The following is a 46770-nucleotide window of genomic DNA, read 5'->3' as shown; positions in this document are numbered from 1 at the left end:
CCCCTGACATGGGTCAGGGGAACCGGCCGTCGCGTTGTCCCGCCGCCTGGCCGCTCTTCAGGACGCGGCCGGCGGGGTGTCCTCCGGACCGGACCCGGAACCGGAACCCGAACCGGAGCCCGGCCCCTCGCCCTTGCGGCGCAGCTCCTCCTCGCGGCGGCGGAGGTCGGCCTCCCAGTCCCTCAGCCGCTCCTCGTCGTTCTCGCGGTCGCCGGGCGTGTCGGCCGGTTCGTTCGCGTCGTCCTTATGGCCCTTGTCGTTCAGGGACTTGAGGAACTCGGGGTTGTCGTCCGGCGCGACCCAGCCGCCCGTGCCCCCGCCGCCGCCCGTGCCCCGGACGCCGGGCCGGCCGGCGCCTCCGGCGACGGCGCGCTTGCGGCCCGCGATCAGCCAGGAGATGGAGCCCACGATGGGGAACAGCAGGACGAGGATCGCCCAGATGGGCTTGGGGATATAGCGGATGTCCTGTTCGTCGGTGGTGATGCAGTCGATGAACGCGTAGATGCTCAGTGCCAGCGGCACCAGGATCATCAGCACCCTTAGCATGAGGCGATTCCCCCTGCGTGTGGTGTTCGGGGCGGTGGCTCGGGCCCCCAGTTACGGGACCAGGGTAGTGCGTACCGGATACTGGGACGCATGGCTTATGACGATCTTCGTTCCTTTCTGCGGGCGCTCGACAGGGAAGGCGACCTCAAGAGGGTCAAGGCCGAGGTCGATCCCTATCTCGAGGTCGGGGAGATCGTCGACAGGGTCAACAAGGCGGGCGGCCCGGCGCTGCTCTTCGAGAACGTCAAGGGCTCGGCGATGCCGCTGGCCATGAATGTCTTCGGCACCGACCGCCGCCTCCTGAAGGCGCTGGGACTCCGCTCGTACGACGAGATCAGCGAGAAGATCGGCGGGCTGGTCAAACCCGAACTGCCGCAGGGGTTCGTCGGCCTGCGCGAAGCGTTCGGGAAGCTGGGCTCGATGGCCCATGTGCCGCCGCGGAAGGTGAAGGAGGCGCCCGTCCAGGAGGTGGTCCTCACCGGCGAGGACGTCGATCTGGACCAGCTTCCGGCGCTGTTCACCTGGCCCGAGGACGGCGGGTCGTTCTTCAACCTCGGCCTGACCCACACCAAGCACCCGGAGACCGGGGTGCGCAACCTCGGTCTCTACCGCCTGCAGCGCCATGACCGCCGCACCATCGGCATGCACTGGCAGATCCACAAGGACAGCCGCAACCACTACCAAGTGGCCGCTCGGCGCGGGGAGAAGCTCCCGGTGGCGATCGCCTTCGGGGCGCCGCCCGCCGTGACCTACGCCGCGACCGCGCCGCTCCCCGGCGACATCGACGAGTACCTCTTCGCGGGGTTCGTCCAGGGCCGGCGGGTCGAGATGGTGGACTGCGAGACGGTGCCGCTCCAGGTCCCGGCGGCCGCCGAGGTCGTCATCGAGGGCTGGCTGGAGCCCGGGAAGACGCTGCCGGAGGGCCCGTTCGGCGACCACACGGGCTTCTACACGCCCCAGGAGCCGTTCCCGGCCCTGACCATCGACTGTGTGACGATGCGGCGGCGGCCGCTGCTCCAGTCGATCGTGGTGGGCCGGCCGCCGACCGAGGACGGGCCGCTGGGGAGGGCGACCGAGCGGTTCTTCCTCCCGCTGCTCAAGATCATCATCCCGGACATCGTGGACTACCACCTCCCCGAGTCCGGCGGGTTCCACAACTGCGCGATCGTCTCGATCGACAAGAAGTACCCCAAGCACGCGCAGAAGGTGATGCACGCCATCTGGGGCGCCCACATGATGTCGCTCACCAAGCTGATCGTCGTGGTCGACGCCGACTGCGATGTCCACGATCTGCACGAGGTTTCCTGGCGCGCTCTGGGGAACACCGACTACGCCCGCGATCTGACCGTGGTCGAAGGCCCCGTCGACCATCTCGACCACGCCTCGTACCAGCAGTTCTGGGGCGGTAAGGCGGGCATCGACGCCACCGCGAAATGGCCGGAGGAGGGCTATACGCGCGACGGCGGATGGCCGCGCATGGTCATGTCCGATCCGGAGACCGCCGATCGGGTGACAAAGCGATGGAAGGAGTACGGGCTGTGAGCGCCGATTCCGCGACCCCCGATCTCTTCGGCCCCGAACCGGCGCCGCCCGGCCGGGTCCGCGCCTTTCTGCGGCTGGTGATGATCGAGCACTCGGTCTTCGCGCTGCCCTTCGCCTACATCGCCGCGCTGACCGCGATGCACCTGTGGGACGGCACCGTCCACTGGACGCGGCTGCTGCTGATCACGATCGCCATGGTGGGCATGCGCACCTTCGCCATGGCCTGCAACCGGATCATCGACCGCGAGATCGACGCCCGCAATCCGCGCACCGCCGGCCGGGAGCTGGTCACCGGCGCCGTGTCGGTGCGCACCGCGTGGACCGGCGCGCTCATCGCGCTCGCCGTCTTCCTGGGCTCGGCGGCGCTCCTGAACCCGCTCTGCCTGGCGCTGGCGCCGCTCGCGGTGGTGCCGATGGTGGTCTATCCGTACGGGAAGCGGTTCACCGACTATCCGCACGCCATCCTGGGCGTGGCCCAGGCCATCGGCCCGGTCGGCGCCTGGATCGGAGTCACCGGCGAGTGGTCGTGGGACGCGGCCGTCCTGGGGCTCGCGATCGGCATCTGGATCGGCGGCTTCGACCTGATCTACGCCTGCCAGGACGTGGCGGCCGACCGGGCGCACGGGGTGCGGTCGGTGCCGGCTCGCTTCGGCATCGCGGGCGCCCTCTACGGGGCGCGCGTCTGCCATGTGGTCACCACTGCCCTGCTGGTCTGGTACGCGCTGGCCACGGACGCCGGGGCGTTCTTCTGGGTCGGGCTCGCGATCGTCGCGGCGGCGTTCGCGTACGAGCACACGATCGTGCGGCCGGGCGATCTGTCCCGGCTGAACCGCGCCTTCTTCACGGTCAACGGCTTCATCGGGATCGCCCTGTTCTGCTGCGCGCTCCTCGACCTGGTGGTGCGGGGCCTCGGCCTGTGAGACCCGCCGGATAGGCTCGGTGACGTGGAGACGCCGCACGAGCCTTACGGGCCGCATGAGCCGTACGGGCCGCACGAAGAAGTGAGCGGGCGCCGTCCCTGGGTCGTCGGTGTGTCCGGCGCGTCCGGGACGCCGTACGCCGCCTCGGTGCTGCGCGCGCTGCTGGCGGCGGGGGAGGCGGTCGACCTGGTGGTCAGCCGGGCGTCACGGCTGACGCTGCTGGACGAGACGGGGATCGGGTTCCGGGACGCCCACTGGCGCGACGATCTGTGCCGCTGGCTGGCGCGCGGCGCGGACGGCACGCCCGACGCCTTCGAGGTGCCCGCCGAGGTGGCGGACGTGGCCCACTGGTCGCCCGGGGACCTGGCGGCCGGGCCGTCCTCCGGCTCGTATCCGGCCAAGGGGATGCTGATCGTCCCGGCGAGCACGGCGTGTGTGGCCGGGGTGGCGCTCGGGCTGTCGAAGGATCTGCTCCAGCGGGCCGCGAGCGTCACGCTCAAGGAACGGCGCAAGCTCGTGGTGGCGGTGCGCGAGACACCCCTGAGCGGACAGACGCTGAAGGCTCTGGTGACGCTGGACGAGGCGGGCGCTGTGGTGCTGCCCGCCTCGCCGGCGTTCTACGCGGGGGCGACGCACATCCAGGATCTGGTGGACTTCGTCGCGGGGCGGGTGCTGGACGCGGCAGGGGTGCCGCACAAGCTGTACCGCCGGTGGGAGGGGGAACTCGGTGGGGACCGGGACCGGGGAACGGCCTAGCGGGTCCAGCGCCGCCTGGTGCGCGCGGCGCGGGCCGCGACGACGGCCGCGCGGCGGGCCGCGCGGGAGACGGGCCGGTTGGTGGTACGGGCTGCACGCGAGCGGTTGGCCAGGTCCCGCAGCTCGAGCATGCGGGCCTCAAGGCCCTCGATCGTGTACACGGTGAGTCTCATCTCCTGAGGGATGGTCGATCGCCTAAAAGATTTACAGGGCTTGTGGCCCTGATGCCTTAGATTCTACATGTAATCCCGCTCAAACTTTGAATAATGGAAGGCGTACGTGCTTATGGACGCGGTGGACAGGCAGCTCATCCAGGCCCTGCGGGAGAACGGCCGGGCCTCCTACGCGGAGCTCGGCAGGCTCGTCGGCCTCTCCGGGCCTAGCGTCACGGACCGGATCAACCGCCTGGAGGCCGCCGGGGTGATCACCGGCTATCGCGCGACCGTGGACGCCGCCTCCCTGGGGCTGGGCGTTACCGCGCTGATCGGCATCCAGCTCTCGGACGCCACCGACCACGAGGAGGTGGCCCACCGGTTGCGCGAGCTCGCCGAGATCGAGGACTGCTGGTTCATCGCGGGCGACGACTCCTACATGCTCAAGGTGCGCGCATCCGACGTGGACGGCCTGGAGCGGACCATCCGCCGGCTCTCCGGCACCAAGGGCGTCTCCCGCACCCGGACCACGATCGTGCTGTCCACGAAGTGGGAAAACCGGGTCGGCGAGCTTCCGGAGGACATCGAGGCGTAGTCTCGGCCAAGGCTGACATCAGCAGACGTATTGGGAGGCGACCGGGGTGACGGGGACCACACACGACGCGGGTTTCAAAAGGGAGTTGGAGCAGAAGGTCCGCGCGGGCGAGCGGCTCTCGCGGGAGGACGGCATCGCCCTTTACGAGTCCGACGATCTGGCCTGGCTGGGCGGTCTCGCCCATGAGGTGCGCACCCGTAAGAACGGCGACGTCGTGCACTTCAACGTCAACCGCCACCTCAACATGACGAACGTGTGCACCGCGTCCTGCGCGTACTGCTCCTTCCAGCGCAAGCCCGGCGAGAAGGACGCCTACACGATGCGCATCGAGGAGGCCGTCCGCCTCGCCAAGGCGATGGAGAACGAGAACCTCACCGAGCTCCACATCGTCAACGGCCTGCACCCGACCCTGCCCTGGCGCTACTACCCGCGGTCGCTCAAGGCGCTCAAGGAGGCCCTTCCGCAGGTCTCCCTCAAGGCGTTCACCGCCACCGAGATCCACCACTTCGAGAAGATCTCCGGAATGCCGGCCTCCGAGATCCTCGACGAGCTGATCGACGCCGGACTGGAGTCGCTCACCGGCGGCGGCGCCGAGATCTTCGACTGGGAGATCCGGCAGCACATCGTCGACCACGAGACCCACTGGGAGGACTGGTCGCGCATCCACCGGCTCGCGCACGAGAAGGGGCTCAAGACGCCCTGCACGATGCTCTACGGGCATATCGAGGAGCCCCGCCACCGGGTGGACCACGTGCTGCGCCTGCGTGAGCTCCAGGACGAGACCGGCGGCTTCCAGGTCTTCATCCCGCTGCGCTACCAGCACGACTTCGTGGACATGAAGGACGGCAAGATCCGCAACCGCCTTCAGGCCCGCACCACCATGGCCACCGGCGCGGAGGCCCTGAAGACCTTCGCGGTCTCGCGGCTGCTCTTCGACAACGTGCCGCACGTCAAGGTCTTCTGGGTGATGCACGGCGTGCAGACCGCGCAGCTCGCGCTCAACCACGGCGCGGACGACATGGACGGGTCGGTCGTCGAGTACAAGATCACCCACGACGCCGACGCCTACGGGACGCCCAACAAGCTCACCCGTGACGATCTGCTCGACCTGATCCGGGACGCCGGGTTCCGGCCGGTGGAGCGGAACACCCGCTACGAGGTCATCCGCGAGTTCGAGGGCCCGGACCCGGCCCGCCGCGAGACCCCGCAGCCGATGCGGGTGTGATCCGTACGGCGGGTGTGATCCGTACGGCGGGTGTGAGCCCGTATGGCGGGTGCCCGTATGGCGGGTGTGACCGCGTACGGCGAGTGTGACCCGTATCGCGGGCGTACCGCCGGTGTGACCCGTATCGCCCTCCGCCCGGCGGCCGCTGTCTGACGGCCGCCGAGCGGGGCACTCGGAGGCCATGGCCGGTACGAAGAGCCCCGAGGACGCGTACACCGCCGCCCCCTTCGTCCCGGAGGGCGCCGACCTGGGCGCGCTCCGGGAGGCGGCGGCCGGATGCCACGGCTGCCCGCTGCACCGCGACACCACGCAGACCGTCTTCGGCGCCGGGGATCCGGACGCCCGGGTCGTGCTCGTCGGCGAGCAGCCGGGCGACCAGGAGGACCGGCAGGGCAAGCCCTTCGTGGGCCCGGCGGGCAAGGTCCTCGGCCGGGCCCTGGACGAGGCCGGGATCGATCCGGACGAGACGTACATCACCAACGCGGTCAAGCACTTCAAGTTCACCCACGTCCCCGAGCGCGGCAAGCGGCGCATCCACAAGCCGCCGAGCCTGCGCGAGCTCTCCGCCTGCGGGCCCTGGCTGGAGGCCGAGCTGGAGCTGATCGAGCCCGAGGTGGTCGTGGCGCTCGGCGCCACGGCGGGGAAGGCGCTGCTGGGCTCGTCGTTCCGGGTGACCGAGCGGCGCGGCACGCGGCTGGAGGGCGACCCGTCGGGACCGGCGCGCGGCGCCCTGATCGTCCCCACGATCCACCCCTCCGCGGTGCTGCGGGCCGACGACCGGGAGGCGGCGTACGAGGGGCTGGTGGCCGATCTGAGGGTCGCCGCGGCGGCGCTGGGCTGAGCCCGGCCGCGGTCGCGTACGGGGGTCGGCCGGCGGCTGTCGCGTACGGAGCCGGAGGCGCGGGGCTGTCAGAGCCCATGGGTATCGTCGATCGCATGCCCCTGCGCTTTGAACTCGACCCCGAGGCCACCCCCGAGCTGCTCGATTCCGTCTGCGCCCTCTGGGCCGACGTCTCGAACGCGGGCGGCGCCGTCGGTTTCGTTCCGCCTGTGGCCAGGGACGACATACGCCCGGAGCTGCTCAAGCACCTCGCCGCGATGACGGAGGGCCGGACCCGTCTGCTGATCGGCCGCGGCGCGGACGGCGCCGTGGCCGCCACCGCCTTCTTCACCTTCAACACCCACCGGCTGATGCGCCACTGGTGCTGGCTCTACACCGTGATGGTGCACCCCTCCCACCAGGGCAATGGACTTGGCCGCGCCCTTATGGCGGCCGCCGAGGACGCCGCGCGCGATATGGACGGCATCCAGGGGATACGGCTCACCTGCCGCGGTGGCACCGGGGCGGACCGCTTCTACGAGCGCTGTGGCTACAAGGAGGTCGGGCGGGTGCCCGGCGCGATCAAGGTCGGGGACGACGACTTCCGGGACGACGTCACCATGTGGCTGCCGCTGAATTGATCAGAAACCGGCCGTGGTTCACTGGGAGGACAGCTTCTCCCAGCAGAAGCCACCGGAAGAACTCCGGCAGACCAGCCGAACTCCCAGGAGAGAGGACGAGTCGTGTCCTTCACGCCGAGTGCCATGTTCCGCTACACCCTCATGCGCCTGGGAATCTTCGTCGGCTCGTTCCTGGCCATCTGGGGCCTGGTCTACTTCCGGGTGCTGCCCTCCGGCCTCGGCAACTCCAACCTCTTCTGGGTGGCGCTGCTCGCGCTGGTCGTCTCCGCGCCGCTCAGCTGGGTGATGCTGCGCAAGCAGCGGGACGCCGTGGCCGTCCAGGTCGCCGAGAAGGTGGACCGCGCCAAGGAGCGGCTGGCGGCGAACCAGAGCCAGGAGGACGGCGTCTGACCGGCGCTGGGCTGTAACCCTCCTCACACCACCCCCTCACTCCATCAACGCCCCTTGTGTCAGCTTCCGTCGGCACAAGGGGCGTTGATGTCTCTTCGCCCCTCGGACGCCCCCAGAAGTCAAAGAATTCCTTTGGGTTCCCCAAAGCGGCGGTGTTAACGTACTTGTCATGAAGACAGCAGCCGCGCCCCACATCGCAGCGAGCGTTCCGCTCGTGGCGCGCCTGCACATCGATCTTTGCCGCTGTCTGTCCGCGGCCTGTCGTCGCCGCTGATCCATCTCGCGCACAGCGGCCGGAGATCCCGTACGGACTCCTGGCTTTCTCCCCCTCTTACCTCCACCGGAGTGTGTCCGTTGTCGTCCGCCCTCAAGGCGTCCCCCCAGGGGTCGTCGTCCTTCCGCCTGCCCAAGGTGCCCTTCTGGGCGCAGATCCTGCTGGGCCTCGTCCTCGGTGTGGTACTCGGCTGGATCGCCCGCAGCGGTGATGTCGGCTGGCTGGTCACCACGCTCGACAAGATCGGCACCATCTTCGTCCAACTGCTGAAGCTGGCCGTCGCCCCGCTGGTGTTCTTCGCGATCCTGATCTCGATCACCAATCTGCGGAACGTCAACAACGCCGCCCGGCTGGCGACCCGCACCCTGCTATGGTTCATGGCCACCTCGCTCATCGCCGTCGCCATCGGCCTGGCGATCGGCCTGCTCACCAACCCGGGCGCCGGGACCGACCTGACCCCCAAGGACGGCGCCAAGCCCGACCACGCGGGCTCCTGGCTGGACTTCCTCACCGGCATCGTGCCGACGGACGTCATCACCCCGTTCACCGAGCTGAACGTCCTCCAGATCGTCTTCATCGCCGCCGTCGCGGGCGTCGCCGCCCTCCAACTCGGCGAGAAGGCCCAGCCGATCCTCACCCTGAGCCAGTCGGTGCTCGAACTGCTCCAGAAGGCCCTGTGGTGGGTCATCCGCCTCGCCCCGCTGGGCACCCTGGGCCTCATCGGCACCGCCATCGCCGACTACGGCTGGAACCTGATCGGCAAGTACGCGACCTTCACCGCCGACATCTACATCGGCTGCGCGCTGGTGATGTTCGGCGTCTACCCGCTGCTGCTCGCGACGGTCGCCAAGGTCAACCCCTTGAACTTCTTCAAGGGCGCCTGGCCCGCCATCCAGCTCGCCTTCGTCTCCCGCTCCTCGGTCGGCACCATGCCGCTGACCCAGAAGGTCACCGAGCGGCTGGGCGTCCCCAAGGAGTACGCCTCCTTCGCGGTGCCCTTCGGCTCGACGACGAAGATGGACGGCTGCGCCTCGATCTACCCGGCGATCGCCGCGATCTTCATCGCCCAGATCTTCGACGTGAACCTCGGCGTCGGCGACTACCTCCTGATCGCCTTCGTCTCGGTGATCGGCTCCGCCGCCACCGCCGGCCTTACGGGCGCCACGGTCATGCTGACCCTGACCCTCTCCACCCTGGGGCTCCCCCTGGAGGGCGTCGGCCTGCTGATGGCCATCGACCCGGTCCTGGACATGATGAGGACCGCCACCAACGTGGCCGGGCAGTCGCTGATACCGGTGATCGTCTCGGCCCGCGAGAAGATCCTCGACCACGAGGCCTACGCCCACGCCAGCGCCTCCCCGCTGGACGACCGCGACGAGCCGGAACCCCAGCTGGCCGCCGCGTAACACCTGCCGAGCGACAGCACGGTGCCCCCGGACCTCTCCCGGTCCGGGGGCACCGTGCTGTTCACTCGCCCGCCGTGGCCTCCAGGCCCACGATGGCCACCACCAGCAGCAGCAGGAAGAAGATCCGGGCCGGGGTGACCGGTTCGTGGAAGAGGAGCATGCCCAGCAGGGCGGTGCCGACCGCGCCGATGCCGACCCAGACGCCGTAGGCCGTGCCGATGGGCAGGCTCTTCACCGCCGCGCTCAGCAGCCCCATGCTCACGATCAGACCGGCGACGGTGAACACAGTGGGCCACAGCCGGGTGAAGCCGTCGCTCAGCTTCATGCCGATCGACCAGCAGATCTCGAACAGCCCGGCCGTGAGCAGCAGGACCCATGCCATGACGGCACCTCCGTGAAGTCTCTCGATTACGGGGGTGCGTCGTCTTTGCGGGTCCCGGTACGGCGCGTCTCGTCGGGTTCCTCCCGACCGTAGCAAACCTCCCGCGTCAGACGAGCCGGGCGGTGAGCAGGGGGAGGGCGCGGGTGAGTTCGCGTTCCCAGTAGGGCCAGGTGTGGGTGCCGGGGCCGTAGAGGTGGGCGGTGACGGCCAGACCGTGGGCGTCGGCGCGGCGTACATAGCGCTGGGCCATCTCGCCGAGGCCGCGCTCCAGGGCGTCCTCGGGGCGGCCCGGCGGGTCGAGTGGGCCGGGGGTGCCGTTGCCGCAGGCGACGTAGAGCGGGTAGCCGCGGGGGAGCCGGGGGATGAGGGCGTACGGGTTGTGGGCGTCCCAGAGCGCGGACTGGGCGGTGGGGTCTCCCCAGAGGGCCGTCGGGTCGGCGCCGTGGCCCGTAAGGATGTTCTGAATGCCGGTGGGGTCCAGGGTGGTGTGGATGACCCCGCTGAAGGACGCCGCCGCGCGGAAGAGGCTGGGATGGCGGGCGGCGTAGGAGAGGGCGCCGAAGCCGCCCATGGACAGACCGGCGATCGCCCGGCGGCCGTTGGCCCGCAGGGCGCGCTCCAGGAGGGGGCGCAGCTCGGCCAGGTGGAAGGTCTCCCAGGCGGGCGGGCCGTAGTGGCCGCCGTTCCACCAGTTGGAGTAGAAGCCGACGGGACCGCCCTCGGGGGAGACGATCAGGGCCGGGGTGGCGGCGGTGATGGCCTCGACATCGGTGTTGCGGGTCCAGGCCTCCCAGCCGGGGCCCGGGTCGCAGCAGCCGTGGAGCAGATAGAGCACGGGCCAGCGGTGGTGGGGTCGGCGGTCGTAGCCGGTGGGGAGGAGGACGCGGGCGTGGCCCTCGCGGCCCAGGGCGGGGGAGTCGATCGTCAGGTCCAGGACGCGCTCGTCGACGCGCTCCGCGGCGACGAGGCGCGCGCGGGCGGGTGCCCCGCGTCCGGCAGGGGCTTGTGGGGAGCGGGCCTTCGAGGAGCCGGGCTCCGGGGAACGGGCTTCCGCGCGGGCGGGGAGGAGCGGTGCGGCGGCCAGCGCGGTCAGCGCGGCGAGCGTGTGACGGCGGTTCGGCATCGTTCGTTCTCCTTCGCGGCACTGCGTTACGGAGCTGAACGGGGCACGGTGCGTGGTCAGTTGAAACTTTGATGTCGTCGGGCGGCCGTGGCAAGAGCGCTGACAGTGGTCCCACGTAGGCTTGTCCGCGGTATGTGTGCGGGGGCACGATCGAAGGGGGCGGCCTGCGTGGGCGGGGCGACGGGGAGCAAGCGCGTGCCACGGGCGGTGCGGGAGCAGCAGATGCTGGACGCGGGGGTGCGGGCCTTCGCGCGCAGCGGCTATCAGAACGCCTCGATGGACGACATCGCCGAGCTGGCCGGGGTCTCCAAACCGCTGGTCTATCTCTATCTCAACTCCAAGGACGAGCTGTTCACGGCGTGCATACGGCGGGAGGCCGCGGCGCTGGTGACCGCGGTCCGGGCCGCCGTGGAGCGGGACGCGCCCGCCGACCGGCAGTTGTGGAGCGGGCTGAGCGGCTTCTTCGCGCACACGGCCGAACATCCCGACGGCTGGACGCTGTTGCATGTGCAGGCCCGTACGCAGGGGCGGTCCTTCGCCCGTGAAGTGGTCGCGATGCGGGCGGAGATCGTGGAGTTCGTGACGCAGTTGATAGGCGCGGCGGCGCGGGAGCAGGCACGCGGAGGGGCGCGCGCCCGGACCCTCGCGGGCACCGAGGTGTCCGGGCTCGCGCTCGCGCTGGTGGGCGCGGCCGAGTCGCTCGCGGACTGGACGGCGGACGGGCGAGCGGGTGGGCCGTCGGCCAAGGAGGCCGCGGCCACCCTGATGAACTTCGCCTGGGCCGGGCTGGGGAATCTGCTCCAGGGGCAGGGGTGGTCGCCCGAGCGGGTCGGCTGACGAGCAGGCCGACGTCGTACGGCGTCAGCCGGGCCTTACGCGGCGCAGTTGCCCCGCGTCGGCTCGTCCGCCAGCCGTCCGGCCATCCACTCCAGGGCCGCTGGTATCCCGGTCACCGCCGTGGTGACATGGTCCAGCGGATAGCCCTTCCACTCCACCGGCACGCCCCGGGCGCACCAGCGGTCGCGCAGCGCCGCGCCGACCCGGTACGGGATCAGCTCGTCCACCACGCCCTGGTAGAGGTAGACGGGGTGATCGGGGGTGCGGGTGCCCAAGAAGGAGCCGCGCAGGGCGAGTTGCCAGGCCGGACTGGCCAAAGGGTCCCTTACGGTCACCTCGGACCTGTGCTGGAAGAGCCCGCCGATGGTGCTGAGCGCCAGGCAGTTCCGCTTCATGAGGTCCACATAGCCGCGGCCCCGGTCGTTGAGATACGAGTCGAGCCGCAGCGCGGGGAAGGCCGCGTCCTGTCCGGTGAGCGCCATAAGGGCGAGCCCGGCGCCCGGTCCGCCGTCGTTGTACTCCAGCGTCGTGGGGAGGTCGGCGGGCACGCCTCCGGCGACCGTGCCCTTCAGCCGCAGCTCGGGGGCGTACGAGGCATGCAGTTCGGCGGCCCAGCCGGCCGCCTGGCCGCCCTGGGAGTAGCCCATGATGCCCACGGGCGCGTCCGGTGAGAGCCCGGCCTCCGGAAGGCGCTGGGCGGCGCGCGCCGCGTCCAGGACGGCGTGGCCCTCGGACCGGCCGGCGGTATAGGTGTGGTCGTCCGGGGTGCCCAGGCCCTCGTAGTCGGTGACGGCCACGGCCCAGCCGCGGCGCAGCGCGAGGTCGATCAGCTGGGCCTCGCTCGAGGTGCCCCGCGGGAACCGGCCGGACACCGCGCAGTCGTCGGCGAGGCCCACGGCGCCGATGCCCCAGGTGAGGAGCGGCCGGGAGCCCTGCTTGCCGTCGTCGGGGACGAGGACCGTGCCGGAGACGACGTCGGGGCGGCCGGTGGCGGTGGTGGAGCGGTAGGTGATGTGCCATGCCTTGGTGGCGGTCGGCACCCTGGGCTGGGTGCGGAAGGTGGTGGGGGCGGAGGTGACGATGTCGCCGGGTTTGTCGGCGCCGGTGGCCGGGGCGCCCGATGCGGCGGCGGCCGGGGCGGCGGGCAGTGCCGAGGTCAGGGCGAGGGCGGCGAGGCTGGCGAGCACGGTGGTGCGGATGCGCATACGGCTCTCCCAACGGTGCGGGCGGTGCGCCTTGGCGATGCTGAATCGCTCTGCGAGGACCGTAGGGACGAGCGAGGCGTCTGTGGCTGACCGCGGCGCTCAGATGTGCTGACTCCACGTCTCATGTCGGTATGCGCCCGGTGTTGTCCCGGTCCAGCGCCGGAACGCCCGGTGGAACGCCGTGTCCTCGGAGAAGCCCAGCCGTAAGGCCAGATCGGCGATGGGCTCGACCCCCTCGGCCAGGCTGCTGACCGCCTCGGCACGCCGCACGGTGTCCTTCAGCTCCTGGAAGGACGTGCCCTCCTCGCGCAGCCGCCGCCGCAGCGTCGCCGGGCTGACCGCCAGCCGGGCGGCGACCTCGGGCAACTCCGGGAGCCGCGCGGTGTGCCGGGCACGTGGAACGTCGGCCGGGCCGCCGCGCGTCCGCAGCGCGCCGGTGAGCGCGTGCCGCACCTGCTCGGCGACGGTCGTCCCGTAGTCGCGGCGGCTGAGCAGCCCGGCGGGCGCGTGCCGCAGCAGCGTCTGGAGCGTGGACTCGTCCTGGACGACGGGGGCGGTCAGCCAGCGGCGGTCGAAACCGGCCGCGGTGCGCGGTGCCCCGAAGCGGGGCGGGCAGCCGAAGAGCGGCTCGTAGTCCTCGGCGTACGGGGGCGGGGGGTACGCGAACTGGGCCCACAGCAGCGGGATCCGGCGCCCGATCAGCCAGCCCGCGACCCGGTGCCAGATGAGCATGAGCCATTCGGCGACGATATGGCTCTCGGCCGCCGTAAGGGCGTCCTCATGCGGGCCCAGCCCGCCGCGCAGGGCGAACACCGCCTCCGGGCCCCGGCCCGCGCCGCGCTCCAGGGCCAGATTGGGGCCGCCGGGGAAGAGCCGGTAGAAGCGGGCGCCGCGTTCCACCGCCGTGCCGAGGTCGGGGCAGCCCAGTGAGGCGTAGCACATCATCGCGAAGGTGCCGGGCCGGCTGCGGATGGTCCCCAGCCCCAGGAACTCGTCCTCCGTGGCCCGGTGCAGGGCGCGCACCAGCCGGGCGAACTGCTCGGGGGAGACGCGGGCGCGGTCGTCGGTCAGCAGCAGCGGGGGTATCCGGGCCCGCTGCAGCAGCGGGACGGTGTCGAGGCCGAGCCGCTGCGCACCGCGCAGCGCGGCCCGCACATGGTGCACCGTCACCGTCCGCCGCCCGTGCCCCATGGTCGAAACCGTAGCCCGAGCGGGCACGCCGTGTCAGCGGTGCGTCGCGGGTCCCCTACGCGGCGTGAGCACCGTAAGGACGACATGAGCGCTTCAGGGACGGGGTGAGCGTCTTGAGACAGGGGCGGCGTGAGTGCCTTGAGAAGGGCGTGCGGCCTACGGGCTATCCTCGACGGGCCCGGACGGATGTGTGAGAGCGGGGAACGACATGGCCACGACCCGACGGCCCGCGACGGCCGAATGGCTCGGTCTCGAGCCCCATCCGGAGGGCGGCTGGTACCGGGAGACCTGGCGCAGCGATGTCACGGTGCGGCCGCCGGGGTACGACGGCGAGCGCGCGACCGCCACGGCGATCTACTTCCTGCTGACTCCCGGTGAGGAGTCTCGCTGGCATGTGGTGCGTTCGGCCGAGTTGTGGCTGTGGCACAGCGGCGGCCCGCTGCGGCTCCGGCTGGGCGGTACGGGCGACACCCCGGAGGCGGCCCCCACGGAGGTGCTCCTGGGCCCCGATGTCGCCTCCGGCCAGCGCCCCCAGGTCGTCATCCCGCCGGGCGTCTGGCAGGCGGCCCGTCCGGAGGCGGACGAGGAGGTGCTGGTGAGTTGTGTGGTCTCGCCAGGCTTCGACTTCGCCGACTTCCGGCTGCTGGAGGACTGACCGTCCATCCCCGGAACGGGCCCCAAAAGGCAGGAGCCCCGTCTCCCCGCCAGGCGGGGAGCAGGGCTCCTTGGGTGGTGCTGCTTGATCAGACGGGGCTGACGTTCTCCGCCTGCGGGCCCTTCGGACCCTGAGTGACGTCGAAGGTCACGGCCTGGTTCTCCTCAAGAGAACGGAAGCCGGTCGCGTTGATCGCGGAGTAGTGAACGAAGACATCGGGGCCGCCGCCGTCTTGGGCGATGAAGCCGAAGCCCTTCTCGGCGTTGAACCACTTGACGGTTCCGGTAGCCATAAGCCCTCCTTGGGCCAAAGGGTTGCCCTGCTCCAGAACCTGCAAGAAGTCTGAAAACTACAAAAGCCTGCGGTTACATGCTCCGCAGGCTCTGTACTGCAAGGAAACCAAACTGCAACTTGCGGCGAGCCTAGCACGCTCCGTGTGCGCGAGGAAAGAGCCGAAGATCACGAAAACGAGGGGTTTCCCGGGCCTCTGAGGTGGATAAGATCGCAGGTCGAGCGCTTACGCGCCAGTCAGCACAAGGCCAGCGGAGCACCCCGCCGCCATTACCCGGGGCGAGCGGGGCTAGCCTCCGAGACGTGGACAATTCACCGAGTTCCCCCTCGCGGAGTACACAGGACGCCTCGGAAAGCCTCAGACCGCCCGGCGGCCATCGGCTGAGTCGGCCAAAAGTGGGGCACATCCAGTACCTCAATTGCATGCCGTTGTACTGGGGCCTCGCCAGGACCGGATCCCTCCTGGATTTCGACCTCACCAAGGCATCTCCCGACGCCCTGAACGACCTGCTGGTCCGCGGCGATCTCGACATCGGCCCGATCAGCCTGGTGGAGTATCTGCGCAATGCCGACGATCTCGTCGCGCTCCCGGACATCGCGGTGGGCTGTGACGGACCCGTCATGTCCTGCGTGATCGTCTCGCAGCTGCCGCTGGAGCAGCTGAACGGGGCGCGCGTCGCACTCGGTTCCGCCTCGCGCACCTCCGTACGCCTGGCCCAACTGCTGCTCGCCGAGCGGTACGGACTCGCCCCCGACTACTACACCTGCCCGCCCGACCTCAGCCTGATGATGCAGGAGGCCGAGGCGGCGGTGCTGATCGGCGATGCCGCGCTGCGGGCCAACCTCCATGACGCGCCCCGGCTGGGCCTGCGGGTCCACGATCTGGGCCAGATGTGGAAGGAGTGGACCGGACTCCCCTTCGTCTTCGCGGTGTGGGCCGCCCGCCGCGAGTATCTGGAGCGGGAGCCGGAGATCGTCCGGCAGGTCCACGAGGCGTTCCTGTCCTCGCGGAACCTCTCCCTGGAGGAGGTCGGCAAGGTCGCCGAGCAGGCGGCGCGCTGGGAGCAGCTCGAGGCGTCGGTGCTGGAGCGCTACTTCACCACCCTCGACTTCAGCCTCGGCCAGGCGCAGTTGGAGGGCATCGCCGAGTTCGCCCGCCGTACGGGGCCGACGACCGGATACCCCGCGGACGTCCGGGTCGAGCTGCTGAGCTGACCTTCCCGACCGCACGACCTGCGGTGAATGGCCTCAACACCCCCTAAGCTGGACCGGCGCACGGAGGGGGAGGCAACGCGATGGATCCGCTGGGAGCGGACGATCCGCAGGTCATCGGCGCCTATCGGCTGCTCGGTCGGCTCGGTTCGGGCGGTATGGGCCGGGTCTTTGTGGGCCGCAGCGCGGGCGGGCGCACGGTCGCGGTGAAGGTCGTGCACGCCCATTTCGCGCTGGACGAGGAGTTCCGCGCCCGTTTCCGGCGCGAGGTCGACGCCGCGCGCCGGGTCGGCGGCGCCTTCACCGCGCCGGTCCTGGACGCCGACCCGGAAGCACGCATTCCGTGGGTGGCCACCGGCTATGTGGCGGGCCCTCCGCTCAACCAGGCCGTGTCCGACGAGGGGCCGCTGCCCGAGTCGTCGGTGCGGGCGCTGGGCGCGGGGCTCGCCGAGGCGCTGGCCGCGGTGCACGCCCTCGGCCTGGTTCACCGCGACGTCAAGCCGTCCAATGTGCTGCTCGCGCTCGACGGTCCGCGGCTGATCGACTTCGGCATCGCCCGGGCCACCGAGGGCACGGTGTCGCTGACCTCGACCGGCGCCTCCATCGGCTCGCCCGGCTATATGGCGCCCGAGCAGATCCTGGGCGAGAACGTCGAGGGCGCGGCCGATGTCTTCTCGCTCGGCGCGGTGCTGGCGTACGCGGCGACCGGTGAACCGCCGTTCCCGGGCGACACCTCGGCCGCGCTGCTGTACAAGGTGGTGCACGACGAGCCCCGGTTCGGCCGCGAACTGACCGGGGAGCTGCGCGATCTGGTCGCCGCGTGCCTCGCTAAGAACCCGGCCGACCGCCCCACCCCCGAGCAGATCGTGCGGCGCCTCGCCGCGGAGGACGGCGCCTCGGGGCTGGCGCGGCCGGGCTGGCTGCCGGGGGCGCTGGTCGAGCGGGTGAGCCGGCAGGTGGTGGAGCTGCTCGACCTGGAGGCGGAGGCCGTGGCCCCGCCGTCCGCGGCCGAGCCGTCCGACGCCGGGCCGTCCGTCACGGCATCGCCCGCCGCCGGGCCCTCCGACGCCGCACCGTCGGCCGAGGACCGCCCGACCCCGCCGCCCACCCCGGTCCTGGGCCCGGCCCTGGGTCCGGCCCCGGCGGCGCCCGTGTTGGGCGCCTTCGGCCCGCCCGACCCGTCGTACGTCGGCGGGTCGCGGGGGAAGGACCAGTCCGCCGCCCATCCGCTCCCCGCCCCGCCGTCGTCGACGCCGGGCGGCGGCCGCAGTGTCTCGCTCTCGGCCGCCGTCGGCGGTAAGAAGCGCCCCAAGGCGCTGAGCTGCACGCTGGTGCTGTCCGTCGCGGGCGCGCTGGCCGCCGCGACGACCGCCGCCGTGCTCTTCCGGGTGCTCCCCGGCGGCTCGGACGACAGTGCCGACCAGAACGCCGGCAGCAATCCCCGTCCGTCCGCCACGGAACAGGAGCCGGGGGCCGGGGACACCGGCTCCGAAAAGGGCGATGTGCCCAAGAAGTTCATCGGCACCTGGCAGGGCGATCTGACCTCCGACTCGGGCATCCCGGTGGGCACCCTGACCATCACCTTCCGGCAGGGGCACACCGGCCAGGACGTCGCCAGTGGCCGGGTCAAGCTGTCGGTGCTGCGCTGCGACAGCGCCTGGAAGCTGGTCTCGGCGGCCCCGAAACAGCTCCACCTCGACGCGCGCCTCAAGGGCTCCGAGCCGCAGCAGGGGTGCAGCGACGCCTCGACGGACGAGCAGTTCATCCTGACCTCCGACGGGACGATCAGCTACAAGGCGAAGGACAAACAGGCGGGCGATCCGACGGGTACCCTCCGCAAGCTCAAATGAGCGCGGAGCGACGGGTGCGGCGGGTACAGAGCGACGGGTGCCGCGGGTAACAGGGGTTACAGGTGTGCCTGACACGTACTCGTACAGGCGTAAAGGCCCTGGCGTACTCTGGGTCGGTCCACCCATAAACCACCGAAAGGTACGCCCCGGTGACCGCAAACGCAGAGGTGCAGGCACTCCTCGACCGCGCCGCCGACGGGGGTCGGATCACCCCACAAGAGGCGCTCGACCTTTACCGCTCGGCTCCGCTGCACGCACTGGGAGCCGCGGCCGACGCGGTCCGGCGCCGTCGCTACGCGGGCACCGAGCACATCGCGACGTACATCATCGAACGGAACATCAACTACACCAACGTCTGCGTGACGGCGTGCAAGTTCTGCGCCTTCTACGCCCCTCCGAAGGACACCGCGAAGGGCTGGACCCGCGACCTCGACGACATCCTGCGCCGCTGCGCGGAGACCGTCGAACTGGGCGGCACGCAGATCATGTTCCAGGGCGGCCACCACCCGGACTACGGGGTGGATTACTACGAGAAGCACTTCTCGGCGATCAAGCAGGCGTTCCCGCAGCTGGTGATCCACTCGCTGGGGGCGTCCGAGGTCGAGCACATGGCGCGGATCTCGGGCGTCTCGGCCGAGGAGGCCATCCGCCGCATCCACGCGGCCGGTCTCGACTCCTTCGCGGGCGCGGGCGCCGAGCTGCTGCCCGAGCGGCCGCGCAAGGCCATCGCGCCGCTGAAGGAGTCCGGTGAGCGCTGGCTGGAGATCATGGAGATCGCCCACAACCTCGGTGTGGAGTCCACCTCCACCATGCTGATGGGCACCGGCGAGACCAACGCCGAGCGGATCGAGCACATCCGCATGATCCGCGACGTACAGGACCGGACGGGCGGCTTCCGCGCCTTCATCCCGTACACCTACCAGCCCGAGAACAACCATCTGAAGGGCCAGACGCAGGCCACCGTCTTCGAGTACCTGCGGATGATCGCCATCGCCCGGCTCTTCCTCGACAACGTGGCGCACATCCAGGGCTCCTGGCTGACCGTCGGCAAGGAGGCCGGCCAGCTGGCCCTGCACTACGGGGCGGACGACCTCGGCTCGGTGATGCTGGAGGAGAACGTGGTCTCCTCGGCGGGCGCCCGCCACCGGTCCAACCGGATGGAGCTGCTCCACCTCATCCGCGCGGCCGGGCGGATCCCCGCGCAGCGCGCCACGACATACGAGCACCTGGTGGTGCACGACGACCCGGCGAACGACCCGGTCGACGACCACGTCGTCTCGCACCTGTCCTCGACGGCGATCGAGGGTGGCACCGCCCACCCCGAGCTGACGGTGATCCAGGCGTCCTGATGCTCACGCTCCACGCGGCGCCCGTCGTCCGGGTCACCCCCGGCGACGGGGCCCCGCTGCACGACGCCGCCGTCGCGGTCGACGGCGACCGCATCGCGGCCATCGGCCCCCTGCCGGAGCTGCGCGAGACCTATCCGCGGGCCCGGGTGCGGGAGTGGCCCGGGGAGCTCGGCCCGGCCCTGGTCCACGAGGGCCCGGTGCCGGACGCGCCCAGCCCGCGGGAGCGGATCCACGCCCTGCTGCGGCGGGGCGCGACCGCCGTCCTCGCCCGCCACCTCGGCGACGCCGAGCTGCGCGCGGCCGCCCACCGGGGCGGCATCGCCGTCCTGGACCGGCCGCGCCCGCCCACCCTCGCCCCGGCGGGCCGCGCCGACCTGGCCGTCTTCGACGCGGACGGCGCCTGCCTGGCCACGGTGGTGGCCGGGCGGCTGGTGCACCGGCGCCGCTGAGGCACGCCGGGCCCCGGGCGGGAGCGCGGGGCCCGCGAGGTGAACAATGGGGGCGTGAGCCGAGCATCCCTGGACAAGCAGCCGCACGAAGTCGCCGCCATGTTCGACGACGTGGCGGCCAAATACGACCTCACCAACGATGTGCTGTCGCTCGGGCAGGCCCGGCTGTGGCGCAAGGCCGTCGCCCGGGCCGTGGCCGCGCGCGCCGGTGAGCGGGTGCTGGACCTGGCCGCCGGTACGGGGACGTCCTCGCTGCCGTTCCGGGAGGCGGGCGCGTACGTGGTGCCGTGCGACTTCTCGCTCGGGATGCTGCGCGAGGGCAAGAAGCGCCATCCCGGGCTGCCGCTGACGGCGGGCGACGCGACCCGGCTGCCCTTCGCGGACGGGGTCTTCGACGCCGTCACCATCTCCTTCGGGCTGCGGAACGTCCAGGACACGCGGGGGGCGCTGGGCGAGATGCTGCGGGTGACCCGGCCCGGCGGACGGGTCGTCATCTGCGAGTTCAGCCACCCCACATGGCAGCCGTTCCGCACGGTCTACACCGAGTACCTGATGCGCGCGCTGCCGCCGATCGCGACATCGGTCAGCAGCAACCCGGACGCGTATGTCTACCTCGCCGAGTCCATCCGCGCCTGGCCGGACCAGCCCGGTCTCGCCGCCCGGCTGCGGTCGGCGGGCTGGGAGCGCCCGGCCTGGCGCAACCTCACCGGCGGCGTGGTGGCCCTCCACCGGGCGTACAAGCCGTAAGACGGCCGGTAACCGGGACACAAGCCGTAAGGCGGCCGTACGAGCCGTAAGGCGGCCATCGGCGGTTCCGGGGCCGGTCCAGGGGGGACGGGCAGCGGGGGGGACGGCCCTTCGCGAATGCCGGAGTGTGGCCCCCCATAGACTGCAGCTGTCCAGTGCCCGGCGTGACCGGCACACCGTTACCGAGGCTTGGGGAGACCCCGCGTGAGCGAGACCGCACCCATCGAGAGCGCGTCCTCCGGGATCTCGGAGCGCGGCGCCGATGTGATCGTCGTCGGCGCCGGACCGGCCGGCTCCACCACCGCGTACTACCTCGCCAAGGCGGGGCTGGATGTGCTGCTGCTGGAGAAGACGGCCTTTCCGCGCGAGAAGGTGTGCGGTGACGGCCTGACCCCGCGCGCCACCAAGCAGCTCGTGTCCATGGGCATCGACATCTCCGAGGAGGCGGGCTGGCTGCGCAACCGGGGCCTGCGGATCATCGCCGGCGGGGTGCGGCTCCAGCTCGACTGGCCGGAGCTGGCCGCGTACCCCGACTACGGCCTGGTCCGTAAGCGCGACGACTTCGACGAGCAGCTGGCGCGGCAGGCGCAGAAGGCCGGGGCCCGGCTGTACGAGCGCTGCACCGTGGGCGCCCCGATCATCGACGGGCGCACCGGCCGGATCACCGGGGTCGAGGCCAAGCTGGGCGAGGAGAAGACGCCCGTCACCTTCCACGCGCCCCTGGTGGTCGCCGCCGACGGCAACTCCACCCGGCTCTCGCTCGCCATGGGGCTGCACCGCCGCGAGGACCGTCCGATGGGCGTGGCCGTGCGGACGTACTTCACCTCGCCCCGCCATGACGACGACTACCTGGAGTCCTGGCTGGAGTTGTGGGACCGGCGCGGCGCCGAGGACCGGCTGCTGCCCGGCTACGGCTGGATCTTCGGCATGGGCGACGGCACGAGCAATGTGGGCCTGGGCGTCCTCAACACCTCGTCCTCCTTCAAGGAGCTCGACTGGCGCGAGGTCCTCAAGGCGTGGTGCGCCTCGATGCCGGAGGACTGGGGCTACACCCCGGAGAACATGACCGGCCCGATCCGCGGCGCCGCGCTCCCCATGGCCTTCAACCGCCAGCCGCACTACACCCGCGGGCTGCTGCTCGTCGGGGACGCGGGCGGCATGGTCAACCCGTTCAACGGGGAGGGCATCGCCTATGCGATGGAATCCGGGCAGATCGCCGCGGACGTGATCGTCCAGGCCCATGCCCGCGCCACCGCCTCCCAGCGCGAACTGGCCCTCCAGCGCTACCCGAAGGTCCTCAAGGACACCTACGGCGGCTACTACACGCTGGGCCGGGCGTTCGTGAAGCTGATCGGCAACCCGAAGGTCATGAAGCTGGCGGCGCAGCGCGGGCTGACCCATCCGATGCTGATGCGGTTCACGCTCAAGCTGCTGGCGAACCTGACCGATCCGACGGGCGGCGACGCCATGGACCGCATCATCAACGGCCTGACAAAGGTCACCCCCCGCGCCTGACGGGCCCCGAAGGGGCGCGGGGCTGTATCAATATGCGGCTCCGCCGCGGGGCGCGACCAGCCACGACGGCGTCCCGAAGGGGCGCGGGGAACTGCGCGACCAGCCACGACGGCGCCGCAGTCAACCGACAACGCATCGCGGCACCCCCAGACGTATCGCGGCCCTCCCAGCGGAGCGCCTACGCTCCGGGGCCGCCGCTCGCTATGACGCCGAACGGCGCCCGGCCCGCATCCGCCAGCCAGGCCATCCGGCCGATCCCCTCGGCCGACATGGCCGGCATCAGCACCGAACCGCCCAGGTCCTGCCCCCTGGCCACCACCGCGTCGCAGTCCGTCACCTCGAAGTACGGCAGCCACTGCGGCGGTGTCGAATGCCCCTCCTGGAGCTGGGCGACGCCGCTGAAGGAGCCCTCCCGGCCGGCGCCGGACGTCATCAGCACCGTGTACGCCCCGCCGGGGAAGGACATCTCCTCGGTGTCCCAGCCGAAGATCTTGCGGTAGAAGGCGAGGTCCTTGGCGGGATCGGGGGAGTGCAGCTCGGTCCAGCACAGGGTGCCGGGGTCGGTGACCGCGTCCAGTCCCGCCGTCCTGCCGGGCTGCCAGACGGCGAAGCGGGCGCCGCCGGGGTCGGTGAACTGGGCCATCCGCCCTTCCTCGAAGACGTCGAACGGAGCGAGCCGCACCGTGCCGCCCGCCTGCTCGACGGTCTTGGCGGTCGCCTCGGCGTCGGGGGTGTGGAAGTACGGCGTCCAGGCGGAGCGCGCGCCCTCCTCGGTGAGCGGCCCGACGGCCGCGACGGTCTTCCGGTTCAGGGTGAAGAAGCCGTACCCGCCCGCTTCGGGGCCTGCCGACTCGAAGTGCCAGCCCAGCAGGGAGCCGTAGAAGGCCACGGCCGCTTCGGTGTCGGGGGCGCCCAGATCGAGCCAGTTGGGGGCGCCGGGGACGTAATCGGTGGTGAGCATGGGGCGCTCCTTCGACGGTCGGGCGCGAAGGCGCTGGAGAGTTCCGGGGGAGTGTTCTGCCGGAGATTGCCTCGTTCTGTCCGGTACTGCCTCGTTACTCAGTCTGGCACCGGGCACCGACAGCCGCCGCCGGGCTCGACATGACGTCGCCGTGCGGCGGTGGTGACAATGAAGGCAGGGGGCGCCGTGTGCGCCAGCCGCGGCGAAGCCGGACCGATGGGGCCCACGGGGCCGGATCCACCGCCGGTGGGCCTGGCAGGAGGTACACCATGACGAAGGCAGCGGACATCATGCACCCGGGCGCGCAGTGGGTACCGGAGAACGAGACGGTGCTGCGTGCCGCCCAGCTGATGCGGGAGCTGGGCGTGGGGGCCCTGCCGGTCAGCGACGCCAACGAGCGGCTGTGCGGCATCGTGACCGATCGCGACATCGTCGTCGGATGCATCGCGGAGAGCGCCGACCCCTCGGGGACGCCCGTCGGGGCGCTCACCAAGGGCACCCCCCGCTGGATTCCCGCGGACGCCGATGTCAGGGACGTGCTGCGGGAGATGGAGGAGCACAAGATCCGCAGGCTTCCGGTGATCGACCAGAACAAGCGGCTGGTCGGAATGATCTCCGAGGCGGATCTGGCCCATCACCTCAGCGACGACCTACTCGGCGAGTTCCTGGAGAAGGTCTACGCGCAGTAGGGAGAGAAAGGACGTGAGGCCGCCGTCCACGGCGGGAACGGCGGCCCCAGGGTCAAATGGCCAGCGGGTGTCTTACGGGTGTCCTACAGGACGCGCACGGCCCCGGTGGGCATGTCGTAGTCCAGCGGGCGCTCGACGATCCCGGTGCTCGGGTTCTGGGCGCCGATGAACTTGCCGCCGCCGACGTAGACGCCGACGTGGTACGCGCTACCGGCGCTGCCCCAGTAGAGCAGGTCGCCCGGCTGCAGGGAGTCCAGCGAGACCGGGGTGCCGGTGGTGGACTGGTCCTGCGAGACCCGCGGCAGGCTCACGCCGATCTGCTTGAAGGCGGCCTGGGTCAGCCCGGAGCAGTCGTAGGAGGACGGACCGCTGGAGCCGAGCACGTACGCCTTGCCCAGCTGCGCCTTGAGGAAGCTGATCAGGGTCGCGGCATTGCCGGAGGCGTTGCTGACGGTGGTGCTGGCACTGGTGCTGGTGGAGAGCGTGGTGCGCTCGGCGGAGCGCGACGCCTTCGCTGCCTGGGCCTTGGCCTCGGCCGCGCGCTTGGCGGCCGCCTTACGGGCGGCCTCCCGGGCTTCCTTCGCCTTGCGGTCGGCCTCCGCCTTGGTCTTCTTGGCGGCGATCTTGGCGTGGGCGGCCGCCTGGTCCTTCTGGGCCTGGAGCTCGTAGTCGGACGCCGCCTGCTGGGTGGCGTCCGCTGTCTGGGCGGCCGTGCTCGCCAGCGTGGCGCTGACAGTCGGCATCTCCAGGGTGGACTCGGCGGGAGCGGCGTTGCTCTCCGTGGCGGAGGCGGGCACGGCGGCACCGGCCACCGCGAGGGTGAGGAAGCCACCGGTCACCCCTGCGCGGAGCGCACGCGTCGACGTGGCACGGCGGGGCTTCCGGTGGCTGGGTATGTGTGCGACTGGGGACATAGGTCACTGGCTACCAGGGCCCTAAGGCCCAGATCAACAAAAGTGGGGTGCGCCACATTTGGCATGCACGCGACCAAAAACCGGGCCAAATGATCTCCATGGCCCACTCAGCCGACTTGCCCGCATTTCGCGATCATGTGTCTACGCACGGCATTTGATGGCCAAACCGGGGCAGCGCGGGACCTACCACCGATGTGGTCCGCGTACAAAGGATTCCCATGAAATCTAGATCCACAACCCGTCTGGGGGTGGGATACCTCACTCGCTCCGACCCGCTCGTGAACGCGTGCGCGGAGCGGTGATCGCGAACGTGCGCGAGCCCATGATCAATCGCCCCGGGACGAAGGTCACTCATGAGGATGGAAGGCACATATCAGCTGACGTCGCCCAGAGCAAATTTGCATGTATGTACCATGTCTTGGTAGGGGCGCAACGCGCTCACCTGTGATGACGTCTCCGAATGTCACTTCTCGTGGTCGTTCGGATGCTTCACGTACAAGATCACCGCTCATCCGACTTCATGATCCTTCGTCAGGTGGTGGAGATCACAAAGACGTTGTCGTACCCCGTGTCGCAGATCACAGACCGACGGGCATAGGATGCAGGCGAAACGGGCTTGTGAACTGCCTCACATGTGCGCGATCTTCGTGGGGCGGCGGCATGTTCGTGCGGTCCGCCAAACAGTCATCGTCGACTGAAGGGAGCGAGGACGGTGAACGCATACGCGCCCATCCTCGTACTGGGAGCCCTCGGGGCAGGTTTTGCGATCTTCTCGGTTTTCATGGCCGCGATCATCGGCCCCAAGCGCTACAACCGGGCCAAGCTCGAGGCCTATGAGTGCGGCATCGAGCCGACTCCGCATCCGGCCGGCGGTGGGCGCTTCCCCATCAAGTACTACCTGACGGCGATGCTCTTCATCGTCTTCGACATCGAGATCGTCTTCCTCTACCCCTGGGCCGTCACCTTCGACGCCCTCGGCCTGTTCGGGCTCGTGGAGATGCTCCTCTTCGTGCTCACGGTCTTCGTCGCCTATGCCTACGTCTGGCGGCGCGGCGGCCTGGAGTGGGACTAGTGGGACCAAAGGGGCTCTAGAGGAGATAGGGGAAACATCGCATGGGTATCGAAGAGAAGCTCCCGAGTGGGTTCCTGCTCACCACCGTGGAACAGGCCGCCGGGCTGGCCCGTAAGTCCTCCGTCTTCCCGGCCACCTTCGGCCTGGCCTGTTGCGCCATCGAAATGATGACCACCGGCGCGGGGCGCTACGACCTCGCGCGCTTCGGCATGGAAGTCTTCCGCGGCTCGCCCCGCCAGGCCGATCTGATGATCGTCGCCGGGCGCGTCAGCCAGAAGATGGCCCCGGTCCTGCGTCAGGTCTACGACCAGATGCCGAACCCGAAGTGGGTCATCTCCATGGGCGTCTGCGCCTCCTCCGGAGGGATGTTCAACAACTACGCGATCGTGCAGGGCGTCGATCACATCGTCCCGGTCGACATCTATCTGCCCGGCTGTCCGCCGCGGCCCGAGATGCTCATGGACTCGATCCTCAAGCTGCACGAGAAGATCCGCGAGGAGAAGCTCGGCGTCAATCGCGAGCGTGCGGCCCGTGAGGCGGAGGAAGCGGCGCTGAAGGCGCTGCCGATGATCGAGATGAAGGGGCTTCTGCGTTGACCGAGGCCAATGGGTCCAACGGGGTCAACCCGGACAAGGACCTCAACGCCGAGAACCTCCCCGGCCGCCGCGGCGACCAGGGCGAGCCCATCCGCGTCCAGCGCGGGATGTTCGGCGCCAACAACGGCGGCGACACCACCGGCTACGGCGGGCTGGTGCGCCCCGTACGGCTGCCCGGCGAGGCCACCCGGCCGTACGGGGGCTGGTTCGACGAGGTCGCCGACGAGCTCGAGGGCGCGCTCGAGGAGCAGTCGCTGCTCCCGGAGAACGCGATCGAGAAGACCGTCGTGGACCGCGGGGAACTGACCTTCCACATCGCCCGGGAGCACCTCCCGCGGGTCGCCCGGACCCTGCGCGACGACCCGGCGCTCCGCTTCGAGCTGTGCACCGGCGTCAGCGGAGTGCACTTCCCCGGCGACAAGGGCCGTGAGCTGCACGCCGTCTACCACCTGCGGTCGATCACCCATGGCCGGGTGCTCCGGCTGGAGGTGAGCGCTCCGGATGACGACCCGCACATCCCGTCGATCGTCGATGTCTATCCGACCAACGACTGGCATGAGCGCGAGACCTACGACTTCTTCGGCCTGATCTTCGACGGTCATCCCGCGCTGACGCGGATCATGATGCCCGACGACTGGCAGGGCTTCCCGCAACGCAAGGACTACCCGCTCGGCGGCATCCCCGTCGAGTACAAGGGCGCCCAGATCCCGGCTCCGGACCAGCGGAGGTCGTACAGCTGATGACTGCCCCCCACGCAACGCCTTCGGCCTCCGCGCGCGAGACCACAGAAGGCACCGTCTACACCGTCACCGGCGGCGACTGGGATGAGGTCGTGGCCGCCGCGGCGAAGGCCGACGACGAGCGGATCATCGTCAACATGGGTCCGCAGCACCCCTCCACCCACGGAGTGCTCCGGCTGATCCTGGAGATCGACGGTGAGACGGTCACCGAGGCCCGCTGCGGAATCGGTTATCTGCACACCGGAATCGAGAAGAACCTCGAATTCCGGAACTGGACGCAGGGCACCACCTTCGTGACGCGCATGGACTATCTGACGCCCTTCTACAACGAGGCGGCGTACTGCCTGGGCGTCGAGAAGCTGCTCGGCATCGAGGACCAGGTCCCGGACCGCGCCTCGGTGATCCGGGTGCTGCTGATGGAGCTCAACCGGCTCTCCTCGCATCTGGTGGCCATCGCCACCGGCGGTATGGAGCTCGGGGCGACCACGATCATGATCTACGGCTTCCGGGACCGCGAGCTGATCCTGGACGTCTTCGAGCTGATCACCGGTCTGCGGATGAACCACGCGTACATCCGGCCCGGCGGGCTCGCCCAGGACCTGCCGCCGGGGGCGGTCGACCAGATCCGGGCCCTTCTGAAGACGATGCGGAAGAACCTGCCCGAGTACGACAAGCTCGCCACCGGGAACCCGATCTTCAAGGCCCGGCTCCAGGACGTCGGCTACCTCGACCTCGCCGGCTGCATGGCGCTCGGCATCACCGGCCCGATACTGCGGTCCACCGGGCTGCCGCACGATCTGCGCAAGACCGATCCGTACTGCGGCTATGACACCTATGACTTCGAGGTGCCGACCGCCGAGACCTGCGACGCCTACGGCCGGTTCCTGGTCCGGCTGGAGGAGATGCGCCAGTCGCTGCGGATCGTCGAGCAGTGCCTGGAGCGGCTGGAGCCGGGACCGGTGATGGTCGCGGACAAGAAGATCGCCTGGCCCGCGCAGCTCGCGCTCGGCCCGGACGGCCTCGGCAACTCCCTGGACCACATCAAGAACATCATGGGCACCTCCATGGAGGCCCTGATCCACCACTTCAAGCTGGTGACCGAGGGATTCCGGGTCCCGCCCGGACAGGCGTACGCGGCGATCGAGTCGCCCAAGGGCGAACTGGGCGCCCATGTGGTCAGCGATGGCGGCACCCGCCCGTATCGCGTCCACTTCCGCGACCCGTCCTTCACCAATCTGCAGGCCGTGGCGGCGATGTGCGAGGGCGGCCAGGTCGCCGATGTGATCGTCGCTGTCGCGTCCATCGACCCCGTGATGGGAGGAGTGGACCGGTGACTGATGTTCAGCTGGGGATGCCGGAGCTGCCGGCCCCCGACTACCCGGCCGAGGTGCGCACCCGGCTCGAGGAGGACGCCCGGGAGGTGATCGCCCGCTACCCGGACAGCCGCAGCGCGCTGCTGCCGCTGCTGCACCTGGTGCAGTCCGAGGAGGGCCATGTCACCCGCACCGGCATGCGGTTCTGCGCCGAGATGCTGGGTCTGACCACCGCCGAGGTCACCGCGGTCGCCACCTTCTACACGATGTACCGGCGCAAGCCCTCCGGCGACTACCAGGTGGGGGTGTGCACCAACACCCTGTGCGCGGTGATGGGCGGCGACGCGATCTTCGAGGAGCTGCAGAGCCATCTGGGGGTGGGCAACGGGGAGACCACCGAGGACGGCAAGGTCACCCTGGAGCACATCGAGTGCAACGCGGCCTGCGACTACGCACCCGTGGTGATGGTCAACTGGGAGTTCTTCGACAACCAGACCGTCGAATCCGCCAAGGCGCTGGTCGACGAGTTGCGGGCGGGCCGGACCGTCGAGCCGACCCGGGGCGCGCCGCTGTGCACCTACAAGGAGACCGCCCGCATCCTGGCCGGCTTCCCGGACGCCCGTCCGGGCGCCGTCGAGGCCGGTGGCTCCGCGGGGCCCGCCTCGCTGGTCGGGCTGCGGCTGGCCAAGGGGGAGGTCACCCCCGGCCGGGTGGTCTCGCCGAGGTCCGCGGACGCCCCGCAGGACGAGGCGCCGCCGACGCATCCCAGCTCGCATGACGCGCCGCAGCGGACCTCCGCCTCCGATCCGCACCACCCGGCCGGTCCGGTCGCCGAGGAGGGGGAGTGATGACCGTGACAACCGAGATCAATGGGCACAGCCCCGAGAAGCTGCTGGCACCCGTGCTTTCCGCGTTCTGGGACCAGCCGAACTCCTGGTCCCTGCGCACCTATCTGCGGCACGAGGGCTACGAGGGCATGCGCAAGGCCCTCGCGATGGACCCCGACGCGGTGATCGCGCTGGTGAAGGACGCGGGTCTGCGCGGCCGCGGCGGCGCCGGCTTCCCCACCGGGATGAAGTGGCAGTTCATTCCGCAGGGCGACGGCAAGCCGCACTATCTCGTCGTCAACGCCGACGAGTCGGAGCCGGGCACCTGCAAGGACATCCCCCTTCTCTACGCCAATCCGCACTCCCTCATCGAGGGCATGATCATCGCCTGTCATGCCATCCGCTCCGAGCACGCCTTCATCTATCTGCGCGGCGAGGTCGTTCCCGTGCTGCGGCGGCTGCACGAGGCCGTGCGCGAGGCGTACGAGGAGGGCTACCTCGGCACCGCGGAACAGCGGCGGCGGAAGCTCGGGGTGGATGGACTGCCCGGTCTCGACATCACCGTGCACGCGGGCGCCGGCGCGTACATCTGTGGTGAGGAGACCGCGCTGCTGGACTCGCTGGAGGGCCGCCGCGGCCAGCCCCGGCTGCGGCCTCCCTTCCCCGCGGTCGCCGGTCTGTACGCGTGCCCCACTGTTGTCAACAACGTCGAATCCATCGCCTCGGTTCCCGCGATCCTCAACAAGGGCAAGGAATGGTTCCGTTCGATGGGCAGCGAGAAGTCCCCGGGCTTCACGCTCTACTCGCTGTCCGGCCATGTGGCCAACCCCGGACAGTACGAGGGCCCGCTCGGGATCACCCTGCGCCAGCTGCTCGACATGAGCGGCGGGATGCGCCCCGGCCACCGGCTGAAGTTCTGGACCCCGGGCGGCTCGTCCACCCCGCTGCTCACCGAGGAGCACCTCGACGTCCCGCTGGACTACGAGGGCGTGGGCGCGGCCGGGTCGATGCTGGGCACCAAGGCGCTCCAGTGCTTCGACGAGACCACCTGCGTGGTGCGGGCCGTGACCCGCTGGACCGAGTTCTACGCGCATGAGTCCTGCGGCAAGTGCACACCCTGCCGCGAGGGCACCTACTGGCTGGTCCAGCTGCTGCGCGACCTCGAGGCCGGTAAGGGGCGCATGGAGGACCTCGACAAGCTGGCCGACATCGCCGACAACATCAACGGCAAGTCCTTCTGCGCCCTCGGCGACGGCGCGGCCAGCCCCATCTTCTCCTCGCTGAAGTACTTCCGCGAGGAGTACGAGCAGCACATCACCGGCGGAGGCTGTCCGTTCGACCCGGCCAAGTCCACCGTGTGGGCCGACGAGCCGCGCTCCACTCACCTGGGGGTGAACGCATGACCGTGACCACCAACGCACCCTCGTCGGGCGGGGAGGCGGCGGTGCCGCGAGAAGATCTGGTCTCCGTCACGATCGACGGGATCGAGATCTCCGTCCCCAAGGGGACGCTGGTCATCCGCGCCGCCGAACTGCTCGGCATCGAGATCCCGCGGTTCTGCGACCATCCGCTCCTCGACCCGGCCGGCGCCTGCCGCCAGTGCATCGTCGAGGTGGAGGGCCAGCGCAAGCCGATGGCCTCCTGCACCATCACCTGCACCGACGGGATGGTGGTCAAGACGCAGCTCACCTCGCCGGTGGCCGAGAAGGCCCAGCGCGGGGTGATGGAGCTGCTGCTGATCAACCACCCGCTGGACTGCCCGGTCTGCGACAAGGGCGGTGAATGCCCGCTGCAGAACCAGGCGATGAGCGCCGGACAGGCCGACAGCCGGTTCGAGGGCCAGAAGCGGACGTTCGCCAAGCCGGTCCCCATCTCGGCCCAGGTGCTGCTGGACCGCGAGCGCTGTGTGCTGTGCGCGCGCTGCACCCGCTTCTCCAACCAGATCGCGGGCGACCCGATGATCGAGCTGCTGGAGCGGGGCGCGCTGCAGCAGGTGGGCACCGGCGAGGGCGACCCGTTCGAGTCGTACTTCTCCGGCAACACCATCCAGATCTGCCCGGTGGGCGCCCTGACCTCGGCGGCGTACCGCTTCCGCTCCCGCCCCTTCGACCTCGTCTCCTCGCCGAGCGTGTGCGAGCACTGCGCGGGCGGCTGCGCCACCCGCACCGACCACCGGCGCGGCAAGGTCATGCGACGGCTGGCGGCGGACGACCCCGAGGTCAACGAGGAGTGGATCTGCGACAAGGGCCGCTTCGGCTTCCGCTACGCCCAGCTGCCGGAGCGGCTCACCACCCCGCTGGTGCGCGACCGCGAGACGGGGAAGCTGGAGCCGGCGAGCTGGCCCGAGGCGCTCGACGCGGCGGCCGAGGGGCTCAGCATGGCGCGCGGCCGCACCGGCGTGCTCACCGGCGGCCGGCTGACCGTCGAGGACGCCTACGCCTACGCGAAGTTCGCGCGGCTCGCCCTGGACACCAACGACATCGACTTCCGGGCCCGTCTCCACAGCGACGAGGAGGCCGACTTCCTGGCCACCCACATCGCGGGCCGGGGGCGTGACCTGGACGGTGGCGGACTCACCTACACCGCGCTGGAGAAGGCCCCGGCCGTGCTGCTGGTCGGCTTCGAGGCCGAGGAGGAGTCGCCCGGCGTCTTCCTGCGGCTGCGCAAGGCGCACCGCAAGCACGGACAGCGCACCTTCTCGCTGGCCACCCACGCCACCCGGGGCCTTGAGAAGGCGGGCGGCACCCTGCTGCCGGCCGCCCCCGGCACCGAGACCGAGTGGCTGGACGCCATCGCGGGCCGCACCGGTCTGGACGAGGGCGGGGAGCGGGCCGCCGAGGCGCTGCGCGAAGAGGGCGCGGTGATCATCGTCGGCGAGCGGCTGGCGTCCGTGGCCGGCGGGCTCACCGCCGCCGTACGGGCCGCCGCCGCCACCGGGGCCACGCTCGCCTGGATCCCGCGCCGGGCGGGGGAGCGGGGCGCGATCGAGGCGGGGGCGCTCCCCGGGCTGCTGCCCGGCGGCCGCCCGGCCCATGACCCGCGGGCCCGCGAGGAGGTCTCCTCCGTCTGGGGCACCGTCGACCTGCCGCACCAGGTGGGCCGGGACACCGGCCAGATCATCGAGGCCGCGGCGGTCGGCGGGCTCGGCGCGCTGCTGGTCGCGGGCGTCGAGGTCGCAGACCTGCCCGATCCCGCGCGGGCCCTGGAGGCCCTGGACGCGGTGGACTTCGTGGTCAGCCTGGAGCAGCGGCCCTCGGAGGTCACCGAGCGGGCCGATGTGGTGCTGCCGGTCGCGGCGGTCGCCGAGAAGTCCGGCACCTTCCTCAACTGGGAAGGCCGGGCCCGGCCGTTCGAGGCCGCGCTCAAGCCCGACCAGATGACCCGCCGCCACACCCTCCCGGACGCCCGGGTGCTGCACATGCTGGCCGACGCGCTGGACGCCCCCCTGGACCTGCCGGACGTCGAGGCCGTACGCGCCGAGATGACCCGGCTGGGCACCTGGCAGGGCCCGCGCGCCACCGCCTCGCTGGAGACGGGCGGTCCGCTGCCCCGGCCGACCGAGGGCGAGGCGGTCCTCGCCGGCCATCGGCTGCTGCTCGACCAGGGCCGGCTGCAGGACGGCGATCCGGCCCTGGCCGGGACCCGCCACGCGGCCGTGGCCCGGCTGTCGGCGGCCACGGCGGGCGAGGCGGGGGTCGAGGACGGCCAGCTCGTCCGCGTCACCGGCCCGGCCGGCTCGGTCCAACTGCCGCTGAGCGTCACCGCGATGCCCGACCGGGTGGTCTGGCTGCCGCTGGCCTCCGTCGGCGGCGGGGTCCAGCGCGATCTGGGGGCCCGCCCCGGCGATGTCGTGACGATCACTGCCCCCGCGACGGAGGTGACCCAGTGAGGATTCTCGCCGCAGAGGACCTGTCGATGTTCGGCCGCGACCCGTGGTGGCTGATCGTGATCAAGGCCGTCTTCTGCTTCGCGTTCCTGATGGTGACCGTGCTGATCTCCATCGTCATGGAGCGCAAGGTGGTCGGCTGGATGCAGCTGCGCATCGGGCCCAACCGGCACGGCCCCTGGGGCATGCTCCAGTCCCTCGCGGACGGCGTGAAGCTGATGCTCAAGGAGGACGTGGTCGTCAAGGGCGCGGACAAGGTGGTCTACGTCCTGGCGCCGGTCGTCGCGGCCATCCCCGCCTTCATGGCGGTCGCGGTGATGCCGTTCGGCCCGGCCGGCGGCGAGGTCTCGGTCTTCGGGCACCGCACCGCGATGCAGCTGACCGATCTGCCGATCGCCGTCCTCTACATCCTCGCCACCGCCTCGGTCGGCATCTACGGCATCGTGCTGGCGGGCTGGTCCTCCGGATCGACGTATCCGCTCCTGGGCGGTCTGCGCTCCTGCGCCCAGATGATCAGCTACGAGATCGCGATGGGGCTCTCCTTCGCGGCGGTCTTCCTCTACTCCGGGTCGATGTCGACCTCGCAGATCGTCGAATCGCAGCAGGACCGCTGGTACGCGGTGCTGCTGCCGGTGTCGTTCCTCATCTACATCGTCTCGATGATCGGTGAGACCAACCGGGCGCCGTTCGACATGCCGGAGTCCGAGGGCGACCTGGTCGGCGGCTTCAACACCGAGTACTCCTCGATCAAGTTCGCGATGTTCATGCTCGCCGAGTACATCAACATGGTCACCGTCTCGATGGTCGCCGTCACCCTCTTCCTCGGTGGCTGGCGGGCGCCCTGGCCGATCAGCACCTTCTGGGAGGGCGCCAACCACGGCTGGTGGCCGATGCTGTGGTTCGTCGGCAAGGTCGTCACCTCGCTCTTCGTCTTCATCTGGGTGCGCGGCACGCTTCCGCGGGTCCGCTATGACCAGTTCATGAAGCTGGGCTGGAAGGTGCTCATCCCGATCTCGATGGTCTGGCTGATGCTGGTCGCCACCGTCCGGGCGCTGCGCAACGAGAACTACGACTACCAGGACATCGTGCTCTACGTGGGCAGCGCGGTGATCGCGCTGCTGCTGCTGTCCTTCGTGGTCGACTTCTTCCGCGACCGTTCGGCGCAGGCCGAGGCCGGAGCGGAACAGGGACCGGAGCCCGCCTTCGATCCGATGGCGGGAGGTTTCCCGGTGCCTCCGCTGCCCGGCCAGACCTTGCCGCCCGTCCCCCGCCGACGTCCGCGCACCCAGCGTGAGTTGATTGTCAGTGGTGGCCCCGACACTGTCAGTGACGGAAAGGAGGCCGACGGTGTCTGACTTCCAGAATCCGGTGGCCGGCTTCGGCGTGACCTTCAAGGCCATGTTCAAGAAGCGGCTCACCGAACAGTACCCAGAGGTGAAGAAGCCCACCGCGCCCCGCTTCCACGGACGCCACCAGCTCAACCGGCACCCGGACGGGCTGGAGAAGTGCGTCGGCTGCGAGCTGTGCGCCTGGGCCTGCCCCGCCGACGCGATCTATGTGGAGGGCGCGGACAACACCGACGAGGAGCGCTACTCGCCCGGTGAGCGCTACGGCCGCGTCTACCAGATCAACTATCTGCGCTGCATCCTGTGCGGCCTGTGCGTCGAGGCGTGCCCCACCCGGGCGCTGACCATGACCAATGAGTACGAGCTCGCCGACCGCACCCGCGAATCGCTCATCTACACCAAGGAGGAGCTGCTCGCGGGCCTCGAGGACGGGATGGTCGACTCCCCGCACGCCATCTACCCCGGCACCGACGAGCAGGACTACTACCGGGGCCTGGTGACCGAGGCCGCGCCCGGCACCACCCAGCAGGTCGCGGTCAGCAAGGGCGAGACCCTGTCCGACCAGGCCGCGGGGAACGAGGAGTCGCAGGAGGGGCAGCAGGAGCGGCAGCAGGGGGTGCAGGCATGAGCGGCGCTCTGGCCGCGGCGGCCTCCACCACCTCCACCGGTGAGGCCCTCCAGTTCTGGGTGCTCGGCACCGTGGCCGTGATCGGCGCGCTGTGCACGATCCTGATGCACAAGGCCGTGCACAGCGCCCTGTGCCTGGCGGGCACCATGATCGTCCTGGCGGTCTTCTACCTCGCCAACGGCGCGTACTTCCTGGGCGTCGTCCAGATCGTGGTCTACACCGGCGCGATCATGATGCTCTTCCTCTTCGTGGTGATGCTGGTCGGTGTCACCGCCGCCGACTCCCTCAAGGAGACCCTGAAGGGGCAGCGCTGGCTCGCCGCCCTGTGCGGGCTCGGCTTCGGCATCCTGCTGTGCGCCGGGATCGGCAATGCCTCGCTGAAGACGTGGAACGGCCTGGGCCAGGCCAACTCCGGCGGGAACGTGGAGGGCCTGGCGTCACTGATCTTCACCAAGTACGTCTTCGCCTTCGAGATCACCGGCGCGCTGCTGATCACCGCGGCGGTCGGCGCGATGGTGCTGACCCACCGCGAGCGCACCGAGCGGGCCCGCACCCAGCGCGAGCAGTCCGAGGCGCGGGTGCGCACCGGCCGGAACGTGCCGCCGCTGCCGGCTCCCGGTGTGTACGCGCGGCACAACGCGGTGGACATCCCCGGTCTGCTGCCCGACGGCACCCCGTCCGACCTCACCGTCAACGCCACGCTGCGCGGCCGCGGTCAGATCCGGGACGTCTCCAGCGAGGCGCTGGCCGAGCTGGCGGCGCTGGAACAGCGCTCGCAGCGCTGGCTGGGCCGGAAGGGCAATGGGACCGGCAAGCCGTCCGGGGGCACCGGGAAGCCGGGCACCTCCGAGAACGGCGAAAACGGAGAAGACGGCGAGAACGCGGGCAGTGCGCCGAATCCGAGGGGAGTCGCCAAGTGAATCCGGTCAACTACCTCTACCTGGCCGCCCTGTTGTTCACCATTGGTGCGGCCGGCGTCGTCATCAGGCGGAACGCGATCGTCCTCTTCATGTGCGTCGAGCTGATGCTGAACGCGTGCAACCTGGCGTTCGTCACCTTCTCCCGGCTGCACGGCAATCTCGACGGCCAGATCATCGCCTTCTTCACGATGGTCGTGGCCGCGGCGGAGGTTGTGGTCGGTCTCGCGATCATCGTGACCGTCTTCCGCTCCCGCCACTCGGCCTCGGTCGACGACGCCAGCCTGATGAAGCTCTAGAAGGGGTCGCGTTCAAGTGGAGAACCTCATCGGATTGCTTGTCGCGGTCCCGCTGCTCGGCGCGGCCCTGCTGCTGTGCGGAGGGCGGCGGCTGGACGGCAAGGGCCACTACATCGGCACCGTGCTCGCCGCCGCCTCCTTCGCCATCGGCGCGGTGCTCTTCGCCGACATGCTCGGCCGCGGCGAGCACGACCGGGCCCTGCACAGCAAGGTCTTCAGCTGGATCCCGGTGGGCGGCTTCCGCGCGGACGTCGCCTTCCAGCTCGACCAGCTGTCCATGACCTTCGTCCTGCTGATCACCGGTGTGGGCACGCTGATCCACATCTACTCGATCGGCTATATGGAGCACGACGAGCGCCGCCGCCGCTTCTTCGGCTATCTCAATCTCTTCCTCGCGGCCATGCTGCTGCTCGTCCTCGCCGACAACTACCTGCTGCTGTACGTCGGCTGGGAGGGCGTCGGCCTCGCCTCGTACCTGCTCATCGGCTTCTGGCAGCACAAGCCCAGCGCGGCCACGGCGGCGAAGAAGGCGTTCATCGTCAACCGCGTCGGCGACGTGGGCCTGTCGATCGCGATCATGCTGATGTTCACGACGTTCGGGACCTTCACCTTCGCCCCGGTGCTGACGAACGCGGACCACGCGAGCGAGGGCAAGCTCACCGCGATCGGGCTGATGCTGCTCCTCGCGGCCTGCGGCAAGTCGGCCCAGGTGCCGCTGCAGTCCTGGCTCGGGGACGCGATGGAGGGCCCGACCCCGGTCTCGGCCCTGATCCACGCGGCGACCATGGTGACCGCGGGCGTGTATCTGATCACCCGCTCCGGCGCGATCTTCAACGCCGCGCCGGACGCCCAGGCCGCGGTGGTCGCGGTCGGCGCGGTCACGCTCCTGTTCGGTGCGATCGTCGGTTGTGCCAAGGACGACATCAAGAAGGCCCTGGCCGGGTCCACCATGTCCCAGATCGGCTACATGATCCTGGCCGCCGGGCTCGGCCCGATCGGCTATGTCTTCGCGATCATGCACCTGGTGACCCACGGCTTCTTCAAGGCGGGGCTCTTCCTCGGGGCCGGTTCGGTCATGCACGCCATGAACGACGAGGTCGACATGCGCAAGTACGGCGGTCTGCGGAAGTACATGCCGGTCACCTTCATCACCTTCGGGCTCGGCTATCTCGCGATCATCGGCTTCCCCGGGCTGTCCGGCTTCTGGTCCAAGGACAAGATCATCGAAGCGGCGTTCGCCAAGGGCGGCACCGAGGGCTGGATCCTCGGCGGCGCGGCCCTGCTGGGCGCGGCCATCACCGCGTACTACATGACGCGGGTGATGCTGCTGACCTTCTTCGGCGAGAAGCGCTGGGTGCCGGACGAGGAGGGCCACGAGCCGCATCCGCACGAGTCGCCCTCGTCCATGACCATCCCCATGATCGTCCTGGCCGTGGGATCGGTCTTCGCGGGCGGGCTGTTCAGCGTCAACGACGCGTTCCTGAAGTGGCTGGAGCCGGTCACCGGCCACAGCGAAGGCGACTCCCCGCTCAGCGCCGCCGCGGTCACCGGCGGGACGATGGTGGTGCTGCTGATCGGTGTCGCCCTCGCCTGGGCGCAGTACGGACGCCGGCCGGTGCCGCGCACCGCCCCCCGCGGATCCCTGCTCACCCGGGCCGCCCGGCGCGATCTGCTCCAGGACGACTTCAACCATGTCGCGCTCGTCAAACCAGGCCAGTACCTCACCCGCGGTCTGGTCTATGTCGACCACAAGCTGGTCGACGGGGTGGTCAACGGCACCGCGGCCTCCGTCGGCGGGCTCTCCGGCCGGCTGCGAAAGCTGCAGAACGGCTATGCCCGTACGTACGCGGTCTCGATGTTCGGCGGTACGGCGGTGCTCATCGCCGCGACCCTGCTGATGAGGGCGGTCTGAGTCATGTCATTTCCCCTGCTGACGGCCACGGCCGTGGTGCCCGCGCTCGGCGCGGTGGCCACCGCCGCCATGCCCGCCGCCCAGCGCGCCGCCGCCAAGTGGGTGGCGCTGGGCTTCTCCCTGGTCACCCTCGCCCTCGCGGCGGTCGTCCTGGTCCGCTTCGACCCCGGCGGCGCCCGCTTCCAGCTCACCGAATCCCACCCCTGGATCAAGGACTTCGGCGTCCGCTACGAACTGGGCGTGGACGGGATCGCGGTCGCGCTGATCGCGCTCACCGCGGTGCTCATCCCCTTCATCATCCTGGCGGGCTGGCATGACGCCGATCCGCTGGAAGGCGCCCGCCCCAACCGCCGCTGGCGGCCCACCCAGGGCTTCTTCGCGCTGATCCTGATGGTCGAGGCGATGGTGGTGATCTCCTTCGAGGCCACCGACGTCTTCCTCTTCTACATCTTCTTCGAGGCCATGCTGATCCCGATGTACTTCCTCATCGGGGGCTTCGGGGACCGGGCCGGGGGCCGCTCCGAGGAGGAGACGGCCACTCAGCGCTCGTACGCCGCGGTGAAGTTCCTGCTCTACAACCTGGCGGGCGGGCTGATCATGCTCGCCGCGGTGGTCGGTCTGTACGCGGTCACCGCCGATCAGCTCGGCACCGGCACCTTCTCGCTCCAGGAGATCGTCCAGGCGCGGGCGGGCGGCCATCTGGACATGGCGTCCAGCACCGAGCGGCTGCTCTTCCTCGGCTTCTTCTTCGCCTTCGCGGTGAAGGCGCCGCTGTGGCCGCTGCACACCTGGCTGCCCAACGCGATGGGGGAGTCCACCGCCCCGGTCGCCGTGCTGATCACCGCGGTGGTCGACAAGGTCGGCACCTTCGCGATGCTCCGCTTCTGCCTCCAGCTCTTCCCGGAGGCCAGCAAGTGGGCCACCCCGGCGATCATGATCCTGGCGCTCATCAGCATCATCTACGGGGCGCTGCTGGCGATCGGCCAGCGGGACATCAAGCGGCTGATCGCCTACGCCTCGATCTCCCACTTCGGCTTCATCATCCTGGGCATCTTCGCGATGACCACCCAGGGCCAGGGCGGCGCCACCCTCTACATGGTCAACCACGGCGTCTCCACGGCCGCGTTGATGCTGGTGGCCGGGTTCCTGATCACGCGGCGCGGTTCGCGGCTCATCGCCGACTACGGCGGGGTGCAGAAGGTCGCTCCGGTGCTCGCCGGCACCTTCCTGATCGGCGGGCTCGCCACCCTCTCGCTGCCCGGACTCGCGCCGTTCATCAGCGAATTCCTGGTCCTGGTCGGCACGTTCAGCCGCTACCCGGCGTTCGGCGTGATCGCGACCGTCGGAATAGTGCTGGCGGCGCTCTACGTGCTGATCCTCTACCAACGCACCATGACCGGTCCGGTGAAGGCCGAGGTGCGGTCCATGCCCGATCTGCGGGTGCGTGAGCTGGTCGTCGTGGCCCCGCTCATCGCGCTGCTGATCTTCCTCGGGGTCTATCCGAAGCCGCTGGCCGACATCGTCAACCCGGCGGTCGACCACACGATGTCCGTGGTGGACAAGAAGGATCCCAAGCCCGATCACCCCGTCACCGACGCGGGCTGGTTCAGCTACAGCCCGAAGTCCGACGGTGCTTCCCACGACGGTCCTTCCGGAGGTGCCAAGTGACCCACGCGGCCACTGTCCACAGCCTGTGGACAACAGCGGCGGCGGCGCCCGACAAGATCCCGTCGCCCGATATCGAGTACGGGCAGCTGTCGCCCACGCTGATCGTGCTCGGCGCGGCGATCGTCGGCGTCCTGATCGAGGCGTTCCTCCCACGCCGCCAGCGGTACGTGGCGCAGCTGTTCGTCTCCGTGGTCGCCCTGGCCGCGGCCTTCGCCGCCGTGATCGGCCTCGCCGCCGGTGACTACGGCACCAGCAAGGCCCGTGTCGCGGCCATGGGCGCGATCGCGGTCGACGGACCGGCCCTCTTCCTGCAGGGGACCATTCTCCTGGTGGCGCTGGTGGCGGTGTTCACCTTCGCCGAGCGGCGGCTGGATCCGGTGGTGCACGGCAACCGCGTCGACTCCTTCGCGGCCCAGGCCGCCGCCGTGCCCGGCGGGGACGCCGAAAAGGCGGCCGTCAAGGCGGGGTTCACCACCACCGAGGTCTTTCCGCTGGTCCTCTTCGCGGTCGGCGGCATGCTGGTCTTCCCGTCCGCCAACGATCTGCTGACGCTCTTCGTGGCGCTCGAGGTCTTCTCCCTGCCGCTGTACATCCTGTGCGCGCTGGCCCGGCGCCATCGCGCGCTGTCGCAGGAGGCCGCGGTCAAGTACTTCCTGCTGGGCGCCTTCTCCTCGGCGTTCCTGCTCTTCGGCATCGCCCTGCTGTACGGCTACGCGGGCACGGTCGCCTACTCCGGGATCGCGGACGTCGTCGACGGCCAGGTCAGGAACGTCACCCCGGCGCTCGCCGGGACCATGGGCAACGACGCGCTGCTGCTGATCGGCGGGGCGATGGTGCTGATGGGGCTGCTGTTCAAGATCGGCGCCGTGCCGTTCCACATGTGGACCCCCGACGTCTACCAGGGCGCACCCACCCCGGTGACCGGCTTCATGGCGGCGGCCACCAAGGTCGCGGCCTTCGGCGCGCTGCTGCGGCTGCTGTACGTCGTGCTGCCGGGGCTGCGCTGGGACTGGCGGCCGGTGATGTGGGGCGTCGCCATCGTCACCATGCTGGGCGGCGCGATCGTGGCCGTCACCCAGACCGATGTGAAGCGGCTGCTGGCGTACTCCTCGATCGCCCACGCCGGGTTCATCCTCGCCGGTGTCATCGCCACCACGCCCGAGGGCATCTCCTCCGTCCTCTTCTACCTCGCCGCGTACTCCTTCGTGACCCTCGGCGCCTTCGCGGTGGTCACCCTGGTGCGGGACGCGGGCGGCGAGGCCACCCACCTGTCCAAGTGGGCCGGTCTCGGCCGCCGTTCGCCCCTGGTGGCCGCCGTCTTCGCGGTCTTCCTGCTGGCCTTCGCCGGTATCCCGCTGACCAGCGGCTTCGCCGGGAAGTTCGCGGTCTTCAAGGCGGCGGCCGACGGCGGGGCGGGCGCGCTGGTGGTGATCGGTGTGATCTCCTCGGCGGTCGCCGCGTTCTTCTACATCCGGGTGATCGTGCTGATGTTCTTCAGCGAGCCGCGCACGGACGGCCCGTCCGTGGCCGTGCCGAGCGCGCTGACCTCGTCGGCCATCGCGATCGGCGTGACGGTCACGCTGGTCCTGGGCGTCGCCCCGCAGTACTTCCTGGACCTAGCGAGCCAGGCGGGAGTCTTCGTCCGCTAGCCATCCCCACCCAGCCCCCACCCGAACCCACGGGGCTCCGCCCCCTGACCCCGGCCGGGCCCGGACACCACCACGGTGCCCGCGCCCGGCCGGAGCCATTCCCTAGTCCGCCCCTTCCCGAACCAGGGGGCTGCGGCCCCGGGATCCCGCCCTGGCAGGGACGTTGCGACGGTGTCTGAGCCGGGGTGGAGCCATTCCCCAGCCCGCCCCTTCCTGAACGCAGGGGGCTGCGGCCCTGGACCCCGTCCCGGCAGGGACGTTGTGACGGTGTCCGGGCCGGGGTGGAGCTGTCCCCCGCCTCGCCCCTTCCCGAGCGCAGGGGGCTGCGGCCCCTGGATCCCGCTTCGGCAGGGACACCGTGACGGTGTCGGGGCTGCGGCCCTTGGCGCCCGCCCCGGCGCGGATAGCGCGACGGTGTCCGGGCCGGGCGGTGACGCAATTCCAGCCCCTCCGGCGATTGAGGAGCGGGGTCCGGGGTGGAGCCCCGGCGGGGGGCAGGGGGCGGAGCCCCCTGGTTCGGGAAGGGGCGGGGTGGGGCAAGCTCGCCGCAGGCGCGACGCTAGGCCGTCGCCCTGGCCGCGTACGCCCGGACATCCGCGTCCGGGTCGGACCGGACCGAGGACAGAGCCTCCCGGGCACCCGGCTCCCGCTCCGCCATCGGCAGCAGCGCCAGCACCGCCGCCTTACGGACATCAGCGTGCACGTCGGCCAGGGCACTGGCCAGCGCCGGGACGCCGAGCCCCGGCGCCGCGGCGGACAGCGCCGTCGCCGCCCCCTTGCGCACCTGCCAGGCGGCATCGCCCAGCGCCGCCACCGCCTCGGCGTCCAGTGGCGCCGGGCATCCGGCCGAGGCCAGGGCCTCCAGGGCGGCGGCCCGGACGAGGACGTCCGGGTCCCGCAGCAGCGGGGCGAGCAGTCGGCGGGCGTCCGCCGCCCGGCCACCGGGCGCCAGGGTCCCCAGCGCCCCCGCCGTCGCCACCCTCACCTCACGCGACGCGTCCGCGACTCCCGGCTCCAGCGCGGTGAGCGCGTCCACCGAGACCAGCCCCCGTACGGCCTGGATACGGACCGCGACCGCCGCGTCCGTCAGCGCCCGCGCGAACAGTTCCGCGTCGCCGAGGCCCAGCGCGCGCAGGACGTCCAGCGCCGCCGCCCGCACCACCGGATCGGCCACGGCCAGCCCGTGGACCAGGGGTTCGCGCAGAGCGGGCTCCGGGGGCAGCACCTCGACCAGCTCGCGCAGCGAGGCCGCGGCGTCGGCGCGTACGTCGGCGTCCGTGTCGGCCAGGGCCGCCGCGAGGGCCGGGCCGGTGCCCGGTGGCGCGGTCTCGGTCAGTGCGGCGACGGCGGCACGGCGGACCGCGGGGTCGGGGTCGGCCAGATAGGGCCGGAGCGCGGCGAGTTCGGGCTGCTCCTCGGCGAGGGCGAGCAGTTCGAGGATGCGCGGGGAGCCGGCAGAGACGGCAGGGACAGGAGAGGGGGCAGAGGCGCCAGAGACGGCAGAGACAAGAGAGGCGGCAGAGACGGCAGAGGCGGCCGAGACGTCCGTGCTGGCGGACGGGACGCCCGTCCCCTCCTTACGGTCCTCATCCGCCCGTCCCGCCCCGGCCCCCGCCCGCGGCGCACTCTCACGCGGCCCCGCCGTGGCCACCTGCTCCGGCCACACCTCGCCGAGCGGGCGGGACGGCCCGCCCGCAGGCGCGTACTCCGCCACCGGGACGAGATACGGGGCGACGGGACGCGCGGTGAACTCCATCGCCCCCGACGCCGACTTGCGCAGATCCAGATGGTGCAGCCAGCCCTCGTCGTCGCGCAGCGGATGGTCGGTGCGCTCGTGGTAGAGCCCCCACCGGCTCTCCGTCCTGGCCAGCGAGGAGCGCGCGGCCATCTCCGCGCAGTCGCGGATGAAGCTCACCTCGGCGCAGCGCATCAGCTCGTGGGGCGTGTGGGCGCCCATCTCGGCGATGTCCCCGCGCATCCGCTCGAACGCCTCGATGGCGAGTGAGAGCCGGGCGCCGCTCTTGGGCGGGGCCACATAGTCGTTGACCAGGCGCCGGAGCTTGTACTCGACCTGCGGCTGCGGCGGCCCCCCGGGGTTCCGCAGCGGGGCGTAGATCAGCTCATGCGCCTCGGCGAGCTGCTCCGGGGGCAGTTCGCCCTGGTACGCCGTCTGGCGGGAGGCGTCCTCGCCCGCCAGGTCGCCGAAGACAAAGGCCCCGATCATGTAGTTGTGCGGTACGCAGGCCAGGTCACCGGCCGCGTACAGCCCGGGGACCGTGGTCCGGGCGTGGGCGTCGACCCGCACCCCCGAGGCCGAGTGGCCGCCGCACAGCCCGATCTCGGAGATGTGCATCTCCACGTCGTGGGTGCGGTAGTCATGGCCGCGCCCGGCGTGGAAGGTGGCACGGGTGGGGCGTTCGGTGGAGTGCAGGATGGACTCCAGCGCGGCCACCGACTCCTCCGGCAGATGGCTGAGCTTGAGGTAGACCGGGCCGCGCTCGCTCGCGACCTCCGCCGCGAACTCCGACATCATCTGCCCCGACCAGTAGTCGGAGTCGACGAACCGCTCACCGTGCCGGTTGACCTGGTAGCCGCCGAACGGATTGGCGACATAGGCGCAGGCCGGGCCGTTGTAGTCCTTGATCAGCGGGTTGATCTGGAAGCATTCGATCCCGGTCAGCTCGGCGCCCGCGTGATACGCCATGGCGTAGCCGTCGCCCGCGTTGGTGGGGTTCTCGTACGTCCCGTAGAGATAGCCGCTCGCGGGCAGGCCGAGCCGCCCGCAGGCGCCGGTGGCCAGGATCACCGCCCCGGCGCGCACGGTGACGAACTGGCCGGTGCGGGTGTGGAATCCGGCGGCGCCGACGGCCCGGCCGCCCGCGGTGAGCACCCGGACCGGCATCACCCGGTTCTCGATGCGGATCCGTTCGCGCATCTCGCGCCGCCGCAACTGCCGGTAGAGGACCTTCTTGACGTCCTTGCCCTCGGGCATCGGCAGTACGTACGAGCCGGAGCGGTGGACCCGGCGGACCGCGTACTGGCCGTGCTCGTCCTTCTCGAACTTCACCCCGTACCGCTCCAGCCGCTGGACCATGGAGAAGCCGCGGGTGGCGGTCTGACGCACGGTGGACTGGTCGACGATGCCGTCGTTGGCGCGGGTGATCTCGGCCACGTAGTCATCGGGTTCGGCCCGGCCGGGGATGACGGCGTTGTTGACGCCGTCCATGCCCATGGCGAGCGCGCCCGAGTGGCGGACGTGCGCCTTTTCGAGGAGGAGGACGGAGGAGCCGTGCTCGGCGGCGGTGAGCGCCGCCATGGTGCCGGCCGTGCCACCGCCGATGACGAGGACGTCGCAGGTCAGCTCCTCGGCTGCGGCGAGGGCGGGGATCTCCACGGTCGCGGCGTCCGCCAGATGCTCCCCCTTCTCCATGTGCTCCCCGTCCGCCACGTGTTCCCCCTTCTCCACGTGCTCCCCGCTCTCCGGGTGCTCCCTGTGCTCCGGACGTTTCCTGTGCTCCCTGTGCTCCCTGTTGTTCACGCCAGTTGGGCCTTTCACATGCCGAGGGATTCGAGGACCTGACGGCGCAGCGCGACGGTCGCCGCGGCGTCATGGGCGGCGCGCTCGCGCGGATGCGGGATGTCCAGCACCCGGCCCCCGCCCTCCGCGCCGCCCAGCAGCGCCACCCGGTCGCCGAGGAACAGCGCCTCGTCCACGTCGTGGGTGACGAAGACGACGGTGGCGCGGGTGCCCTGGAGCACCTCGACCAGCAGCCGCTGCATCCCGGCGCGGGTCTGTGCGTCGAGCGCGCCGAACGGCTCGTCCATGAGGACGGCGCGCGGCTCGCCGACGAGCGCCCGGGCGAGTTGGGCCCGCTGCCGCTGGCCGCCCGAGACCCGGTGCGGCAGCCGTCCGCTGTGCTCGGCGAGCCCGACGCGCTCCAGCCATGCCCCGGCCCAGCCGCGGCGCTCGGCGCGCGGCACGCCCCGTATGGCGAGCGGGAGTTCGACGTTGGCGCGCAGAGTGCGCCAGGGCAGCAGCGCGTCCTCCTGGAAGATCAGCGCCCGGTCGGCGTGCGGCCGGCTGATCGCGGTGCCGTCCTGGGTGACCCGCCCGTCGAGGGCCGGCAGCAGCCCGGCGAGGGTGCGCAGCAGGGTGGATTTGCCGCATCCGGACGGGCCGACGACCGTAAGGATGTCACCGGGCGGGACCTCCAGGTCGAGACCGTGGAGGACGGGTGCGCCGGGGCGGCCGAGGGCGGCGTCCTCCAGGCGCAGCCGCACGCCCGGTGGGGCGGCTTCGGCGCCCGGAGCGGCAGGGGTGGCCGGGGTGGTGGTGACGTCGGATGTGCTCACGGGGTGGCCGCCTCCTTGCGCGCGGGCGTCGGCCGGTCCGTGGTCTCCGTACGGGGCAGCCACCGGGTCAGCCGCCGTCCGGCCAGCTCGACCGCCGTTGAGGTGAGCCAGCCGAGCACGCCGATCGTGGTCATGCCGACGAAGACGCCCGGGTAGTCGACGATCGTGTAGTCCTGCCAGGTGCGGTAGCCGACGCCGTAGGCCCCGGAGATCATCTCGGCGGAGATCACACAGATCCAGGAGACGCCGATGCCGACGGAGAGCCCGCCGAGGATTCCGGGCAGCGCCCCGGGCAGGACGACGGACACCAGGACGCGTCCGCGCCCGCCGCCCATGGTGAGCACCGCCTCCTCCCAGACGGGCGCCAGCGCGCGGACCGCGTGCCGGGTGCTCACCATGACCGGGAAGAAGGCGGCGGTGAAGGTGATGAAGACGATCCCCTGCTCATTGCTGGGGAACATCAGGATCGCCACCGGCACCAGCGCGATGGCCGGGATCGGTCGGCACACCTCGAGGACGGGGCCGAGCAGATCGGATACGAGCGGGGAGCGGGCGATGGCGGTGCCGACCGCCACGCCCAGGACGGCGGCGAGCACGAACCCGGTGAGGATGCGGCTGAGGGAATCGGTCAGATCCTGCCAGTAGGCGCCGGTGGCGAGGCGGTCGGCGAGCTCCCGGACCACATCGGTGGCGGATGGGAACTGCGCGAAACGCAGCCACAGGTTGACGTCGAGGGCGGTGAGCAGCTGCCACAAGCCGAGCGCGGCCAGCAGCGAACCGGCCCGCAGGGTGTGGCGGGCCCAGGGGCGGCGCCGAAGCGGCCGGGGCGCGGCGGCCCGGGCTGCCGGGGGGGCGCGGCCCCGCGGCGGCGGGGGGGCGCGGGCGCGGGCGCGGGGGGCGCGCGGGGGGCCCCCCCCGCGGGCGCGG

The 46770-nt window shown here is 70.8% G+C and carries 44 protein-coding genes and 1 riboswitch; of the genes, 32 read left to right on the top strand and 12 right to left on the bottom strand.

Features of this window, described 5'->3' with window-relative positions:
• Nucleotides 1–57 precede the first annotated feature (57 nt).
• Complete coding sequence (locus ACFXB5_RS16085) at nucleotides 58–546, bottom strand: PLD nuclease N-terminal domain-containing protein (RefSeq protein WP_385207737.1); 489 nt, start codon at nucleotides 544–546, stop codon at nucleotides 58–60.
• 90 nt (nucleotides 547–636) lie between these two features.
• Here ACFXB5_RS16085 and ACFXB5_RS16080 point away from each other — a divergent pair, with 90 nt between their 5' ends.
• The 3 genes from ACFXB5_RS16080 (at nucleotide 637) to ACFXB5_RS16070 (ending at nucleotide 3764) form a co-directional block, all read left to right on the top strand.
• The gene (locus tag ACFXB5_RS16080; protein WP_198269777.1) at nucleotides 637–2088 is read left to right on the top strand and encodes a menaquinone biosynthesis decarboxylase; all 1452 of its coding nucleotides are present in this window, start codon (nucleotides 637–639) and stop codon (nucleotides 2086–2088) included.
• Entirely contained in the window at nucleotides 2085–3008 is a 924-nt protein-coding gene (mqnP, locus tag ACFXB5_RS16075) for a menaquinone biosynthesis prenyltransferase MqnP (RefSeq protein ID WP_385207734.1), read from the top strand. The genes ACFXB5_RS16080 and mqnP overlap by 4 nt, the downstream gene beginning before the upstream one ends.
• Before the next feature lie 81 nt (nucleotides 3009–3089).
• Nucleotides 3090–3764 (top strand): UbiX family flavin prenyltransferase, encoded by a 675-nt coding sequence (locus ACFXB5_RS16070; RefSeq protein WP_385207760.1) that lies wholly within the window; start codon nucleotides 3090–3092, stop codon nucleotides 3762–3764.
• On the opposite strand, the gene ACFXB5_RS16065 is transcribed toward ACFXB5_RS16070, so the two are convergent.
• Complete coding sequence (locus ACFXB5_RS16065; protein ID WP_385207731.1) at nucleotides 3761–3937, bottom strand: hypothetical protein; 177 nt, start codon at nucleotides 3935–3937, stop codon at nucleotides 3761–3763. The genes ACFXB5_RS16070 and ACFXB5_RS16065 overlap by 4 nt on opposite strands.
• A gap of 112 nt (nucleotides 3938–4049) precedes the next feature.
• Here ACFXB5_RS16065 and ACFXB5_RS16060 point away from each other — a divergent pair, with 112 nt between their 5' ends.
• From ACFXB5_RS16060 to ACFXB5_RS16035, 6 genes are all read left to right on the top strand, one after another.
• Nucleotides 4050–4511, top strand: a complete 462-nt coding sequence (locus ACFXB5_RS16060; protein WP_020869409.1) for an Lrp/AsnC family transcriptional regulator — start codon at nucleotides 4050–4052, stop codon at nucleotides 4509–4511.
• A 46-nt stretch (nucleotides 4512–4557) separates the two neighbouring features.
• A complete protein-coding gene (mqnE, locus tag ACFXB5_RS16055) occupies nucleotides 4558–5736 on the top strand; it encodes an aminofutalosine synthase MqnE (protein WP_201851534.1) in 1179 nt (392 codons plus the stop codon).
• A gap of 181 nt (nucleotides 5737–5917) precedes the next feature.
• Complete coding sequence (locus tag ACFXB5_RS16050; protein ID WP_385207727.1) at nucleotides 5918–6577, top strand: UdgX family uracil-DNA binding protein; 660 nt, start codon at nucleotides 5918–5920, stop codon at nucleotides 6575–6577.
• Between the two features lie 95 nt (nucleotides 6578–6672).
• Nucleotides 6673–7197, top strand: coding sequence for a GNAT family N-acetyltransferase (locus ACFXB5_RS16045; RefSeq protein WP_385207724.1), 525 nt, complete (start codon nucleotides 6673–6675; stop codon nucleotides 7195–7197).
• 123 nt (nucleotides 7198–7320) lie between these two features.
• The gene (locus ACFXB5_RS16040) at nucleotides 7321–7587 is read left to right on the top strand and encodes a DUF4229 domain-containing protein (protein ID WP_385207757.1); all 267 of its coding nucleotides are present in this window, start codon (nucleotides 7321–7323) and stop codon (nucleotides 7585–7587) included.
• Between the two features lie 354 nt (nucleotides 7588–7941).
• Entirely contained in the window at nucleotides 7942–9267 is a 1326-nt protein-coding gene (locus ACFXB5_RS16035) for a dicarboxylate/amino acid:cation symporter (RefSeq protein ID WP_138914472.1), read from the top strand.
• A gap of 61 nt (nucleotides 9268–9328) precedes the next feature.
• Here ACFXB5_RS16035 and ACFXB5_RS16030 read toward each other — a convergent pair whose 3' ends face one another.
• Together ACFXB5_RS16030 and ACFXB5_RS16025 are read right to left on the bottom strand one after the other, a co-directional pair.
• Complete coding sequence (locus ACFXB5_RS16030) at nucleotides 9329–9649, bottom strand: DMT family transporter (protein ID WP_385207721.1); 321 nt, start codon at nucleotides 9647–9649, stop codon at nucleotides 9329–9331.
• A gap of 33 nt (nucleotides 9650–9682) precedes the next feature.
• Nucleotides 9683–9748: riboswitch (guanidine-III (ykkC-III) riboswitch) on the bottom strand.
• A 7-nt stretch (nucleotides 9749–9755) separates the two neighbouring features.
• Nucleotides 9756–10772, bottom strand: a complete 1017-nt coding sequence (locus ACFXB5_RS16025; protein ID WP_385207718.1) for an alpha/beta hydrolase — start codon at nucleotides 10770–10772, stop codon at nucleotides 9756–9758.
• Nucleotides 10773–10904: 132 nt separating this feature from the next.
• Between ACFXB5_RS16025 and ACFXB5_RS16020 the strand changes: the two genes are divergently transcribed.
• Nucleotides 10905–11609 carry a TetR/AcrR family transcriptional regulator gene (locus ACFXB5_RS16020; RefSeq protein WP_385207716.1) on the top strand — a complete coding sequence of 235 codons (705 nt, stop codon included), beginning with the start codon at nucleotides 10905–10907 and terminating at the stop codon, nucleotides 11607–11609.
• 35 nt (nucleotides 11610–11644) lie between these two features.
• Here ACFXB5_RS16020 and ACFXB5_RS16015 read toward each other — a convergent pair whose 3' ends face one another.
• Complete coding sequence (locus ACFXB5_RS16015; protein ID WP_385207713.1) at nucleotides 11645–12814, bottom strand: lipase family protein; 1170 nt, start codon at nucleotides 12812–12814, stop codon at nucleotides 11645–11647.
• 99 nt (nucleotides 12815–12913) lie between these two features.
• Nucleotides 12914–14005, bottom strand: coding sequence for an AraC family transcriptional regulator (locus tag ACFXB5_RS16010; protein WP_385207710.1), 1092 nt, complete (start codon nucleotides 14003–14005; stop codon nucleotides 12914–12916).
• Nucleotides 14006–14213: 208 nt separating this feature from the next.
• Between ACFXB5_RS16010 and ACFXB5_RS16005 the strand changes: the two genes are divergently transcribed.
• A complete protein-coding gene (locus ACFXB5_RS16005; RefSeq protein ID WP_385207707.1) occupies nucleotides 14214–14660 on the top strand; it encodes a cupin domain-containing protein in 447 nt (148 codons plus the stop codon).
• Between the two features lie 88 nt (nucleotides 14661–14748).
• Here ACFXB5_RS16005 and ACFXB5_RS16000 read toward each other — a convergent pair whose 3' ends face one another.
• Entirely contained in the window at nucleotides 14749–14952 is a 204-nt protein-coding gene (locus ACFXB5_RS16000; protein WP_014054052.1) for a cold-shock protein, read from the bottom strand.
• Nucleotides 14953–15347: 395 nt separating this feature from the next.
• Here ACFXB5_RS16000 and ACFXB5_RS15995 point away from each other — a divergent pair, with 395 nt between their 5' ends.
• The 6 genes from ACFXB5_RS15995 to ACFXB5_RS15970 all read left to right on the top strand — a co-directional run bounded on the left by ACFXB5_RS15995 (nucleotide 15348) and on the right by ACFXB5_RS15970 (nucleotide 22073).
• Nucleotides 15348–16166 (top strand): menaquinone biosynthetic enzyme MqnA/MqnD family protein, encoded by an 819-nt coding sequence (locus ACFXB5_RS15995; protein ID WP_198277868.1) that lies wholly within the window; start codon nucleotides 15348–15350, stop codon nucleotides 16164–16166.
• An 80-nt stretch (nucleotides 16167–16246) separates the two neighbouring features.
• The gene (locus ACFXB5_RS15990) at nucleotides 16247–18013 is read left to right on the top strand and encodes a protein kinase (RefSeq protein WP_385207704.1); all 1767 of its coding nucleotides are present in this window, start codon (nucleotides 16247–16249) and stop codon (nucleotides 18011–18013) included.
• Nucleotides 18014–18162: 149 nt separating this feature from the next.
• The gene (gene mqnC / locus ACFXB5_RS15985) at nucleotides 18163–19362 is read left to right on the top strand and encodes a cyclic dehypoxanthinyl futalosine synthase (RefSeq protein WP_385207701.1); all 1200 of its coding nucleotides are present in this window, start codon (nucleotides 18163–18165) and stop codon (nucleotides 19360–19362) included.
• Nucleotides 19362–19811 carry a hypothetical protein gene (locus ACFXB5_RS15980; RefSeq protein ID WP_385207698.1) on the top strand — a complete coding sequence of 150 codons (450 nt, stop codon included), beginning with the start codon at nucleotides 19362–19364 and terminating at the stop codon, nucleotides 19809–19811. The genes mqnC and ACFXB5_RS15980 overlap by 1 nt, the downstream gene beginning before the upstream one ends.
• Nucleotides 19812–19865: 54 nt before the next feature.
• Complete coding sequence (locus ACFXB5_RS15975) at nucleotides 19866–20558, top strand: demethylmenaquinone methyltransferase (RefSeq protein ID WP_385207695.1); 693 nt, start codon at nucleotides 19866–19868, stop codon at nucleotides 20556–20558.
• 204 nt (nucleotides 20559–20762) lie between these two features.
• Nucleotides 20763–22073, top strand: coding sequence for a geranylgeranyl reductase family protein (locus ACFXB5_RS15970; RefSeq protein ID WP_307841289.1), 1311 nt, complete (start codon nucleotides 20763–20765; stop codon nucleotides 22071–22073).
• Between the two features lie 178 nt (nucleotides 22074–22251).
• Here ACFXB5_RS15970 and ACFXB5_RS15965 read toward each other — a convergent pair whose 3' ends face one another.
• Nucleotides 22252–23034 (bottom strand): VOC family protein, encoded by a 783-nt coding sequence (locus tag ACFXB5_RS15965; protein ID WP_385207692.1) that lies wholly within the window; start codon nucleotides 23032–23034, stop codon nucleotides 22252–22254.
• 269 nt (nucleotides 23035–23303) lie between these two features.
• Here ACFXB5_RS15965 and ACFXB5_RS15960 point away from each other — a divergent pair, with 269 nt between their 5' ends.
• Nucleotides 23304–23723: a CBS domain-containing protein gene (locus tag ACFXB5_RS15960; RefSeq protein ID WP_020869383.1), complete on the top strand. Its 420-nt coding sequence runs from the start codon at nucleotides 23304–23306 to the stop codon at nucleotides 23721–23723.
• Between the two features lie 83 nt (nucleotides 23724–23806).
• Here ACFXB5_RS15960 and ACFXB5_RS15955 read toward each other — a convergent pair whose 3' ends face one another.
• Nucleotides 23807–24637 (bottom strand): C40 family peptidase, encoded by an 831-nt coding sequence (locus tag ACFXB5_RS15955; protein WP_385207689.1) that lies wholly within the window; start codon nucleotides 24635–24637, stop codon nucleotides 23807–23809.
• A 712-nt stretch (nucleotides 24638–25349) separates the two neighbouring features.
• Here ACFXB5_RS15955 and ACFXB5_RS15950 point away from each other — a divergent pair.
• From ACFXB5_RS15950 to nuoN, 14 genes are read left to right on the top strand one after another with little or no spacing between them, the layout of a single operon-like run.
• Nucleotides 25350–25709: an NADH-quinone oxidoreductase subunit A gene (locus ACFXB5_RS15950; RefSeq protein WP_020869381.1), complete on the top strand. Its 360-nt coding sequence runs from the start codon at nucleotides 25350–25352 to the stop codon at nucleotides 25707–25709.
• Nucleotides 25710–25750: 41 nt separating this feature from the next.
• The gene (locus ACFXB5_RS15945; protein ID WP_020869380.1) at nucleotides 25751–26305 is read left to right on the top strand and encodes an NADH-quinone oxidoreductase subunit B family protein; all 555 of its coding nucleotides are present in this window, start codon (nucleotides 25751–25753) and stop codon (nucleotides 26303–26305) included.
• Nucleotides 26302–27045, top strand: coding sequence for an NADH-quinone oxidoreductase subunit C (locus tag ACFXB5_RS15940; RefSeq protein ID WP_020869379.1), 744 nt, complete (start codon nucleotides 26302–26304; stop codon nucleotides 27043–27045). Before ACFXB5_RS15945 ends, ACFXB5_RS15940 begins: the two co-directional genes overlap by 4 nt.
• A complete protein-coding gene (locus ACFXB5_RS15935; RefSeq protein WP_385207684.1) occupies nucleotides 27045–28379 on the top strand; it encodes an NADH-quinone oxidoreductase subunit D in 1335 nt (444 codons plus the stop codon). Before ACFXB5_RS15940 ends, ACFXB5_RS15935 begins: the two co-directional genes overlap by 1 nt.
• A 17-nt stretch (nucleotides 28380–28396) precedes the next feature.
• Nucleotides 28397–29206, top strand: coding sequence for an NADH-quinone oxidoreductase subunit NuoE (nuoE, locus tag ACFXB5_RS15930; protein WP_385207754.1), 810 nt, complete (start codon nucleotides 28397–28399; stop codon nucleotides 29204–29206).
• A complete protein-coding gene (nuoF, locus tag ACFXB5_RS15925; RefSeq protein WP_201851561.1) occupies nucleotides 29206–30588 on the top strand; it encodes an NADH-quinone oxidoreductase subunit NuoF in 1383 nt (460 codons plus the stop codon). The genes nuoE and nuoF overlap by 1 nt, the downstream gene beginning before the upstream one ends.
• Nucleotides 30585–33074: an NADH-quinone oxidoreductase subunit G gene (locus ACFXB5_RS15920; RefSeq protein ID WP_385207681.1), complete on the top strand. Its 2490-nt coding sequence runs from the start codon at nucleotides 30585–30587 to the stop codon at nucleotides 33072–33074. Before nuoF ends, ACFXB5_RS15920 begins: the two co-directional genes overlap by 4 nt.
• A gap of 26 nt (nucleotides 33075–33100) precedes the next feature.
• Entirely contained in the window at nucleotides 33101–34426 is a 1326-nt protein-coding gene (gene nuoH, locus ACFXB5_RS15915) for an NADH-quinone oxidoreductase subunit NuoH (protein ID WP_385207751.1), read from the top strand.
• Nucleotides 34419–35045: an NADH-quinone oxidoreductase subunit NuoI gene (gene nuoI, locus ACFXB5_RS15910; protein WP_240812983.1), complete on the top strand. Its 627-nt coding sequence runs from the start codon at nucleotides 34419–34421 to the stop codon at nucleotides 35043–35045. The genes nuoH and nuoI overlap by 8 nt, the downstream gene beginning before the upstream one ends.
• The gene (locus ACFXB5_RS15905; RefSeq protein ID WP_385207678.1) at nucleotides 35042–35965 is read left to right on the top strand and encodes an NADH-quinone oxidoreductase subunit J; all 924 of its coding nucleotides are present in this window, start codon (nucleotides 35042–35044) and stop codon (nucleotides 35963–35965) included. The genes nuoI and ACFXB5_RS15905 overlap by 4 nt, the downstream gene beginning before the upstream one ends.
• Nucleotides 35962–36261 (top strand): NADH-quinone oxidoreductase subunit NuoK, encoded by a 300-nt coding sequence (gene nuoK / locus ACFXB5_RS15900; RefSeq protein WP_009715954.1) that lies wholly within the window; start codon nucleotides 35962–35964, stop codon nucleotides 36259–36261. Before ACFXB5_RS15905 ends, nuoK begins: the two co-directional genes overlap by 4 nt.
• A gap of 16 nt (nucleotides 36262–36277) precedes the next feature.
• A complete protein-coding gene (nuoL, locus tag ACFXB5_RS15895; RefSeq protein ID WP_385207675.1) occupies nucleotides 36278–38173 on the top strand; it encodes an NADH-quinone oxidoreductase subunit L in 1896 nt (631 codons plus the stop codon).
• Nucleotides 38174–38176: 3 nt separating this feature from the next.
• Nucleotides 38177–39841, top strand: a complete 1665-nt coding sequence (locus tag ACFXB5_RS15890) for an NADH-quinone oxidoreductase subunit M (protein ID WP_385207672.1) — start codon at nucleotides 38177–38179, stop codon at nucleotides 39839–39841.
• Complete coding sequence (gene nuoN, locus ACFXB5_RS15885; RefSeq protein WP_385207669.1) at nucleotides 39838–41490, top strand: NADH-quinone oxidoreductase subunit NuoN; 1653 nt, start codon at nucleotides 39838–39840, stop codon at nucleotides 41488–41490. The genes ACFXB5_RS15890 and nuoN overlap by 4 nt, the downstream gene beginning before the upstream one ends.
• Before the next feature lie 559 nt (nucleotides 41491–42049).
• On the opposite strand, the gene ACFXB5_RS15880 is transcribed toward nuoN, so the two are convergent.
• The 3 genes from ACFXB5_RS15880 to ACFXB5_RS15870 form a co-directional block, all read right to left on the bottom strand.
• A complete protein-coding gene (locus tag ACFXB5_RS15880) occupies nucleotides 42050–44920 on the bottom strand; it encodes a fumarate reductase/succinate dehydrogenase flavoprotein subunit (RefSeq protein ID WP_385207749.1) in 2871 nt (956 codons plus the stop codon).
• A gap of 122 nt (nucleotides 44921–45042) precedes the next feature.
• A complete protein-coding gene (locus ACFXB5_RS15875) occupies nucleotides 45043–45843 on the bottom strand; it encodes an ABC transporter ATP-binding protein (protein ID WP_385207666.1) in 801 nt (266 codons plus the stop codon).
• Nucleotides 45840–46631: an ABC transporter permease gene (locus ACFXB5_RS15870; RefSeq protein ID WP_385207746.1), complete on the bottom strand. Its 792-nt coding sequence runs from the start codon at nucleotides 46629–46631 to the stop codon at nucleotides 45840–45842. The genes ACFXB5_RS15875 and ACFXB5_RS15870 overlap by 4 nt, the downstream gene beginning before the upstream one ends.
• Between the last annotated feature and the right edge of the window lie 139 nt (nucleotides 46632–46770).

Origin of the sequence: Streptomyces sp. NPDC059455 (assembly GCF_042750115.1) — a bacterium.
GTDB lineage: Bacteria > Actinomycetota > Actinomycetes > Streptomycetales > Streptomycetaceae > Streptomyces > Streptomyces endocoffeicus.
Note: the sequence above shows the minus strand (reverse complement) of the source record. Positions and strands in the feature narration are given on the sequence as shown.

What these genes read in the sequence shown, in the direction of transcription:
- ACFXB5_RS16000 (WP_014054052.1), bottom strand. Translation starts at nt 14,952, where the DNA reads ATGGCTACCGGAACCGTCAAGTGGTTCAACGCCGAGAAGGGCTTCGGC.
- ACFXB5_RS16010 (WP_385207710.1), bottom strand. Translation starts at nt 14,005, where the DNA reads ATGGGGCACGGGCGGCGGACGGTGACGGTGCACCATGTGCGGGCCGCG.
- ACFXB5_RS15980 (WP_385207698.1), top strand. Translation starts at nt 19,362, where the DNA reads ATGCTCACGCTCCACGCGGCGCCCGTCGTCCGGGTCACCCCCGGCGAC.
- ACFXB5_RS15905 (WP_385207678.1), top strand. Translation starts at nt 35,042, where the DNA reads ATGAGCGGCGCTCTGGCCGCGGCGGCCTCCACCACCTCCACCGGTGAG.
- ACFXB5_RS16080 (WP_198269777.1), top strand. Translation starts at nt 637, where the DNA reads ATGGCTTATGACGATCTTCGTTCCTTTCTGCGGGCGCTCGACAGGGAA.
- ACFXB5_RS15920 (WP_385207681.1), top strand. Translation starts at nt 30,585, where the DNA reads ATGACCGTGACCACCAACGCACCCTCGTCGGGCGGGGAGGCGGCGGTG.
- ACFXB5_RS15935 (WP_385207684.1), top strand. Translation starts at nt 27,045, where the DNA reads ATGACTGCCCCCCACGCAACGCCTTCGGCCTCCGCGCGCGAGACCACA.
- ACFXB5_RS15945 (WP_020869380.1), top strand. Translation starts at nt 25,751, where the DNA reads ATGGGTATCGAAGAGAAGCTCCCGAGTGGGTTCCTGCTCACCACCGTG.
- ACFXB5_RS15990 (WP_385207704.1), top strand. Translation starts at nt 16,247, where the DNA reads ATGGATCCGCTGGGAGCGGACGATCCGCAGGTCATCGGCGCCTATCGG.
- ACFXB5_RS15880 (WP_385207749.1), bottom strand. Translation starts at nt 44,920, where the DNA reads ATGGAGAAGGGGGAGCATCTGGCGGACGCCGCGACCGTGGAGATCCCC.
- ACFXB5_RS16030 (WP_385207721.1), bottom strand. Translation starts at nt 9,649, where the DNA reads ATGGCATGGGTCCTGCTGCTCACGGCCGGGCTGTTCGAGATCTGCTGG.
- ACFXB5_RS16005 (WP_385207707.1), top strand. Translation starts at nt 14,214, where the DNA reads ATGGCCACGACCCGACGGCCCGCGACGGCCGAATGGCTCGGTCTCGAG.
- ACFXB5_RS15960 (WP_020869383.1), top strand. Translation starts at nt 23,304, where the DNA reads ATGACGAAGGCAGCGGACATCATGCACCCGGGCGCGCAGTGGGTACCG.
- nuoF (WP_201851561.1), top strand. Translation starts at nt 29,206, where the DNA reads ATGACCGTGACAACCGAGATCAATGGGCACAGCCCCGAGAAGCTGCTG.
- ACFXB5_RS16025 (WP_385207718.1), bottom strand. Translation starts at nt 10,772, where the DNA reads ATGCCGAACCGCCGTCACACGCTCGCCGCGCTGACCGCGCTGGCCGCC.
- ACFXB5_RS16065 (WP_385207731.1), bottom strand. Translation starts at nt 3,937, where the DNA reads ATGAGACTCACCGTGTACACGATCGAGGGCCTTGAGGCCCGCATGCTC.
- ACFXB5_RS15955 (WP_385207689.1), bottom strand. Translation starts at nt 24,637, where the DNA reads ATGTCCCCAGTCGCACACATACCCAGCCACCGGAAGCCCCGCCGTGCC.
- ACFXB5_RS16060 (WP_020869409.1), top strand. Translation starts at nt 4,050, where the DNA reads ATGGACGCGGTGGACAGGCAGCTCATCCAGGCCCTGCGGGAGAACGGC.
- ACFXB5_RS15890 (WP_385207672.1), top strand. Translation starts at nt 38,177, where the DNA reads ATGTCATTTCCCCTGCTGACGGCCACGGCCGTGGTGCCCGCGCTCGGC.
- ACFXB5_RS16015 (WP_385207713.1), bottom strand. Translation starts at nt 12,814, where the DNA reads ATGCGCATCCGCACCACCGTGCTCGCCAGCCTCGCCGCCCTCGCCCTG.
- nuoE (WP_385207754.1), top strand. Translation starts at nt 28,397, where the DNA reads ATGCCGGAGCTGCCGGCCCCCGACTACCCGGCCGAGGTGCGCACCCGG.
- ACFXB5_RS16085 (WP_385207737.1), bottom strand. Translation starts at nt 546, where the DNA reads ATGCTAAGGGTGCTGATGATCCTGGTGCCGCTGGCACTGAGCATCTAC.
- ACFXB5_RS15965 (WP_385207692.1), bottom strand. Translation starts at nt 23,034, where the DNA reads ATGCTCACCACCGATTACGTCCCCGGCGCCCCCAACTGGCTCGATCTG.
- nuoH (WP_385207751.1), top strand. Translation starts at nt 33,101, where the DNA reads ATGTTCGGCCGCGACCCGTGGTGGCTGATCGTGATCAAGGCCGTCTTC.
- ACFXB5_RS16040 (WP_385207757.1), top strand. Translation starts at nt 7,321, where the DNA reads ATGTTCCGCTACACCCTCATGCGCCTGGGAATCTTCGTCGGCTCGTTC.
- ACFXB5_RS16050 (WP_385207727.1), top strand. Translation starts at nt 5,918, where the DNA reads ATGGCCGGTACGAAGAGCCCCGAGGACGCGTACACCGCCGCCCCCTTC.
- ACFXB5_RS16045 (WP_385207724.1), top strand. Translation starts at nt 6,673, where the DNA reads ATGCCCCTGCGCTTTGAACTCGACCCCGAGGCCACCCCCGAGCTGCTC.
- ACFXB5_RS16020 (WP_385207716.1), top strand. Translation starts at nt 10,905, where the DNA reads ATGTGTGCGGGGGCACGATCGAAGGGGGCGGCCTGCGTGGGCGGGGCG.